The sequence below is a fragment of the Kitasatospora sp. NPDC054939 genome (genome assembly GCF_053610105.1).
Map to the genome: position 1 here is coordinate 1 of NZ_JBSGXP010000044.1, position 53,277 is coordinate 53,277.

Below are 53,277 nucleotides of genomic sequence, written 5' to 3' on the forward strand. Positions count from 1 at the left end.
CCGCGGAGGTGTCCGCGGGGGCCGGCGCCGTTCAGTCCTGCTTCTCCTAGAAGTCGTCGTCGAAGGCGACCGTGCCCTCGACTGCGACCTGGTACGCCGACACCCGGCGCTCGAAGAAGTTGGTCAGCTCCTGCACGTTCTGGAGCTCCATGAAGCCGAACGGGTTGGTGGACCCGTAGCGGATCGGCAGGCCCAGGCGGGCCAGGCGCTGGTCGGCGACCGCCTCCAGGTACTGGCGCATGGACTCGGTGTTCATGCCGGGCAGGCCTTCGCCGCAGAGGTCCTGGGCGAACTGGAGCTCGGCCTCGACGGCCTCCTCCAGCATCTCCGTGACCTGCTTGGCCATCTCGTCGTCGAAGAGGTCCGGCTCCTCCTCGCGGACGGTGTCCACGACGGAGAACGCGAAGTCCATGTGCATGGACTCGTCGCGGAACACCCAGTTGGTGCCCGTCGCGAGCCCGTGCAGCAGGCCGCGGCTGCGGAACCAGTAGACGTAGGCGAACGCCCCGTAGAAGAACAGGCCCTCCACGCACGCCGCGAAGCAGATCAGGTTGAGCAGGAACGCCCGCCTGTCCTCCTTCGTCTGCAGCGAGTCGATGTGGTCGACCGCGTTCATGTACTTGAAGCAGAACTGCGCCTTCTGGTGGATGGAGGGGATGTTCTCCACCGCCGCGAAGGCCGCCGCGCGGTCGTCCGGGTCGGGCAGGTAGGTGTCGAGCAGCGTCAGGTAGAACTGGACGTGCACGGCCTCCTCGAACAGCTGCCGCGACAGGTAGAGCCGCGCCTCCGGCGAGTTGATGTGCTTGTAGAGGCTCAGCACCACGTTGTTGGCGACGATCGAGTCACCGGTCGCGAAGAAGGCGACCAGCCGGCCGATCATGTGCCGCTCGCCCTCGCTCAGCTTGGCGAGGTCGGCGACGTCGGAGTGCAGGTCCACCTCCTCCACGGTCCAGGTGTTCTTGATCGCGTCGCGGTACCGGTCGTAGAACGACGGGTAGCGCATCGGACGCAGGGTCAGCTCGAACCCGGGGTCGAGCAGCATCTTGTCGCGGTCGGTGGTGCTCACTGGCAGGCCTCGCAGGACTCGGGGTTCTCCAGGGAGCAGGCCAGCGCGGCCTCCTCCTCCGGGGTGAGGGCCGGGGCGCCCACACCGATCGACTGGGCCGGCACCGGCGCCGCCGCGCGCGCCGCACCCGAGGCGGCCTGGGCGATCCGGGTGGCCGGGCGCGAACGCAGGTAGTAGGTGGTCTTCAGGCCGACCTTCCAGGCGTACGCGTACATCGAGCTGAGCTTGCCGATGGTCGGCGCCGCCATGAAGAGGTTCAGCGACTGGCTCTGGTCGATGTACGGCATGCGGGCCGCGGCCAGGTCGATCAGCGCGCGCTGCGGCAGCTCCCACGCGGTGCGGTACAGCGAGCGCACCTCGGCCGGCAGCCAGTTCAGCTCCTGCACCGAGCCGTTGGAGTCGCGCAGCGCGTCCCGTGTCTGCTGGTCCCAGACGCCGAGTTCCTTGAGCTCGCGCACCAGGTACGGGTTGACCTGGAGGAACTCGCCGGACAGGGTCTCGCGCTTGAACAGGTTGGAGACCTGCGGCTCGATGCACTCGTACACGCCGGCGATCGAGGCGATGGTCGCGGTCGGCGCGATCGCCAGCAGCAGCGAGTTGCGCAGACCGGTGACGGCGATCCGCTCGCGCAGCGCCGCCCACCGGTCGGCCCACTCGGGCGCGGCGGTCGGGAAGTGGTCGATGTGCAGCTCGCCGCGGGCGGCGCGGGTCTCCCCGTACGCCTCGTGGCGGCCCAGCTGCTCGGCCAGGTCGGCGGAGCGCTCGTACGCGGTGAGCATGATGCGCTCGGCGATCAGCGTGGAGAGCTGCTTGGCCTCGGCGGAGTCGAAGTCGATCCGCAGCTGGAAGAAGACGTCCTGCAGGCCCATCACGCCGAGGCCCACCGGGCGCCAGCGGTTGTTGGACGCACCGGCCTCGGGGGTCGGGTAGAAGTTGATGTCCACCACGCGGTCGAGGAAGGTGACGGCGGTGCGCACGGTGGCGTCCAGCCGCTCCCAGTCCATCGCGTTCAGCAGGTCGGCGGGGGTGGCGCCGGCGGCGACGTGGGCGCCGAGGTTGACCGAGCCGAGGTTGCAGACGGCCGTCTCGGAGTCGTCGGTGACCTCCAGGATCTCGGTGCACAGGTTCGAGGAGTGCACCGTGCGGCCCGGCAGGGCGGTCTGGTTGGCGGCGCGGTTGGAGGCGTCCTTGAAGGTCATCCAGCCGTTGCCGGTCTGCGCCAGGGTGCGCATCATCCGGGCGTAGAGGGTCTGCGCGGGGATGGTGCGGACGGCCTTGCCGGCCAGCTCGGCCTTGCGGTACGCCTCGTCGAAGTCGGCGCCCCACAGGTCGACCAGCTCGGGCACGTCGGCCGGGGAGAACAGCGACCAGTCCTCGTTGGCGTTGACCCGGCGCATGAACTCGTCCGGGATCCAGTGCGCCAGGTTGAGGTTGTGGGTGCGCCGCGCCTCCTCGCCGGTGTTGTCGCGCAGCTCCAGGAACTCCTCGATGTCCGCGTGCCAGGTCTCCAGGTAGACGCAGGCCGCGCCCTTGCGGCGGCCGCCCTGGTTGACCGCGGCGACCGAGGAGTCGAGGGTGCGCAGGAACGGCACGATGCCGTTCGACTTGCCGTTGGTGCCGCGGATCAGGCTGCCGCGCGAACGGATCCGCGAGTAGGACAGGCCGATGCCGCCGGCGTGCTTGGACAGGCGGGCGATCTGGGCGTAGCGCGAGTAGATCGAGTCCAGGTTGTCCAGCGGGGAGTCGAGCAGGTAGCAGCTCGACATCTGCGGGTGCTTGGTGCCGGAGTTGAAGAGCGTCGGCGAGGACGTCAGGTACTCCAGGCGGCTCATCAGCCGGTACAGCTCCGCGACCTCGGCCACCGACTGCTCGTTGTCGCCGACCGCCAGGCCACAGGCGACACGGAGCAGGAAGTGCTGGGGGGTCTCGACGACCTTGCGGGTGATCGGGTGGCGCAGCAGGTACCGGGACTGCACGGTGCGCAGGCCGAAGTACTCGAAGCGGTCGTCGCCCGCGGGGTCGATCAGCGCGTTCAGGGCGTCGGCGTGCTTGGCGACGAACGCGGCGGTGGAGTCGCCGATCAGGCCCTCGGCGTGGCCGACCTCGATCGAGGCGGCGAACGAGACCGCGCCCTGGCTGTTCGCCTCGTCCACGATCTCCAGCGCCAGCAGGCGGGACGCCAGCTTCGAGTACTGCGGGTCCTCGGCGATCATCGACGCGGCGGCGTCCACGGCCAGGCCGCGCAGCTCGGCGAAGTCCGAGCCGGCGTGCCGGCCGCGCAGGGCGGCGGCGGCGACGTGGCCGGGGTCCACCTGGGGGAGATCGGCGCTGCGGTCGGTCAGCAGCCGCAGGAGCGCGCCACCGGGGTCGGAGACCGTCGGGTCGGCGGGGGCGGAGCTGGAACCCTGGGCGGGCAGGGTGGCTGAGACGGCGGTGGTCAAGGCGCTCTCTCCTGGCGGCGATCGGCGGCGGTGGATCGGGTCGGCCGGGCCGTTCGGGGCAGGGGAGCGCGGCGCGAACGCGTGAGGCGTCGCGCGACGGTGTCCTCCCCGGCCCGCCCGCGAGGCCCGGACGTGTTGCCGTGCAGCAGGGCCTCTGCGGGGAGGCCGTGTGGCACGCCGTCGGCAGGTACTCGGACTCGCGGAGCCCGGTTTCCGGGGTCCGCACACCGCTGCGGGGCAGTCCCGGACTCGCACCGGGTTCCCCTGCTTCGACAGCAGGAGTGAGCATACATCTAGTGGTGTCCGCTCGATGCGGCACCACATGTAGTACGTCGTCCCGTGTCGGCCCGGTGACCGGGGGTACCGGGAAGGGCGCCTCGGAGGCCGTCCGGGAGGGGGCGGGGCGCGGGTGGGGGCGTCACCGGGGCGGGGGTCGGGCGGTCCGGCCACGTCCGGATTTGGGAACGGATTGGCCACCGGCCGGATCCCCCGTCAGGAGCATGCCCTACGATCTCGCCTCATGAGCGAGGGAACGGGCGTGCCGGCCGAGTGGACGCGTCAGCCCGCACAGCCGGGGCAGGGGCAGCAGGTGAACGGTCCGGACCAGGGGGCGCAGGGTCAGGCCACACCGGTGCCGCCCGCACCGGGCGGATTCGGTCCGCCGCCGACGCCGTACGCGCAGTCGGCGCCGGGTCCGGTGCCGGCGCAGCCGCAGCCTCCGCACGTGCCGAGCGTGCCGTCGGTGCCGCCGCCGATGGCCCAGCCGCCGACGGTGCCCCAGCCGCCCGTGCACCCTCAGACCTCTCCGACGGCACCCACGGTGCCGCAGCCGCCGGTCCATGCGCAGACCGCGCCGACCGTGCCGCAGCCCCCCGTGCACGGCCACACCTCGCCGACCGCCCCGACGGTGCCGCAGCCGCCGGTCCACGCGCAGACCGCGCCGACCGTGCCGCAGCCGCCGGTGCACGCGCAGCAGAACTTCCCGCCGCAGGCCGCCCAGACGCTGCCGCTGCGCCCGCAGCCGTCCGAGCCGGACTGGGCCGCCCTCGCGGACCGCAACGAGGCCGACCGCAAGCGCAAGGGCCGGATGCGGATCATCGGCGCGGTGGTCGGCGTGGCCGTGGTCGGCGCGCTGGTCGCGGGTGGGCTGGTGCTGCTGAACAACAACGGCTCCGACGAGGCCCCCAAGGCCGGTCCGACCGCCGCCGGTACGGCGAGCGGCACCGCGACCGGTTCGGCCGCCCCGAAGCCGGCCCCGACGCCCGAGGACCCGTCCAAGCCCCTCTGGGAGGCCGCCACCGACCCGGCCCGCCAGGACGCGGCGACCCTGTTCGCGTCCCCGACGGTGACGGTCGACGGCGCCACCTGGAACCGGACCGCGGTCAGCCTGGACGCGCCCTGCTGGGACGGCAACTCCACCGTCGGCGGCCTGGGCAAGGTCCTGGGCGACCAGGGCTGCCGCCAGGTGCTGCGGGCCACCTATGTCTCGGGCGGCAGCGCGGTGACGGTCGGCGTCGCGGTCTTCGACTCCAAGCAGCAGGCCGAGACGTCGATGAAGAGCCACGTCGGCCACCTCAAGGGCTTGGCGGCGCCGGGCTCCCCGGCGTACTGCGCGGCGCCCGGCTGCACCAACACCAAGGCCACGCTGGGCCGGTACGCGTACCTCACGGTCGAGGGCTCGGCCAAGGGTGGCAACGGGGCCGACCCGGTGGCCACCCAAGCGGCCGCGGGCTTCGCGGACTACGTGAAGGGCCGGCTGCTGGAGCGGGCCAAGGAGGCCGGCGGTGCCGCGGGCTCGTCGGCCGCGAGCCCCGCGGCGACCGCCGGGGCGACCCCGGCGGGCTGACCCGCCCGCGGTGTCCCCCGGGCCGGGCGGTCCGGGGCGTGTGGGAGGCTTTGCGCGAAATTCGCACGCGCGTCCGGGCGGCGGCCGGGTCGATGCCGCCGCCGGACGGAGCACGTCTCCGAGGAGAGTCCGTGGCCCTGCCCCGCCCGTTGCGCGGCAAACCCCTGGCGCTGGCCGCGGCGGCCGCGGTCCTGGCGGCGGCGGTCGTCGTCGTGGCCGAGACCAGTGGGCGGGCCGACGGCGAACGGCAGCCCGGGCGCACCGCCCTGGTGCTCGGCGGGGCCCGGCCGCAACTGCCGCCGGAGGTCGGCCGGGAGTTGCTGGCGCGCGATCCCGGGGCGACGCCCAACGCCAGGACGGTCCACCAGATGCTGGTCGACCTGGAGCAGGCGGCCCGGGCCGGGCGTACGGCGGGGACGCTGATCGGCCAGCACGTCGAGGTCCACAACGAGCTCTACAACCCCTGGTACGGCGACTACCGGGGGGCCAAGAGCGCGGGGTACTACTACAAGAAGGCCGCCGACATCACCGGCAAACTGCCGGGCTTCGTCGAGACGGACCTCGGCCCCGGGTACGGCCAGAGCGCCTGGGGGGTGGGCAACCCCCGCTCCTACTCGCAGGGCAAGTGGCCGGCCTGCCGCGACACCTGGCAGTACACCGACGACGCGGTCGACCTGCTGGCGGCGGTCTGGCTCGGCCACCCGCGCGCGGAGGACGGCAGCTACGGCGCCGCGGGCGCCCGGAAGAACTGCGACGGCACCACCACGGAGCTCCCCGACAACGGCGGCGCGCCGGCCGGACTGGTCGGCCTGTCCTTCCACCAGCCGTACCCGGGTTCGGACGTCAAGTCCTTCGACCGGGTGCTCTGCAGCCAGTCGCCCGCGGCCTCGGACCCCGGCTGGTTCGCCCGGGTCGTCGACAGCGAGGGGGCGACGCCCGAGTACCGCGCCCTGCTGCACGACCTGTCGTTCCTCGCCGACCACCTGGAGTACCTCGCGGCGCAGGGCGTCCCGGTCCTGCTGAGGCCGTACCACGAGATGAACGCGATGGGCTGCTCCGCCGGGTTCTGGTGGTCGGGGCAGAAGCCGGCCGACTACCAGAAGCTCTGGCAGATCACCTACCACTACCTGGTCCGGACCCGGGGGCTGCACAACCTGCTGTTCGCCTGGACGCCGGTCTCCTGGGACGGTGCGCCCGGGGCGGACCCGTGGGAGTACTACCCCGGCGGCCAGTACGTGGACGTGGTCGGCGTGGACGACTACAGCGGCAGCCCGAACCGGCCGGTCGGCAGTGACGAGGTGTGGACCAAGCGGTACTACGACGGCCTCGCCGACTACAACAAGCCGCGCATCCTGGCCGAGTCCTTCGCCGTTCCGGTCAACTCCCGGCAGCCGGACACCCTGCGGCGCACCCCGTGGACGATCTGGACGGTCTGGGGGCAGTCGCTGACGGAGCGGAACCTGACCGCCGAGCAGCCGGGCAACAGCGGAGCGGACGTCAAGGCCACCTACGGCAGCCCGCTGGCGCTCACCGGCGGCTCGGGGCGCTTCGGCCCGGCCGTCGACTGGCGCGGCCTCCACGTCGGCTGAGTGCGTCCGGTGGCCGTCCGGTGAGTTTCGTAACAACTGTGGAGCCGCCGCAGCCCCGGAATTCCGGGCCTGTGGGCCCGTGTGGCATCCTGTGGCGGAATCGGAGGCGGGACGGACGGGGCCCCGCCGGGCGGGGGTACGGGAGATGAGAGAGGCGCGCTCGATGCGCCTGGCCGGGGGTCTCGCCACCGGCTGGGGCGCGGTGATGCTCTGCTGGGCCGCGTACAACTGCTTCTGGCAGGCCGGCTTCGGCGTGTACGTCCGGGGAATCTTCTACTACGGCGGCTCCTCGATCGCGGCGGAGACCGGAAGCCTCAACTACGCCGTGCTGTACCTCGGTTCGGGAATCCTGCTGCTGCGCGGACGCTCCTGGGCGCGCGGTGTGGTCGCCGGGGTGGCCCTGGTCGAGGGCTACAACCGGGTGCGCAGCCTGACCGGGGCGCTGCTGGACGAGCCCCAGCGCCGCTGGTTCACCGGCACCACCGAGGGCTGGTTGAAGCTGGTCACCTTCGCGCTCGGCGTCGCCGTCACCGCGGCGCTGGTCGCCGTGGTGCTGCGCGCGCTGCAGTCCGAGGCGCGCCGCTCGCCCGAGCTCCCGCTGCCGCAGCCGCCCTACCCGGTGCCGTTCCAGCAGCCCGCCTGGCCGCCGCCGGCTCCGCAGCCGATGCTCGGCCCCCAGTCGCCCTGGCCCCAGCAGCCGCCCGCGGGGGCGGCCCCGCCGCAGCAGTGGCCCGCCCCGCCCGGGCCGCCGCTGCCCGGACACCCCCCGCAGCCCGGCACGGTACCGCCGGGGCACGGCTTCCCGCCGCCGCCCGCCGCCGGATAGCCGACCGGGCCTGCCCGAGCGCCGGGCCCGCCGGTCGACGCACGAAGACACAGACGAGGAACAACCGAAGCGATGACAGCAGCTGCACCCCCGCGGACGGTGATCACCACCTCCCGCGAGGCGGCCCGGCTCGCCGCCCGGCAGATGGCGTGGAAGCCCCGGGTGGCGCCGTTCTACCTGTCCTTCCTGATCATCTTCTGCTTCTCGATCTGGGCGTACGTCCCCAACCCCACCGCGCTGGGCTGGGTGATCACCGTCCTGTGGGGGATGCCGGTCTTCGGCGTGCTGATCGGCTTCCAGGGCGTGCTGATGGTCCGCCGCCGACTCCGCCAGGTCGAGCGGATGACCGCACCCGCACCGGTGGAGGACGACTACCTGATCGTGCTGGTGCCGACGATCGGCCGGCACGACACCTACCCCGCGCTGGAGCGGTCGGTGCTCTCGTACGTCGAGCACCTGCCGACCTACTTCCCGTGGATGCGGGTGGACATCCTCACCGAGGAGGGCTGCGCCGCCGGGGAGAAGATCGACGCACTGGCCGAGCGCAACCCGCTGATCCGGGTGGTGACCGTGCCGAAGGACTACCAGACGCCCAACGGCACCAAGTTCAAGGCGCGCGCCAACCACTACTCGCACGAGCTGCGGATCGAGGAGGGCGAGGCCGAGGACGACGTCTGGGTCCTGCACATGGACGACGACACCGGGGTGGGGCCGGACACGGCGGCCTCGGTCGCGCAGTTCATCAACCGCCAGCGCCGCGCCGGGGACGACGCCAAGCACATGGCGCAGGGCATCCTGACGTACCCGCGGGAGAACGCGGTCTCGACCTTCACCTGGCTCGCCGACGCGATCCGTCCGGCCGACGACATCGCGCGGTTCCGGGCGATGACCGGGACGGGCACCCCGATCGCGGGCGTGCACGGCGAACTGCTGCTGGTGCGCTCGTCGGTGGAGGCGACCATCGGCTGGGACTTCGGCCCGAAGACCATCGTCGAGGACGCCCAGATGGCGCTGAACTTCTGCGTCCGCTACCCGGGCCGCAGCGACTGGTTCAACGGCCGCTGCTACGGCGCCTCGCCGGCCGGCGTCAAGGACTTCCTCAAGCAGCGCGAGCGCTGGGCCTGGGGGCTGGTGGCGCTGTGCTTCAACAAGAGCATCCCGCTGCGGTACCGGCTGTTCATCGGCATGGGCATGGTGAGCTGGGTGCTGGGCCCGCTGCAGCACGTCGGCCTGATCCTGCTGATCGCGTGGTTCACCGGGACGATGAACACCTCGCCGGTGACCCAGTCGGTGGTGCTGATCTGGTCGATCAACTTCGCGTACGTGATCTGGACGTACTGGGAGGGCCTGCGCCTGAACGTGGTCGGGTCGGCCGACCACCGGCGCAAGTGGTGGGAGCCGATCGTCGTGGTCGCGGCCATCCCGCTGTTCTCCTTCCTGGAGGGCTGGGGCGGCCTGCGCGGGCTGATCAAGTTCCTCCGCCGCGAGGAGAACAAGTTCGTCGTCATCGCCAAGCCGGCCTGACCCCCGGATCGGATCATGAAACGTTTCGTCATCTTCGTCCTGCCGACCTTCGTCCTCGGGATCACCATCGGGGTGCCGATCGTCTGGGGCGACCACCCGATCAAGTTCGAGCACCGCAAGCCCACGGCCGTGCAGTGGAACGCCGAACCCGTCGGCCAGGGCCGGGTCTGGGGCTTCGGCGACGACGGCCCGAAGCTGCCCGCACCGGACACCGGGCCCAAGGTGACCCGGGCCTGGCAGCCGGGAACCCCCGAGTGGGGCGTGCAGGTCTACTGGCTGGACGACCCGGCCGACCCGGAGAGCTACGTCGCCGGCAAGGCGGACCGCATCGTCAAGTACGTGGTCGGCCTGAACGCCAACTCGCTGTCGGTGACCTTCCCCTTCTACACCGCCGGCCGCAAGGCGAGCGTGGTGGCGGCCCGTCCGACCACCCCGACCCCGGAGCGGCTCGCCATCCTGCTGGACACCGCCCACCGGGCCGGGCTGCGGACGGTCGTCCGCCCCCTGATGGACGAGAGCACCTTCGAGAAGGGCCCCAACGGCTGGCGCGGCAACATCGCCCCGGCCGACGAGGACAGCTGGTTCGCCAGCTACGAGAAGCTGCTGCAGCCGTACCTGAAGGTCGCGCAGGACCACAAGGCGGCGAGCTTCGTCATCGGCACCGAGTTCAACTCGATGGAGGGCAACCAGCGGTGGAGCGGCCTGGTCGAGCGGGCCGGGAAGACCTTCACGGGCGAGCTGGAGTACGACGCCAACTGGGACAACTGGCTGAAGGGCCCGATCAAGGTCCCGGTGGAGCACTTCGGCGTGGACGCGTACTTCCCGGCCAAGTCGGCCGCCGACGACGCCACCCAGGACGACCTGGTCGCCAGCTGGAACGGCTGGCTGAACCGGCGCGGCACCGGCCCGCAGCCGACCACCAAGCTGACCGAGGTCGGCATCCCGGCGCAGAAGGGCGCCTACAAGACGCCCGGTGACTTCTACACCAAGCGCACCGTCAACGAGGGCATCCAGGCCACCTGGTACGGCGCGGTCTGCCAGGTCGCCCGGGAACGGCAGGTCGCGGGCCTGTACTTCTGGGCGCTCCAGTTCGGCATCGACCCGAACCTGCCGGCCAACGCCGACACGCCCCGGATGGACTTCGCCGGCCGCCCGGCCTCGGAGGAGGCGATCCGCACCTGCTTCGCCCAGACCTACGAGGTCCCCGCGGCGCACTGAGCCGCCGAACCGCAACGGCCGGACCCCGTCCTGCGGGGTCCGGCCGTTGCGTGCTGTTCCTGCCGTCCTACCGGCCGGGCCCAGGGCCCGCCCGGCCCGGTCGGCCCTAGCCCGCGGCCGGCTGGCCGGTGGACGTGGGGCGCGCGGTCGAGGAGGCCCGCGGCGTGGCCGGCCGGGTGCTCGCCGAGGGCTGCCCACCGGGCTTGGCGCTCGTCGACGGCTTGGGGCTCGGCTGGCCGGACCCGGTGGGCGCGGGCGCTGCGGGCCGCTCGGTCGTCTCCGCGGTCGTCGGCTGGGGCTGCGGGGTGACCACCGGCGCGGGACGGGCGAGCACCTCGCCGATCCTGGACTCCAGCCACGGGGTCACCACCCGCATGCCGGCCGGGGTCAGGTGCACGCCGTCCCACGCCGGGGTGAGCAGGTGGCCCTCCTCGTCCTTCCAGCGGCACGAATCCTTCGGGCAGTAGAAGGAGTTGAGGTCTAGCAGCTCGACGGCGCCGCCGGCCGACTTCACGAAGTTGGCGATCTGCTTGTTGTAGCAGGTGCCCCAGGTGCGGTTGATCGCGCCGTTCTCCACCCGCTCGTTCATCAGCAGGATGCGGGCGCCGGGCGCGTGCCGCTGCACCAGTTCGACGGTCTCGCCGAGGCGGGTGGCGTACTGGGTGCGGTAGTCGTCGTTGCAGGCGTCGAGCCAGGTGCCGTCCAGGTGCTGTTCGGCGGCGTCCCAGCCGAGGTGCACCACGACGGCCTGGACCCCGTCGGTCTCCAGCTTCTGGCGCCAGAAGTCGACCCGGTCACGGCAGTCGGGGCTGGTCTCGAACTCGATCCGGGAGGTGCCGCGGACCAGGTCGGAGCCGAAGACGCCGCAGCCGCCGATGCCGGCGTCCACCACCCGGTAGCGGTCGCCGAACCGGTACAGCCCGGTGGCGAGGTCCCGGGAGAAGGAGTCGCCGAGGGCGACCACCAGCGGCTTCTGATCGGGGCCCGACCGCATGTCGCGGTCGATCCAGGAGGGCAGGAACCAGGCGCCTGCGGTGGCGGCCAGGGTGGCCGCCGCCAGCAGCGGGATGGTCGGCAGGGGCCGCCAGCGCAGCACCCGCACCCGTTCGGTGGCCAGGTGCAGCAGCCACGCCAGCACCCAGGAGACCGGGGCGCCGATCGCGAGCAGCAGCTCCGGCGAGACGTCGTCGACGAAGCGCTGGACCGTCCAGTACACCGGCAGGTGCAGCAGGTAGAGGCTGTAGGAGATGGCGCCGGTGAGGACGAACGGCTTGAACGAGAGCAGGCGCACCAGCAGGCCCCGCTCGTGGCAGAGCGAGGCGGTCAGCAGGGCGGCGAGCACCGCCACCGCGGCCAGTCCGCCCTGGTAGAGCAGCGGCTCGTGGTAGTCGTCGATGGCCACACTGGCGGCCACCAGGCCGGCCAGGGCGGCGGTGCCGAGCAGGGTGCGGCCGAGCGTCCCGCCCTTGCCGGCCGCGCGGGAGCGGCCCTCTCCGGCCGCCCGGCCGGCCGTCCCGGCCAGGTGCGTACGGCGCTGGCGCAGGTAGACGACGAACGCCGCGGTGGCCCCGGCCGCGAAGCCCACGGCGCGGGTCTCGGTGCCGAGGTAGAGGCGGTCGGTGTTCTCGCCGTTCCACAGCAGTGGGGCCACGGCGGCCGAGACCAGGAAGAGCCCGCCGGTGACCGCGCCGGCGGCGGTGAGCGAGCGGCGGCAGAGCCCGTACACGATGATCAGCAGGACCGGCCACACCAGGTAGAACTGCTCGGTGATGCTCAGTGACCACATCGCGGCGAACGGGTCGATGCCGGCGTAGTGCTCCCAGTAGGAGCCGCCCCGTCCGAGCTGGGCCCAGTTGGCGACCTGGGCGAGGGCGGCCAGGGCCTTGGGGCGGAGCCCCTCGGCGTCCTTGAGCGGACTGAACAGTGCGGACAGCCCGACGACCAGCAGCACGGTGGCGAGCAGGCCGGGCAGCAGCCGCTTGGCGCGGCGGCGGTAGAAGACGCCGAGTGCGATGCGGTCCCGGCGGTCGAGCTCGCGGATCAGGACCAGGGTGACCAGGAAGCCGGAGAGGACGAAGAAGGCGTCCACCCCGAACAGGCCGTTCCGGTAGATGTTGGAGTGATACAGCAGGACCGAGGCGATCGCGACACCGCGCAGGCCGTCCACGGCCTTGTAGTGGACCGACGGCGGAACGGCCCGCCGGGGCGCAGGCGATGGGGCGGGGACGGCGAAGCGGCTGCCCCGCGGGGCCGGTATGCCCCGGGCCGCCCGCATGTCCTGGAGGGTGGGTCCGGTTGGCGGTGAGGCCACGTCAGAGCTGGGCCCGTCGTACATCAGGTCGTTCTCCCCGTATCGATGGGCCGCCGGCCGCCCCTACGATCAGAGTTTTATATCAAAGGAGCGCTTCTGATCGTCGGTCGCCCTCGGTCGGAGGTACAGGTCCGGCCCGCTCGGGCGGGCGGATCAGAGGGCCAGTGTGTACACCATCAGGTCGATTCCCGGCAGCGGGGCCCAGTCGCGGTGGGGGGCGCGGCGGAAGCCGATGCGCTCGTAGAGGCGGTGCGCGGTGGTCATGTCGGGGCGGGTGGAGAAGGCCATGCCGGCCAGGCCGAGTTCGCGGGTGCGGGCGATGGCGGCGCGGACCAGGGCCTCGCCGACGCCCCGGCCGCGGGCGGCGGAGGAGGTGGCGAGCATCCGGATCTCGCCCTCCTGCGGGGTGGCGATGTCGGCCCACTCGGTGCCGCCCACGGCGAAGGTCACGCAGCCGAGCACCCGTCCTTCGGCCTGGTCGAGGGCGACGAGGAGTTCGGCCTCCCGGGCCCGGCGGGCGGTGTCGCGCAGGAGGTCGGCGTAGTTGCCCTCGGCCGCGGTGAAGCCGCCGTCGACGAAAGCCTCGACGGAGATGCGGCCGGCTGCTTCGAGGTCCTCTTCGTGCGCGCGGCGGATGACGATGTCCATGCGGCCAGTGTGCCGGAGGCGTCCGTCCGGCCCGCAGGGGAGGGGGCCGCGGTGGTGGCGGCGGAGGGGCGCAGGGAGGCGGCCGGCATGGTGCCGTACAGGCGGTCGGGGAGGGCGGGTTCGGCCGGGTAGCCGCCGGGGCGGTGCCAGTTGTCGCGGCCGGTGCGGTTGCGGTCCAGGTCGCGCCCGAGCAGCGCGCCGAGGAGGCCGAAACCGCCGACCGCACCGAGCAGGGCCAGGGCGCCCGTGAGCGTGTCGGAGTCCATGGCTCCACTCTCGCGGCGCGGCGGGGCGGCCACGAGTGGCAGGAATGCCCGATTGCATGGAAATCCTGCCAGCCCCATCGGGTGCCCCGCGCCGCCCGCTCCCGCCGCCCGCCCCTTCCGCCGCCCGCGCCGGCCCGGGCATCCTGGCGGGATGCTGAAGAACGTCGTCACGGTCGTGCTGGAGGAGATCCACCCCTTCGAACTCGGGGTGGCCTGCGAGGTGTTCGGCCTGGACCGCAGCGCGGACGGGCTGCCCGCGTACGAGTTCGCCCTCGCCGGGGCCCGGGCCGGCTCGCACCGGACGCACGCCGGGTTCTCCGTCGACGTGCCGTACGGCCCCGAGCGGCTGGCCGAGGCCGACCTGGTGATCGTCACGGCCACCGGGGTGCGCCCGGAGTACCCGGCGCCGCTGCTGGAGGCCGTCCGGTCGGCCGTGGACGGCGGCGCTCGGGTGCTCTCCATCTGCAGCGGCGCCTTCGTGCTGGGCGCCGCCGGGCTGCTCGACGGCCGCCGCTCCACCACGCACTGGCGGCACGCCGCCGAACTGGCCGACCGCTTCCCGCGGACCCGGGTGGAGCCGGACGTGCTGTACGTCGACGACGACCCGGTGATCACCTCGGCCGGCACCGCCGCCGGCATCGACGCCTGCCTGCACCTGGTGCGCAAGCTGCAGGGCGCCGAGGTGGCGCGCGGCATCGCCCGGCGGATGGTGGTGGCGCCGCACCGGGAGGGCGGCCAGGCGCAGTTCGTCGCCCGACCGCTGCCGGACTGCGACGACGAGTCGCTGGCGCCGCTGCTGGACTGGCTCCGCCACCACCTGCACGAGGAGTCCACGGTCGAGCAGTTGGCCGCCCGGGCGCACATGTCGCCGCGCACGTTCGCCCGCCGGTTCCAGCAGGAGACCGGCACCACCCCGCACCGCTGGATCGTCGGCCAGCGGCTGCTGCTGGCCCAGCGGATGCTGGAGAGCACCAGCGAGCCGGTGGACGCGATCGCGGCCCGCTGCGGGTTCGGGAACGCGGCGACGCTGCGCCACCACTTCGGGCGGCGGCTGGGGACCACCCCGCTGGCGTACCGGCGCTGCTTCTCCGACGGGGACGTGGCGACCCCGGTCGAGCGGATCTGACCCACGCGGTACGCGAAGCCCCGCAGCACGCGAACCCCTACGGCACGCGAACCCCCGCAGCACGCGACGCGCCGCGGCCGGCCGAAACCCCGCGCCACGCGACGCCCCTAAGCCAGGCCGGCGCGCCCCCGCGGTCAGTCCCCGACGGCCAGGTGCGCGGTGTCGTTCCACTGCTCGGCGCGCAGCCGCCCGCCGTCGGCCCGCCAGAGGCTCGCGGAGCAGTTGCGGACCTGCTCCAGCGCGAGCAGCTGCCCCTCGGTGAGCCGCTCCAGCGCGTAGCGGAGCATGAGGACGGTGCAGTCGTGCGCCACCAGCAGGACCGGCCGCCCGGCCTCCTCCTCGCAGACGTCGCGCAGCAGGCTGCGCATCCGCAGGGCGACGTCGGCCCAGGACTCGCCGCCGGGCGGGCGGTAGTACAGCTCGCCCATCTTGCGCCGTCTGGCGGCCTCCTCGGGGTGCTTGGCCTCGATGGCGGCCTTGGGCAGCATCTCCAGGATGCCGAGTTCGCGGTCGCGCAGCCGTTCGTCGTAGCGGACGGCCAGCGAGATGGGGACCGCGCCGAGGCCGGCGGCCTGGGCGAGGGCGATCCGGGCGGTCTCGGCGGTGCGGACGTACGGCGAGCACCAGACGCTGCGGGGGCGGTCGGCGCTGGGCAGTCCGGCCCACCAGCGGCCGAGGGCCTGGGCCTGCTGCTGGCCGTGCAGGGAGAGCGGGATGTCCGCGTCCCGGCAGCTGATCGGCACGCTGAGCGCCCCGGCGGCCTCGGCGAGCTGGAACTCGACGTTGGCGGTGGACTCGCCGTGCCGGGTGGCGATCAGGACGGACGGCAGCCGTCCGGCCGTGCGGTGCCGTCCGTTGACCGCGCCGCCGGCGGTGGCCGGGTTGCCGGTGTTGATCGTTGTGCTGTCTGCCATGGCCGCGTCTCCCCGTTGTCGTGGGCCGGTGGTACTCCCTGAACGGCGGCTCCTCGTTCATACATATGATCGCGCCGCCTCCTCCAGTGTTCACGGAGGAGACGGCGCGGTCACAGGGCGCGCGCGGGGCGTATCAGGGGGCGTATCAGTGCGCTGGCACGGGCTCCGGCGCGTTCTTCAGCTCCTCGTCACCGGTTTCGGCGGTGTAGTCGGAGGGCTTGGTCTCGTCCGGGCCCTCCGGCGCCTTCACGGCCCGCAGCACCAGGGTGAGCACCACGGCGACCACCAGGTTGAGCACGAAGGCGGTCAGGCCGATGTAGCCGATCTCGCCGATGCCGGGGATCTCGGCCGAGGAGCCGCCGAAGTGCTTGGTGGCGGGGCTGGAGATGCCGTACGCCTTCCAGGTGCCGTAGACCATGCCGACCGCCCAGCCGGCGAACAGCGCCCAGTGGTGGAACCAGCGGGTGAACAGGCCGCCCACGATGGAGAGGAAGGTCTGCAGGATCCAGATGCCGCCGAGCAGCTGGAGGTTGATCGCGGCCTGCTTGTCCATGGTGAGGACGAAGGCCAGGGCGCCGACCTTCACCAGCAGCGAGGCGATCTTGGCGACCCGGGTCTCGTCGGCGGGGGTGGCGTCCGGCCGCAGGTACTCCTTGTAGACGTTGCGGGTGAAGAGGTTGGCCGCGGCGATGGACATGATGGCGGCCGGCACCAGGGCGCCGATGCCGATCGCGGCGAAGGCCACCCCGGTGAACCAGTCCGGGAACATGTTCTCGAACAGCTGCGGCACCGACAGCTGGGCGTTGAAGCCCGGAACGCCCTTGCCGACGCCCGCCGCGACCGCCATGAAGCCGAGCAGCGCCAGCAGGCCCAGCATCAGCGAGTACGCCGGCATGATCGCCATGTTGCGGCGGACCGTGTTGCGGGACTTGGACGCCAGCACACCGGTCACCGAGTGCGGGTACATGAACAGCGCCATCGCCGAGCCGAGCGCCAGGGTGGCGTACGTCCACTGCTTGTTGTCCGCCACCGTCAGCGAGCCGGCCGACTTGGGCGCGCTGAACTTCTCGGCGACCGCGTCGAAGATGCTGCCGTACCCGCCGAGCCGCAGCGGGATGTAGATCACCGCGACGATGATCACGATGTAGATCAGGGTGTCCTTGACGAAGGCGATCAGGGCCGGCGCCCGCAGCCCGGAGGAGTAGGTGTAGGCCGCCAGCACGCCGAAGGCCAGGAACAGCGGCAGGTCCTTCACGAACCAGTGGGTGCTCTCCCCGCCGCCGACGCCCAGCACGTCCAGCACCGCCTGGATGCCGACCAGCTGCAGCGCGATGTACGGCATCGTGGCGAGGATGCCGGTCAGCGCCACCACCAGGGACAGCGGGCGGGAGCCGTACCGGCCGCGCACGAAGTCGGCGGGGGTGACGTACCCGTGCACCCGGGAGACCGACCAGAGCCGGGCCAGGAAGAGGAAGACCAGCGGGTAGGCGATGATCGTGTACGGCACCGCGAAGAAGCCGGCTGCACCGGTGGCGTACACCGCGGCGGGCACGGCCACGAAGGTGTACGCGGTGTAGAGGTCGCCGCCGAGCAGGAACCAGGTCACCCAGGTGCCGAAGCTGCGTCCGCCGAGGCCCCATTCGTCGAGGTGGAGGGCGTTGTCGGCCTTGCGCCAGCGCGAGGCGAGGAAGCCCATCACGCTGACGAGCGCGAAGAACAGCACGAAGACCGTCAGCGCGGGAACGTTAACCCCGTTCATCGGGCACCCCCGGCCTTCGCCGCGCGGCGGTTGCGCTCGTCGCGGTTGATCAGCAGGTACGCGGCGACCGTGAAGCCGGCCGACACCGGCACCCAGAGCAGCTGGTACCAGTAGAAGAAGGGCACGCCGCCCAGCTCGGGCTCGGTCTTGTTGTACGAGCCCACCCAGAGCACGGCGACGATCGGGACGAGCAGGGCGAGTGCGGCCAGCACCCGCTCCGGCGTCACGGCGGGCACCGGGCCGGATGGCTCGGGCATGACAGGTTGGGGCCCGTCCGGGACCTGGACTTCTGACGACATGTTCGGCTCCGCTCGGAGGGGGCTCACCTCGTCGGCGCCGCAGCCCGGGGGCCGCACGCTCCCCCGGACCCGCCGAGCAGCACCACTGGTGATCGGCAGTCAGTACGGCTGCGAAATGTAGAGCATGACGTGACCCATGTCACCGGAATTGGCAGGATTTCCCGGATGCCGGACAGCGGCACCCGCGCGGGCGCGCCCGCGTGTACGCCGGAGCGCTGCACCGGGGCTGCACGCCGGAGTGCGCTGCTCTGCAGGCGAAGGGCAGCCGGGGTGCAGCGGGCGGCGGCAGGATCGCAGTCACTGGTCCAGACCACTGGGCCGGGCCGCCGGGCCGGATCGCCGGTCCCGCACCCGAGGAGGATCCATGAACCGCATCGCCGCCAAGCTCACCGCGCTGCTGGTGCCGAGCACCGAGGCCGCCGCCGGCTGCTCCTACCAGGAGTACTGGAACACCGGTGACTGCTACTGCGACAACATGTTCCGCAAGTACTGCAAGCGGATGTACGTCGCGGGCAACTGCACCGCCCACTCGCTCGGCTACAAGTTCTACGGCGCCTGCTCCTGACCCCTGCACGACCACCGGCCCGCACACCCCGCCGGCGGCAGCACCCGATCCGCGGCCGCCGCACCAGTACCCGAGGAACCACCGTGAACCGCATCGCCGCCAAGCTCACCGAACTGCTCGTCCCCGGCACCGAGGCCGCCGCCGGCTGCACCCCGCGCAGCTACTGGGCGACCAACGACTGCTACTGCGACAGCGTCGGCCGCAAGTTCTGCCGCTGGTGGGTCATCAGCCCCACCTGCGCCGGCACCAGCTACTACAAGTACTACGGCGTCTGCGCCTGATCCGACCGGTGCGCCCCCGGCCCGCGGCTCGGGCCGGGGGCGCGCCCCGGCGGGGGAGAGGTCCTCGCATGATCCGCCAGCTCGTCCTCCTGATCTGCTCGTTCACCGTCGCCGGGGTGCTCGCCGGCTCCGCGCTCGGCAAGCTGCGGGCCCGGGCGCAGGCCCGGGACGCCGTCCGCGCCCTCACGGGGCTGACCGGCCGCCGGGCCGCGGGCACCGCCACCGCCCTGGTCACGGCCGAGGCCGCACTCGCGGTGGCGCTGCTCGTCCCGGTGCTGCGGTCCGCCGCCGCGGTCGGCGCGGTGCTGCTGTTCGCCGCCTTCACCGCCGCCCTGGTCCGGGTGCTGCGGGCCGGAACCCGGGTCGCCTGCGCCTGCTTCGGGCGCGCCGCCGCCCCGATCGCCCCGCGCCACGTGGTGCGCAACCTGCTCCTGCTGGCCGCCTCGCTGGCCGTCCCGCTGCTCGGGCCGCCGGCCGGGGCCGGGTCCGGGTCCGGGGAGGCGCCGGGGCCGGCCGTGGTGCTGCTCGCCGCCGGGGCCGCCGCGCTGCCCGTCCTCCTCGTGGTCTTCCTGGACGAGGCCGTCGACCTGCTCCGGCCGCCCCGGCCGGTCCGGTAGCCCCTCCGGTCCGCCGGCCCCGTCCCGCTCGCCCGCTTCCGGCCCTCGTGCCGTCCGCCCGTACCCGTATCCGTACCTGGTTCCGGCCCCCGCGCCGCTCCCCGCCACCACCCCGGCCGGACGCCGCTCCGCCCGGACGCACAACCCTGGAGCTCCCATGCCCGTTCTGGTCGCCGCCCTGGTCCTGGTCGGCCTGCTCGCCGTCGCCAGCATGCTCTGCACCCTGCTGCTGGTGCGCCGGATGCGGCAGTTCGAGACCGACCTCTCCCGCGCGCTCAACCGCAACAGCGCCGCGCCCACCCCGATCCGTCCCGGCACCGCGCTGCCCGCCTTCACCGCCGTCACGGTCGACGGCGACCCGGTGGCCGACTCCGACTTCCGCGGCGGCCCGGCCCTGCTCGGCTACTTCTCCACCACCTGCCCGAGCTGCGAGGAGGCGCTTCCGTCGTTCCTGGAGGCCGCCGCGCAGTTCCCCGGCGGCCGCGCCCGGGTGCTGGCCGTGGTGGCCGGCGAACCGGGGGCCGCCGCCGCGCTGGCCGCCCCGCTCGCCGCCGTCGCCCGGACCGTGACCGAGCCGGTCACCGGCGGGATCGGCCGCGGTCTGGCCGTCGACCTGCTGCCCGGCTTCGCCCTGCTGGACGAGCACGGCCACGTCACCCACTCCGCGGTCACCCTCGCCGACCTCCCGGCGCTCACCGCCGCATGACCGCCGACCCCCGCCACCCCGGTGCCGCCGCAGGTCCCGCCCCCGGCCCCGGCACCGCCGCCGGTCCCGCCCCTTCCGCCACCCCCGGCCCGGCCGCCGACCCCGCGGCCGCGCCGGGCCGGGTGCGCTCGCTCGGCCGGATCCTCCTGCTGCTGCGCCGCGCAGCCCCCGGGGCGAGCGGCCTCACCCTCGCCCTGGCGGTGCTGGCCGGCCTGCTGCCCACCGCCCTGGCCTGGCAGCTGAAACTGCTGATGGACGGGCTGGCCGCCGGCCGGGGGACGGCGGAGCTCGCCCCGGTGCTCGGCGCGCTCGCCGCCGCCGGGGTGCTGCAGGCGGTGCTGCCGCACGTCCAGGCGTACCTGGAGGACCAGATCACCCGGGCGGTGTCGGCCCACGTCCAGGACGAGCTGTTCGGCGCGGTCAACCGGATCCCGGGCCTCGGCCCGTTTGAGGACCCGGTCTTCCTGGACCGGCTGCGGCTCGCCGAGCAGGCCGGCGCCACCGTGCCCGGCCAGGTGCTCGGCGCGCTGTTCGGCGCCGCCCGGACGGTCGTGACGGTGGCCGGGCTGCTCGGCGTGCTGCTGGCGATCGGCCCGCTGCTGGCCCTCGCGGCGGCGCTGGCCGCCGTCCCCGGGGTGGTCGGCCGGATTCGCAACGCCACCCGGCTGGTGCGGATGATGTCGGCCACCGGCAACGCCGTCCGGCGGCAGATCTTCTACCAGGAGCTGCTCACCGACCTCCAGGCGCTCAAGGAGGTCCGGCTGTTCGGCCTCGGCGACTTCCTGCGCACCCGGATGCGCACCGAGCAACTGGCCGTCCACCGGCAGGAGCGGGAGCTGGCCCGCCGGGTGCTCGGCCAGCAGGCGCCGCTCGCCCTCGGCACCGCGCTGCTCTCCGCGCTCGGCCTGCTCTGGGCCGTCGGACGGGTCGCCGACGGCGCCCTCACCCTGGGCGGCCTGACCGCCTTCACCGCCGCCCTGGCGGGCCTGCAGACCGGCCTGGCCCAGCTGGCCGTCGACGGCGCCGCCGTCCACCAGGGCATCCTGCTGCACCGCCACTACGACGCCGTCGTCACCGTGCGGCCCGAGCCACCCGTCCAGCCCGCACCGACCGCACCACCCGCACGGCCCGCCGCCGAGCCACCCGCCCGGCTGCCCGCGCTGCGCACCGGCCTCGACCTGCGCGACGTCTGGTTCCGCTACACCGAGGACGGCCCCTGGGTGCTGCGCGGCGTCGACCTCACGATCCCGTACGGCAGCTCGCTCGCCCTGGTCGGGCTCAACGGCGCCGGCAAGTCCACCCTGGTCAAGCTGCTCTGCCGGTTCTACGAGCCGACCCGCGGCAGCATCCGCTGGGACGGCACCGACCTGCGGAACGTCCCGCACCAGGAGCTGCGCCGCCGGCTCGGCGCGGTCTTCCAGGACTACATGAGCTACGACCTGACCGCCGCCGAGAACATCGCCCTCGGCGACCTCGACCGGGCCGGTGACCGGGCCGCCGTGGAACTCGCCGCCCGCCGGGCCGGGCTGCACGACCGGCTGGCCGCCCTGCCGAAGGGCTACGACACCCTGCTCAGCCGGATCTTCTTCGCCGACTCCCCGGCCGAGGAGCAGGCCGCGTCCGGTGCCCTGCTGTCCGGCGGCCAGTGGCAGCGCCTCGCGCTGGCCCGCGCCTACTTCCGGGAGGGCCGCGACCTGCTGATCCTCGACGAGCCCAGCGCCAACGTGGACGCCGAGGCCGAGCACGAGATCCACGAGCAGCTGCGCCGGCACCGGACGGGTGCCACCAGCCTGCTGATCTCGCACCGGCTGGGCGCGGTGCGCGGCGCCGACCGGATCGTGGTGCTGGCCGACGGCCGGATCACCGAGCAGGGCGACCACGCCGAGCTGCTCGCGGCCGGCGGCGAGTACGCGCGGCTGTTCCGGCTGCAGGCGGCCGGCTACGCGGCGGCGGTGTGAGGTGGCGGCCGTCCTGATCGCCCTCCCGCTGCTGCTGCTCGCCGCCGCCGTGGCGCTGCTGCGGCGCACCTTCGTGCTGGTCACCGTGCGCGGCCTGAGCATGAGCCCGGTGCTGCTGCCCGGCGACCGCCTGCTGGTCAGCCGACGGCGCCGGCGCCCGGCCGCGGGGGAGCAGCTGGTGCTGCAGCGCCCCGAGCCGGGCGCGGGCTGGACCGGGCCGGTGCCCCGCGGGCCCGGCGACGCCCGCTGGTACGTGAAGCGGGTGCTGGCCGCGCCGGGCGACCCGGTGCCGGCGGAGCTGCTCGCGGTCACCGGGGCCGCCCCGGGGGCGGTGGTGCCCCCCGGGCGGGTGCTGGTGGTCGGCGAGCACGAGCACAGCGAGGACTCCCGGCAGTGGGGCTACTTCCCGGCCGACCGGATCCTCGGCACGGTGGTGCGCAGGCTCGGCTCCGGTCCGGCGGTGAGCACCCTCAGCAGCCCGGCCGGCCGGTAGCGGCCGGGCGCGGGGGACTCCAGGAGCCGGGCGTCCACCAGCAGCTCCAGCACCGTCTCGGTGTACCCGGGGGAGAGGCCGAGCGCGTGGGCGGTCGCCGCGGGCTCCCACTCCTCCGGGCCGAGCCGTCGCAGCCGGCGCAGCAGCCACTCGGGCCGGTCGACCAGCGGGTGCAGCGCGTCCGCCAGGTGCCGGTACACCTCCGGGTCGTCCAGGCCCAGCCGCTCGGGCCGGCGCTCGGCGTCGGTCAGCAGGTCGGCGAAGGTGCGGATCGGCCAGTCGGGCCGGGCGCCGAGCCGGGCGGCGGCGCTGCGCACGGCCAGCGGGTGCCCGGCGCAGTGCGCGAGGACGGCCCGGACGGCGGCCGGTTCGGCGGCGGCCCGGCGGTGCCCGATGGCCCGGGCGAACAGCTCGTGGCAGTCGTCGGGGCCGAGCGGGCCGAGGTCCAGCAGGTGGCCGGGGTCGGTGGCGAGGCGGCGGCTGCGCCCGGTCACCAGGAGGCGGCCCGGTCCGCCGGCCGGCAGCAGCGGGAGGATCTGGCCCGCCGAGGCCGCGTCGTCCAGCACCATCAGGACGGCCCGGTCGGCGGTCAGCTCGCGCAGCCGGACGGCGAGGTCCCCGGGGTCGGCGGGCAGGTCGAGGGCGCCGAGGTCGGTCAGCACCCGCCGCAGCAGGGAGCGGGCCGGGCGCGGGGTGCGGGTGCCGCCGAGCTCCAGGTAGAGCACGCCGTCGGGGAAGCGGTCGGCGAGGTCGTGCGCGGCGCGGACGGCCAGGGCGCTCTTGCCGATCCCGGGCGGGCCGGCGATCACCACCGGGCAGCCGGCGGGGGCGTCGAGCAGGGCGGCGATCCGGTCGAGTTCGGCCGGGCGGCCGACGAAGTGCGGCGGGCTGCCGGGGAGCTGGCGCGGTGGTGCGGCGGGCCGCGGGGTGCCGCAGTCCTTCGCCGGGACGGCGCGCGGCCCGGCCGGTGGCGCGGGCTGCGGGCCCGCCGCGGCGGGAGCCGCCGGGGTGGCCGGTGCGGCGGCGGCGGGGCCGGCCGGGTCGGTCGGCACCCCCGTCGCGGGGGCGCGCAGCGGCGGTACGGGCGGCTCCGGCGGCCGGGGCGGGTCGAGCAGCGGGTCGCGCTCCAGGATGCGGGTGTGCAGCCCGGCCAGTTCGGCGCCGGGCTCGATGCCGAGCTCGTCCACCAGCAGCCGCCGGCAGCTCTGGTACGCGGCAAGGGCGTCGGCCTGCCGGCCGCAGCGGTAGAGGGCGAGCATCAGCTGGCCCCAGAGCCGTTCCCGCAGCGGGTGCTCGGTGACCAGCCCGGCGAGTTCGGCGGCGAGGGCGTGATGGTGGCCGAGCCGCAGTCCGGCGTCGGCGCGGCACTCCAGCGCGTTGACCCGGGTCTCCAGCATCCGGCCCGCGGCCTCCTGGCGGAGCCGGTCGTGGTCGATGTCGGCCAGCGGCTCGCCGCGCCACAGGGCGAGGGCGGAGTCGAAGTGGCGGTGGGCGCGGGCCCAGTCGCCGGCCACGTAGGCGCTGTGGCCGAGCGCCGCCCGGCTGCGGAAGACGGCCATGTCGAACTCGCCGTCCAGCACGGTGAGCCGGTAGCCGTCCCGGTCGGTGGCCAGTCGGCGGCCGGCCTCCGGGCCGAGGGCCCGCCGCAGCCTGGTGACGTGGCTGTGCAGGGTGGCGCGGGCGCCCTGGGTGGGCCGGCCGTCCCAGATCAGCTCGATGAGCTCGGTGCTGCCGACGCTGCGGCCGGCCCGCAGCAGCAGGGCCGCGAGCAGCACCCGGCGGCGGCCGGACGGGACGGTGAGGACGCCGGAGGCGTCCTGGACGATGGTGGGGCCGAGAAGTCCGAACTGCAACAGATCCCCCTACTGTGCTGCCCCGCGGGGCATGGCTCGGTAGGGGCGGGGCGGCGCGCGCCCCGCCCCCGTCGGAGAGTCGGGGCACGCCGAGGAGCCGCCGGGGCGCCCTGGTCCGGCAGGCGTGCCCGCGGGCCGTCCGGGGACGGCCGACCGCTGGTCGGTGCAGGGGAGGTTCCGACCCGGGTCCGTCCGGCGGACGCTGCGGCGCCGGGGCGCCGGTCCGCCGGGCGGTCCCTACTCCGGGCGCTGGAGTCGGGTGATGAACTTGTAGCGGTCGCCGCGGTAGATGGAGCGGACCCACTCGACGGGGTCGCCGTCGGCGTCGAAGGAGTGCCGGGAGAGCTGGAGCATCGGCAGTCCGAGGTCGGAGCCGAGCAGACCGGCCTCGCGCGGGTTGGCGAGGGTGGTCTCGATGGTCTCCTCGGCCTCGGCGACCGTCACCCCGTAGACCTCGCGCAGCGCGGTGTACAGGGAGTTGTGCTTGGCGAGGTTGCGGCGCAGGGCCGGGAACCGCTTGGCGGAGAGGTGGGCGACCTCGATGGCCATCGGGTCGCCGTTGGCCAGGCGCAGGCGCTCGATCCGCAGCACCCGGCCGCCGGCCTTGATGTCCAGCAGCGGAGCCAGGTGGTCGTCGGCGGTGATGTAGCCGATCTCGATCAGCCGGGAGGTGGGCTCCAGGCCCTGGGCGCGCATGTCCTCGGTGTAGGAGGTCAGCTGGAGGGCCTGGGCGACCTTGGGCTTGGCGACGAAGGTGCCCTTGCCCTGGATGCGCTCCAGCCGGCCCTCGACCACCAGCTCCTGGAGGGCCTGGCGGACGGTGGTGCGGGAGGTGTCGAACTGGGCGGCCAGGGCCCGCTCGGGCGGGACGGGGGTGCCGGCCGGCTGGGTCTCGGTGAGCTGCAGCAGGTGGCGCTTGAGCCCGTAGTACTTGGGCACGCGGGCGGTGGCGTCCGCACCGGCCTGGTTCGGGAGGTTCTTCACCTGGGGGTCGTGGACCTGGGCCGTGGTGCCCCCGTCGCTGCTCATCGGACCTGTCTCCCGCTTCTCACGGGGCCGTTGCGGGCCCCGCCACTTTGTTAACACCTCACATCGTTGCATGTATGGCTACGGAACGAATACCTCATCACGCGATGAACGATGTGCGGTGTCGGCTTGATAACGGGTCCCCGGGATTGCCCGAACAGCCGTTGACAGGCCCATTGGTCTAGGCCAAGCTCCAGGCATCTGGTCTACACCACTAGGCCGGTAACGATGAATCCCCCCACCCGTTCGCTGGAGTCCGCGGCACCTTTCCCCCCGCTTTGTGCGGGTCTGCCGCAGCCACCCGACGGGGGTAACCCAGGCATCCCTCAGGAGGATGGCGTGAAGCGTCAGCTCATTGCGGCGGTCGGCGTCGCGGCTATGGTCGTCGGTCTGGCCGCGTGTGGTTCGGACGGCGACAAGAAGTCCTCGGACGGCTCGTCCGCCGCCGCCAAGAACTACAACGGCAAGACCCTGACGGTCTGGCTGATGGACGGCACCGCCCCGAAGGGCTGGACGGACTCCGTCAAGGCCGACTTCGAGGCCGCCTACCCGGGTGCCAAGGTCAACTTCCAGACCCAGCAGTGGGACGGCATCGGTGCCAAGGTCACCACCGCGCTCTCCGAGGGCTCGGTCGACATCCTGGAGATCGGCAACACCCAGACCGCGGGCTACGCGGCCTCCGGCGGCCTCGCCGACCTCACCAAGGACAAGGCCGACCTGGGTGGCAACGACTGGGCCGCCAACCTGAACGAGTCCGCGGTCCAGGACGGCAAGCAGTACGCCGCCCCGTGGCTGTTCACCAACCGCGTGGTCGCCTACAACAAGGACCTGTGGACCAAGGCCGGCATCGCCGCCGCCCCGAAGACCCTGGACGAGTTCTACGCCGCCCTGGAGAAGCTGAAGTCCTCCGGCGCCACCAACGAGCCGCTCTACCTGCCCGGCCAGTCGTGGTACGCCTACTTCGGCCTGCTGACCACCGAGGGCGGCAAGCTGGCGAAGAAGGAGGGCGACAAGTGGGTCGGCGGCCTGTCGACCCCCGAGGCCCAGCGCGCCCTGGAGACCTACAAGAAGCTGCAGAGCTACTCGACCGCCCCGAAGAACACGGACGAGGCCAAGCCGCAGCAGAGCGAGCTCTTCGCCAAGGGTGACGTCGGCTCCATCATCAGCCTCCCGTGGGAGGTCGCCCCGGCGGTGAAGGCCCTGGGCGCCGACAAGATCGGCTACTTCCCGCTCCCGGGCAAGACCGCGGACAAGGCCTCCTCGGTCTTCCTCGGCGGCTCGAACCTCGCGGTCTCCGAGCTGAGCAAGAACAAGGACCTCGCCAAGGGCCTCCTGAAGATCGCCCTGAACGACAAGCACGAGACCCTGGTCGCCCAGGCCGGCAACGTGCCGAACAAGGTCGCCCTGAACAGCCAGGTCTCCGGCGACTTCGCCAAGGCGGCCCTGCCGGCCTCCACCAACGGTGCGATCACGCCGAACGTCCCGACCTGGGCGAACGTCGAGAACAACCCGAACCCCATCAAGGACTTCCTGACCGGCGCGCTGACGGGTGACTTCGCCGCCGCCGCCAAGAAGGCCGACGACGAGATCGCGAAGCGTCTCAACCAGAAGCAGTAGCAGGTCGAGCGGCGTCGCTCACCGGCTCCCGGCGGGGAGCCGGTGGGCGACGCCTACCCGTCGTTGGTCAGGTTGGTTAGGAAGAGAGAACGATGGCTGTGCATTCGGAGCGGGTGCAGACACAGTCCCCGGAGTCGGGGGAGGCTGCTGTGGCCACCAGGGAATCGGGCGCCGGCCGCGGCGCCGACGTCACTGCGGGGAAGAGCGGCAGACCGCCGCGCCGCGGGAGCGGTCGCGCCGGGATCGCGCCGTACCTGCTCCTGCTGCCGGCCGTCCTTGCGACCGTCCTACTGCTGGGCTGGCCGCTGCTCAAGATCATTCTGCTGTCGTTCCAGAACCTCAACAGGCGCCAGTTCATCCTGCACCTGACCGAGTGGAACGGTTTCGACAACTACACCGATCAGCTGAAGGACCCGGAGTTCTGGGACGTCACCGTCCGCACGCTCGCCTTCACCGCCGCCAACGTCGTCCTGATCATGGTCGGCGGCACCCTGGTCGGCCTGCTGCTCAACCGCCTCGGCAAGAAGATGCGCCTGGTCCTGTCGATGGCGCTGGTGCTCGCCTGGGCGATGCCCATCGTGGCCGCCACCACCGTCTTCACCTGGCTCTTCGACCAGCGCTACGGCGTGGTCAACTGGTTCCTGGACCGGCTCGGCTGGCACTCGATGGCCGAGTACAACTGGACCGGCGACCAGCTCTCGACCTTCTTCGTGATCGTCCTGCTGATCGTCTGGGGCTCCATCCCCTTCGTCGCGTTCAACATGTACGCCGGTCTCACCACCATCCCCAAGGAGCTGTACGAGGCCGCCCGGATGGACGGCGCCGGCTCCTTCAAGATCTTCGGCTCGGTGATCTTCCCCAGCCTGAAGCCCTTCTTCCTCGCCACGACCTTCCTTGAGGTCATCTGGGTCTTCAAGGCCTTCACCCAGGTCTACGCCATCAACGCGGGCGGCCCCGACCGCCTCACCCGGACCCTGCCGATCCACGCCTTCCTGGAGGGCACCGGCTCCCAGCGCTACGGCGTCGGCGCCGCGATCTCGGTGCTCACCATCCTGATGCTGGGCGTGCTGATGGCGTACTACATCCGGATCATTCTGAAGCAGGAGGACGAGCTGTGAGGCGCTCGCTCATCGGACGCTCCTGGCCGAACGCGATCGCGCTCGTCCTCGCCGTCTTCTTCATCTTCCCCGTCTACTGGATGGTGTCCACCTCCTTCAAGGAGAACGGGGACATCATCACCAAGGAGCCGGTCTTCCTCCCGCTGGACGGGACGTTCGACCACTTCTCGCGGGCGATCAGCGCCGAGAACTTCTGGACCTTCGTCACCAACAGCCTGATCGTCACGGTCGGCGCGGTGCTCATCTCGCTGGTCATCGCCACCCTGGCCGCCTTCGCCATCGCCCGGATGAGGTTCCGCGGACGCAAGTCCTTCATCCTCGTGGTGATGGCCGCGCAGATGGCCCCCTGGGAGGTCATGACGATCGCGGTCTACATGATCGCCCGCGACAACGACCTGCTGAACAGCCTGCTCCCGCTGACCATCTTCTACATGATGATGGTGCTGCCCTTCACCATCTGGACGCTGCGCGGCTTCATCGCCGCGGTGCCGAAGGAGTTGGAGGAGTCGGCGATGGTGGACGGCTGCACCCGCTCGCAGGCCTTCGTGAAGGTGATCTTCCCGCTGCTGGCCCCGGGCCTGATGTCCACCTCGCTGTTCGGCTTCATCACCGCCTGGAACGAGTTCCCGCTCGTCCTGATCATGAACAAGGAGCAGGCGACCCAGACCCTCCCGCTCTGGCTGACCACCTTCCAGAGCGTCTTCGGCAACGACTGGGGCGCCACCATGGCCGCCTCCACCCTGTTCGCCGTTCCGGTGCTGATCCTGTTCATCTTCCTGCAGCGCAGGGCCGTCAGTGGTCTCACCGACGGCGCCGTGAAGGGCTGATCCGACGTGAGCATCCTCATCCCCACCGCACCCGCCAGCGACCAGCTGCACCGCGACGCCCTGACCGTCCTGCAGCCGGGCTTCGTGGGCACCACCGAGGTGCCCGAGTGGCTGCGCCGCCACCTGGCGGCCGGCCTCGGCTCGGTCGCGCTGTTCGGCCGCAACGTCACCGACCACGCGCAGCTCGCCGCGCTCACCCGCAAGCTGCGCGACGAGAACCCCGACCTGCTGATCGCCATCGACGAGGAGGGCGGCGACGTCACCCGCCTCGATGTCGGCGCCGGCTCCTCCTGGCCCGGCAACCTGGCCCTCGGCGCGATCGACGACCCGGCGCTGACCCGGGACGTCGCCCGCGAGCTGGGCCGGGCGCTGGCCGCCTGCGGCATCAACTACAACTGGGCGCCGACCGCCGACGTCAACTCCAACCCGCAGAACCCGGTCATCGGCGTGCGCTCATTCGGCGCCGACCCGGAGCTGTGTGCGCGGCACACCGCCGCCTGGGTGGAGGGCCTGCAGTCGGCCGGCGTCGCGGCCTGCGCCAAGCACTTCCCCGGCCACGGTGACACCAACGTGGACTCGCACCACGGCCTGCCGCTGATCGACGTGGACGTGGAGACCCTGCGCGCCCGCGACCTCGTCCCGTTCCAGGCCGCGATCGCGGCCGGCACCAAGGCCGTCATGACGGCCCACATCATGGTCCCGGCGCTCGACCCGAACCGCCCGGCCACGCTCAGCCCCTCGGTGCTCACCGACCTGCTGCGCGCCGCCCCGGCGGCCGGCGGCCTCGGCTACCAGGGCCTGATCGTCACCGACGCGATCGAGATGGGCGCCATCGCCGACACCGTCGGCATGGGCGAGGGCACCGCGCAGGCCCTGGCGGCCGGCGCGGACGCGATCTGCGTGGGCGGCGGCCTGTGCGACGAGGAGACCGTGCTGCTGCTGCGCGACGCCATCGTGGCGGCAGTGCGGGCCGGCGGCCTCTCCGAGGAGCGGCTCGCCGACGCCGCCGAGCGGGTGCGCTCGCTCGGCAGCTGGGGCCGGATCGCCGCCCAGGGCGAGCAGCGGCCCGCGGACCTCGCGGTCGGCCTGCGGGCCGCCCGCCGGGCGCTGCGGATCGTCCGCGCGCCGGGCCGCGAGGTGGCGCCGGTCACCGAGCGGCCGTACGTGGTGTCCTTCTCGGCCGAGCCCAATATCGCGGTCGGCGACGAGACGCCGTGGGGCGTGGCCGAGCTGCTCGCCGACCGCTTCCCCGGCACGCTGGCCCGGACGGTCGGCCCGGAGCACGCCGGCCCCGAACAGCTGGACGCCCTGGTCGCCGGGCTGGTGGCCGAGTCGGAGGGCCGCCGCACCGTCCTGGTGGTGCGCGACGTGCACCGGCACGCCTGGATGTCCGCGGCGCTCACCCGCCTCGTGGCGGCCCGTCCGGACGCCGCCGTGGTCGAGATGGGCATCCCGCAGTCCGGTCCGGTCGGCGCCCTGCACATCGCCACCCACGGCGCCGCCCGGGTCTGCGGACTCGCGGCCGTCGAGGTGCTCACCGGACAGTCGGGAGCGATCGGCTGAACCTTCGTCGGGCCACCGCCGCGAGCGGTGACCCGGGGTGCCCGAGAGGCATCCGCAGCCGGGCCCGCCATGCGCATGTCGCATGGCGGGCCCGCGGTGTTTCCGGCCCGGCTGACCTGCGGAAACGACCCCTGACGGTGTTCCCTCAAGTGGGCCTTAAGGCAGCCTTAAGTTCTACTTAGGGTGACGGCCCGGCGACTGATCGCCACGCGGTACAACAGGTCTGCAACGGCCTTTGCCCCAGGGCCATTTGGCGTTGACACCGGCAGTGGTCTAGGCCAGAGTCCAACCCATCCGGTTCGAACTCAAACCTCACCGGATGTGGTATCGGCCCTTCCCGAAGCTCTTCGTCGCGCCGCCCGGCCACCGCCGCCGGCGCCATCACGCTCCCGGCGGGCACAAGCTCCCAACACCCCTTCGGAGGACGGCGTGAAGACGCGTCAGCTCATGGCGACAATCGCGATCGCGGCCCTGGCCGCCGGGTTGACGGGCTGCAACTCCGGCGGGTCGTCCGCGCAGGGCGCCAAGGGTGCCGGCGGTGTCGACCCCAAGTCGGTCGGCGGCACGGTCACCGTCTGGCTCATGGAGGACGCCCAGCGGAACTGGCCCGACCTCGTCCAGCGGGTCAACGACGACTTCGCCGCCAAGTACCCGAACGTCACCCTGAGGCTCGCCTACCAGGGCTGGGCGGACAAGCTCGCCAAGCTGGACGCGGCGATCGCGGCCGGCGCCGCCCCGGACGTCGTGGAGCTCGGCAACACCGAGACCATGAAGTACGTCCTGTCCGGCGCACTCGCCCCGGTCGAGCGGAGCACCTTCGAGAACTCCGACGCCTGGATCCCCGGCCTGGTGAACACCTGCACCTACCAGGACAAGGTCTGGTGCGTGCCGTACTACTCCGGCGCCCGGGTCGCGATCTACGACTCGGCGGCCTTCCAGTCGGCCACCGGCAGCGCCGAGTTCCCGAAGACCGAGGACGAGCTCAAGGCGGCGCTGGACAGGATCGACCGGTCCAAGGGCGACAAGACCTACTCCGCGCTCTACCTGCCCGGCCCGTACTGGTACGCCGCGATGAGCTACGTGCACGCCTACGGCGGAGCCATCGCCCGCTTCGACAGCGCCGGGATCTGGCACGGCACCCTGAGCGACCCCAAGTCCAAGCAGGGCATCAGCCACTTCATCGAGCTGGTGCGCAAGTACAACAAGGGCGACCTCTCGGTCAACGAGCTCAACCAGTACGAGGCGATGGCGCGCGGCCGGGCCGCGGCCTTCTACGGCAACGGCTACGAGGTCGCCAGCGTGACCGCCCCGGTCACCGGCAACCCGAACCTCAAGAACTCGGTCAAGGTCGCCACCATGCCCGGCCCGGACGGCAAGCCGCTGCCGACCTTCATCGGCGGCTCCGACCTCGCCGTCACCGCCAAGTCGGCCTCGCTGGAGGCGGCCACCGACTGGGTGCGGATGTTCACCAGCGGCAAGTCCCAGCAGGTGCTGGCGGACAAGGACATCCTGCCGAACAACCTCAACCAGCTGGCCCCGCTGCGCTCCAAGCCGGCCACCGCCGCCGCGGCCAACACGGTGGCGAACTCCTGGTTCACCCCGCTGGCGCCCGGCTGGGGCGCGATCGAGAAGAAGAAGGTCCTCGCGGACATGCTCACCTCGATCCTGCGCGGCAAGTCGGTCGACCAGGCCACCAAGGACGCCGACGCCCAGATCGACCAGCTGATCAACAACCCGTCCTGACCCGGTCCGGACGCCCCTGCCGCAGGTGGGGAGCCCCGGCCCGGGCAGGGCGGGGGCTCCCTCGGATGTGCTCCACCCCGGAGCCCCCCGTAGGATTGCCGCAGGAATCACCGCAGCGAGTGTGCGGACTCGCCGCCGTAGAGGTCCCCGCCGGGCACGTCCGCCCGGGTGGGGTCGAACCATCTCATCGGAGGCACATCCAGATGTCCGACACGCAGACTGTTTCCGTCCCCGGCCGGATCATGGCGGCGGAGATGGCCGAGCAGCCGGCCGTCCTCCAGCGCATCCTCGACGAGGGCGCTCCGAAGATCCGCGAGATCGCCGCCCAGATCGCCGCCCGGAACCCGCGCTTCGTCCTGCTCACCGCGCGCGGTACGTCCGACAACGCGGCGCTGTACGCCAAGTACCTGATCGAGATCCTGCTCGGCAAGCCGGCCGGCCTGACCTCGATGTCCACCACCACGGCCTACGGCGCCAAGCCCGACCTCACCGACGTGCTGGTCGTCACCGTCAGCCAGTCGGGCGGTTCGCCGGACCTCGTGGCGTCCACCAAGGCGGCCCGCGAGGCCGGTGCGATCACGCTCGCGGTCACCAACAACGCCGCCTCGCCGCTGGCCGAGGTGTCCGAGTTCCACATCGACGTGCTGGCGGGCCCGGAGAAGGCGCTGCCGGCCACCAAGACCTACACCGCCGAGCTGCTGGCGCTCTACCTGCTGGTCGAGGGCCTGCGGGGCGGCGACGGCTCGGCCGCCAAGGAGCTGCCGGCCCTGGCCGCCGGCGTCCTGGCCCGCCAGGGCGAGGTGAAGGCCCTGGCCGAGCGGTACCGCTTCGCCCAGCGCCTGGTCATCACCTCGCGCGGCTACGGCTACCCGACCGCCCGCGAGGCGGCGCTGAAGCTGATGGAGACCACCTACATCCCGGCCTCCCCGTTCTCCGGCGCCGACCTGCTGCACGGCCCGCTGGCCATGGTGGACAACGTCTCCCCGGTCATCGCGATCGTGCCGGACGGCAAGGGCGGCGAGGCCCTGCAGCCCGTCCTGGACCGCCTGCGCGGCCGCGGCGCGGACCTCGTGGTGGTCGGCCAGCAGGCGCAGGTGGAGAGCGCCTCCGCGGGCTTCGCGCTGCCGGCCGGGGTGCCGGAGGAGGTCCAGCCGATCCTGGAGATCCTGCCGCTGCAGCTGCTGGCCTACGAGGTCACCATCGCCCGCGGCCAGGACCCGGACGCCCCCCGCGCGCTGGCGAAGGTCACCGAGACCCACTGACGCGCTCCCGTACGGAACGCCGAACCCCCGTCCACAGCCTGTGGACGGGGGTTCGGCGTCTGCCGCGCCCTGAGCGCGCGACGGGTCGGCGGGCACCGGAAGGCGCCGTTGCGAGGCGGCGCCCGGAACGCACTACGGGCCACGGCGCCGACACGGGACCCTCAACCCATGCGGCACCGCAGCCCGGAGCTGTCGTCGGGCGCCGGTGACGATCGAGGACTGTGCGGGGTCCTCGTTCGGCGGCGACCGACCGAGGAGCGGCCTCGCGCGGTCAGGGCAGTTGCGCGGTGGGCCTCTCCTTGGTGCCCTTTCATTGTGGACTAGACCAATCTGGGTTGTCCAGGGCTCGCCCAAAATTGGTCTGGACAACTCGGCGGGCCGCCCCGGAGAGGGTCCCGGGCGCAGGCCCGGGCCGCTGGGGCTACGCTCGCCATGTGCCCTCGCTGAACGAACTCGTCCGCCGCCACACCACCCTGACCGGTGCCGATGTGGAGTGGCTCCACATGCTGGTCTCGGAGTGGCAGCTCCTCTCCGACCTCTCCTTCGCCGACCTGGTGCTGTGGATCCCGACCTGGGACGGCATCCGCTACGTCTCGGTGGCCCAGATGCGACCCAACACCGGGCCCACCTCGTACCAGGACGACATGGTCGGCCACCTCGTCCCGCGCGGGCGCCGGCCGCTGCTGGACGCCGCGTTCGACGAGGGCCGGATCGTGCGGGAGGGCGACCCCGAGTGGCGCGAGGAGGTGCCCGTCCGGGTGGAGTCGATCCCGGTCCGGCGCGAGGGCAAGGTGCTGGGCGTCATCGCCCGCAACACCAATCTGCTGACCGTCCGCACCCCCAGCCGGCTCGAACTCACCTACCTGCAGAGCGCCTCCGACCTGGCCCAGATGATCGCGGCGGGCGCCTTCCCGTACCCCGGCGTCGAGCAGGCCGACATGGACGCCGCCCCGCGGGTCGGCGACGGCCTGATCCGGTTGGACGCCGACGGGGTGGTCACCTACGCCAGCCCCAACGCGCTCTCCGCGTACCACCGGCTGGGCCTCACCACCGACCTGGTCGGCAGCCACCTGGGCCGCACCACCGCGGACCTCGCCCCGCCCTCCCGCGCGGCGGTGCACGAGGCGCTGGTGAAGATCGCCAGCGGTTGGGCCCCGCGGCAGACCGAGGTGGAGGCGCAGGGCGGGGTGGTGACCCTGCGGGCGATCCCGCTGAAGCCCAAGGGCACGCTGACCGGTTCGCTGGTGCTCTGCCGGGACGTCACCGAGCTGCGCCGGCGCGATCGGGAGCTGATGACCAAGGACGCCACCATCCGGGAGATCCACCACCGGGTGAAGAACAACCTGCAGACGGTGGCCGCGCTGCTGCGGCTGCAGTCGCGCCGGATGGAGTCCGAGTCCGGCCGGGCCGCGCTGGACGAGGCGGTGCGCCGGGTCGGCTCGATCGCCATCGTGCACGAGACGCTCTCGCAGGCCCTGGACGAGCAGGTCACCTTCGACGAGATCGCCGACCGGGTGCTCGCCATGGTGATGGAGCTCTCCCAGGACGGCCGGGTGGCCACCCGCCGCAGCGGCAGCTTCGGCATCCTCTCCGCCGAGGTGGCCACGCCGCTGGCGATGGTGCTGACCGAGCTGCTGCAGAACGCGCTGGAGCACGCCTTCGGCCCGACGGCCTCGGGCAACCTGGAGGTCAGCGCGCTGCGCGGCCGGGCGCCGGCCACCGGCATCGGCTGGTCGGAGAGTTGGAACGGTGGCGCCAAGCCGGAGGAGTACCTGCTGATCACGGTGCAGGACGACGGCCGGGGCATGCCGGAGGGCTTCGACCCGCAGCAGGCGGGCAACCTCGGTCTGCAGATCGTCCGGACGCTGGCGACCGGGGAGCTGGGCGGCACCTTCGACATGGTGGCCGGGCCGGAGGGCGGGACCAAGGTGGTCCTGGAGATCCCGGTGCGCTGAGAGGCGCAGTTGTGAAGGAGTGCGGGAGGGGCGTGCCCCGGGCCGATGCGCCGGGGGCGTGCTCCTGCACAATCGGGGGCGCGGGGGCGCCGTGGCCGGTGCGGGGTGTCGGGACACAGAAACGAGGCCCTGTCGACCGGGGGGGGGTGGGTCGACAGGGCCTCTCAACCCGTTCCGGCCGTCGGGGGGAGTCGGCCGGAACGGGGGCTCTGGGTAGTGCGACACCTCACCGATGCGTTGCACACGGTGAGCGCCACAGCTCCACAATATTGCTCTAAGTGAACAGTATCAAGTGGCTGGGCGGCCCGGTGTCGCAGAACTGTGCCGAGCACGGTCCTTCGTGCGGAAGGCTTCACCAGGAGGTGCAGGGAAGCCTGTGATCATGGGCTGATCGGATGGTGCGGTTACTGCCGGTAATACCGTGAGTGATCAGGCGGTGCGGGCGCGGTTGCGGGCGGCGCGGCGCTTCATCGCACGACGCTCGTCCTCGCTCATGCCGCCCCAGACGCCGGCGTCCTGGCCGGTTTCGAGCGCCCACTGCAGGCACTGCTCCATGACCGGACAGCGGCGGCACACGGCCTTGGCTTCCTCGATCTGCAGCAGAGCAGGACCGGTGTTCCCGATCGGGAAGAAAAGCTCCGGGTCCTCTTCGCGGCAGACAGCGCGGTGGCGCCAGTCCATGGTCGTCCAACTCCTCCTGCCGGCGGGGGTGGCCCGGTCGGCATAATCGATGGCTTGTGAATGTGAACGCTTTCACGAATCCCGCAACAGCAAAAGAGACCAAAGGCCCGCCGGGCCCGGGTGGTCTGTGCTGGGGAGGGATTCGGTGATCAGAGGAGCTTCGCTGCCGGCACTCGCCATGGTCTGGTGTTGCCGCGGCTGCGATGCGTCCCGATCGCCATGTAGAGGTTCGCAAACCTCGGGCCCGGATACAACCCCCTTCGGCGAGGAATTTTTGATTCTTCGGTGTCGCCTAGCTCACAGCCCGTACTTCTATGGGGTGAAGGGGGCTTGTGCGTTCGAGAAGAAGGGGGAACCCCCCTTCTAGTCACACAATCACACGCAGTGCACGTCGAACGCCTGTGAAACTGACGCGACTCCTGTCTCCAAGGTGGTCCCCATCGACCTGGAAGGGGACCGGTTCCTCTGAAACCAAGGTGAAGTGTCTGACGTCGTGATAGGAGACGAGGTGCTTGCCGGACGGGCCGGCGGGCACCGCACCGTCCCCCGAAGGCGCGTGCGACCGCAGGATCTGACGGACCGTTCGAGCGGTGCCGAACGCGGTCATCCGGGTGATGCCGAAGACGTCGAGGTCCGTGTCGAAGGAGGCGAGCGGCGAGGGATAGACCGGGCGGTTGCCCAGGAACGTCCAGGGCGAGGTGTTGCTGACTATCGCCAGCACCAGCCCCGGCACCGGCTCGTGGCCCGTGAGCTGCAGCGTCACCGGGCCGGCCTTGCGCTGCTCACGCTGGGTGACATAGTGCCGGAGCGCCTGCCCGACGTAGAGCGCGTGGGTGGACTTGCGCCCCGCGCGGCGCTGCTCCTCCACCCGGCCGACCACGCCGGCGTCGAAGCCCAGGCCGGCGGTGAAGGTGAACCAGCGGTCCGGCAGTCCGTCGGTCAGCGCCTTGCCCAGGCCGATCGGCCGCTCGCGGCGCTGCTCCAGGGCGTTCAGCAGGACGCCGGTGGCCTCGACCGGGTCGTTCGGCAGGCCCAGAGCGCGGGCGAAGACGTTGGTGGAACCGCCGGGGACCACGGCCAGCCGCGGTACCCGCTCACCGGGGCCGTGCGCCAGCAGCCCGTTCACCGCCTCGTTGACCGTGCCGTCGCCCCCCAGGGCCACCACCAGGTCGACCGTGCCGTCCTCGACGGCCTCGCGCGCCAGGTCGCGGGCGTGCCCCCGGTACTCCGTATGGGCGACCTCCAGCTTGAGGTCACTGCGCAGGGCGTGGATGAGAACGTCCCGGGTGCGGCCACTGGTGGTGGTCGCCTTCGGATTCACGACCAGGAGAGCGCGCATGTGCTCAGCCTACGGGTCGGCGCGCCGTGCCCGGCGGCTACCCTGCTGGAGTGACCGCGAAATCCTCCGCCCCCGCCCCCGCGCCCGCCACCGGGGCCCCCGCCGACCGCCCCGCCGCGCTGGTCGCCGGTGCCGCCATCACCGCGCTGGAGGGCGCCGTCCTGGCCGTCGTCGGCGTCTGGGACATGATCTCGGCGCTCTCCGGGGACGCCAAGCAGCTCGGCCTGCAGGAGTTCGGCGGGGCGCTCATCGTGCTGCTCGGCGTGCTGCCGCTGCTCGCCGCCCGCGCCCTGCTCAAGGGGCAGCGCTGGGGCCGCAGTCCGGCCGTCCTCACCAACTCGATCTGCCTGCCGGTCGCCTACTACATGTGGCAGAACGGCGGCCTCACCGCGGTGATCGGCACCGCCGTCGGCCTGGTCGGCCTGGTCGGCATCGGCGCGCTGCTGAGCCCGAAGGCGACCGCGGCCCTCTACGCCCCGCACGACGGCGAGGCGTAGAGGGCCGGGACGGCCGGGAGCGGCTCCTACTCCTCCACCAGGAGCTTCTCCCGCAGCTGGGCCAGCGTCCGGGCCAGCAGTCGCGACACGTGCATCTGGGAGATCCCCACCTCGGCGGCGATCTGCGACTGGGTCATGTTGCGGAAGAACCGCAGCACCAGGATCTTCTGCTCCCGGGGCGGCAGTTGGGCGAGCAGCGGCTTCAGCGACTCGCGGTACTCGACGCCCTCCAGCGCCTCGTCGGTGGCGCCGAGGGTGTCCGCGACGGCCGGCGACTCGTCGTCGCTGTCCGGGACGTCCAGCGACAGCGTGGAGTACGCGTTGGCGGACTCCAGGCCCTCCAGGACGTCCTCCTCGGAGATCCCCAGGTGCTCGGCCAGCTCGTGCACCGTGGGGGAGCGGCCGTGCCGCTGGGAGAGCTCGCTGGTCGCCGTGGTCAGCGACAGCCGCAGCTCCTGGAGCCGGCGCGGCACCCGGACCGCCCAGCCCTTGTCGCGGAAGTGCCGCTTGATCTCGCCGACGATGGTCGGCGTCGCGTACGTGGAGAACTCCACGCCGCGCTCGTGGTCGAAGCGGTCCACCGACTTGATCAGGCCGATGGTGGCGACCTGCGTCAGGTCGTCCAGCGGCTCGCCGCGGTTGCGGAAGCGCCGGGCCAGGTGCTCGACCAGCGGGATGTGCATCCGCACCAGCTGGTTGCGCAGCTCGACCCGCTCCGGCGAGCCCTCCGGCAGCGCGGCCAGCCGGACGAACAGGGCCCGGGCCGCCTCGCGGTCCGGTGCGGAGCTGCGCTGGGCGCTCTGCGCCGGCACGGAGCTCCGCAGCACCTCGGCCGCCTCGTTCTCGGCCGCCGGGCGCTCGGTGCGCTCGGCGGACGGGGGCGCGTGCGGGGGCGACTGCCCGGACGTCGGGTCGGACGTCGGCTCGGTCGGCTGGCTCATCCGGTGGGCGTCCTTCGGGTGCGCTTCGTCGTGGGCGGCGAGGCCGGGCACACTCGCCTGGGTCGGTACGGCAGGGCCCGCCGTCGCGAGGCCGGTACGGTCCAGATCACTCACGGCCATTCCCCCGTTCCGTTCCGGGAGCACCGGGCCGCGGGATGCGGACCCGGAGTCGTCTCGTTGGTCGTACCGCGTGGTGTGCGGTACCGGGAGCCGTACGCCCGGCCCGGTGGGGGTGCCGGGCGGACGGCCCTTGTTCGGCGCTGCATCGAGGACGGCCTAGTGGGCCGACGGCCCGCCGCGCTTCTTGTGCAGGCTGATCGACACGGTCCGGTCCTCGCCGACCGAGGAGTCCACCTCGCCGGCCAGCGCGGAGAGCACCGTCCAGGCGAAGGTGTCCCGTTCGGGGGCCCGGCCGTCGGTGGTCGGCGCCGAGACCGTGACCTTCAGCGAGTCCCCGACCAGCCGGAACTCGCAGGAGAGGATCGAGCCGGGCACCGCCTGCTGGAGCAGGATGGCGCAGGCCTCGTCCACCGCGATCCGCAGGTCCTCGATCTCGTCCAGTGTGAAGTCCAACCGGGCCGCCAGGCCCGCCGTCGCCGTGCGCAGGACCGAGAGGTAGGCCCCCGCCGCGGGCAGCCGGACCTCCACGAAGTCCTGCACTCCGGGCTCGCCGTCGATCTGGGACACCCTCACCTCCTGGGTGACGCGCTGTGCTTCCGGGCCCGTGGCCGCGGCACTGTCTGTTGCTTGGCTCAACTGCTTCGCCCCAACTGTCCAGAGGGGTGGTGCGGTACGTACCGGTCATACCCAGCCAAGGGTGGCCGGACGCCGCGCATCCGCCCGAGACGTTACCGCGATCGGCGGGCGGATGTCGCTGATCTCCGTCCGCCGTCACGGGAACGAGCGAACCCGTTGCGGGGGTCACTCATGGTAGGTCCGGGTGCCGCGGCATGGGCAGTGGTCGGACGCGTTCCGCTTGCGCGGTTCCGGTCCGGCCCCGGGTCGGTGCCGCCGGGCGGCGGATCAGCCGCGGCCGGCCGCGGCGAGGGCGTCCCCGGTGAGCCGGTAGACCGTCCACTCGTCCATCGGGACGGCGCCCAGCGACTTGTAGAAGTCGATCGAGGGCTGGTTCCAGTCGAGCACCGACCACTCCACCCGGGAGTAGCCGCGCTCCACGGCGATCCGCGCCAGCTCCAGCAGCAGCGCCTTGCCGTGCCCGCCGCCGCGCGCCTCCGGGCGGACGTAGAGGTCCTCCAGGTAGATCCCGTGGGTGCCGCGCCAGGTCGAGAAGTTGCGGAACCAGACCGCGAAGCCGACCGGCTCGCCGGTCGCGTCGTCCTCGGCGATCAGGCCGAACACCGCCGGGGAGTCGCCGAACAGCGCCTCGCGTAGCTGCTCCTCGGTGGCCACCGCCTCGTGCGGGGCCTTCTCGTACTCCGCGAGCTCGCGGATCATGGCGTGGACGACCGGGACGTCGGTGACTGCTGCGGTGCGGATCATGCCGTCGAGCCTACTGGGCCGGTCACGGCTCGTCCCAGGCCTGGACGGAGGTCTGTTCGACGATCCGGCCGCCGCGCAGCCCGGCGACCGAGCTGACCAGGACCCGCACCCCGTCGGGATAGCGGCAGGACTCCAGGAAGGCCACGTGGTCGCCCTGCAGCACCACCTGCTCCAGGGTGTGGGTGGTCTCCCGGCCGTAGAGGTCGTCCAGCATCGCGCCGATCCCCTCCCGGCCGCGCACCACCAGCGGGTGGCTCGGCTGGGTCGCCCGGTCGACGACGCGCAGTTCCGCGTCGTCCGCGTACAGCGCGAGCAGGAGGTCCGGGTCGCCGCGCTCGATCCCCTCGCGCAGCGCCCGGACGTCGAAGGCGGACGGGGCCGCGGTGGTCGTCATGGTCTCGCTCCTCCGGTCGCTTCCGCGGGCTCGTACTCCGAGCGTACGTCCGCGGGACCGGCGGGCGAGCGGGTGCGCCGGGCGCGTGCTCAGCCGGCGGCCACGCCCCGCAGGAAGCCGGCCAGCGCGGTGATCGCGGCGGGGTTGCGGGGGCTCTCGACCAGGGACGCGTAGTCCAGGACGAAGATCCGGTCGTTGCGCACGGCCGAGACGTTCGCCAGCGGCGGGAAGCTCTTCAGGAACGCCCGCTTGGCCTCGGCGTCGGGGGTGCCGTAGTCGTTGATCACGATCACCTCGGGATCGCGCTGCACCACGCTCTCCCACCCCACGGTGGTCCAGGAGTCGGCGAGGTCGCCCATGACGTTGGTGCCGCCGGCCCGGGCGATGATCTCCTCGGGCGCCCCGAACCGCCCCGAGGTGAACGGCTTGTCCTCGCCGCTGTCGTACAGGAAGACCCGCGGGCGCCGCTCCGGCTGCGGGACGGCGGCGACCTGCGCCTTGAGGTCGGCGATCAGCCGGTCGGCGCGGTCCCGGACGTCGAAGACCTCGCCCAGGTTGGCCAGGTCGGTCCAGAGCGCCTCCAGCGGGGACATCACCCCGCGTGCCTCGCCCCTGCCGCTGCGGCAGGACTCGGTGAGCACGTACGAGGCGATGCCGAGCTTGGCCAGGCTCTCCGGCGTGAGCCCGTCCGCCTCGCCGAAGCCGTAGTGCCAGCCGGCGAAGACCAGGTCGGCGCGGGCCTGCAGGACGATCTCCTTGGTGATCTGGTCCTTGGAGAGCCAGGCGGCCTGCCGGTACCCGTCCTTCCAGGGCAGCGCCGAGATGTCGCCGCGGTCGTCGGGCATCACGTAGCCGGCCATCCGGTCGGCCAGGCCGAGGGCGAACATCAGCTCGGTGATGCCGACGTCGTTGGTCACCACCCGGGCGGGCTTCTCCTTGAAGTTCAGCCGGGCACCGCAGTTGTCGACGGTGACGGGGTAGTGGCCGGTGGCGGTGCCGGCGCCCTGCGGGGGCGCTATCTCGGCGCCGCAGGCGCTCAGGGCGAGGGTCAGCAGGACGGCGGTGGCGGTGGCCTTGGTGCGCACGGGGGTTCCTCGGCGGTCGGGGGACGGCGGTGTCGGGGACGGCGGGGTCGGACGGGACGGGTACGGCGGGGTTCGGGGAGCGCGGTCGGACGGGCGGTCAGGAGCCGCTTGCGAGCCGGTCGAAGAGCAGCTGGACGGCGCCGGTCACCGGATGCGCGACCGGGTGCGCGCGCACCCCGAACACCTCGGCCAGCAGCGCGGGCCGCAGCACCTCGGCGGGCGGTCCGGAGGCGACGATCCGGCCGGCCTCGATCACGTACAGCAGATCGCAGTGCCCGGCCGCCAGGTTGAGGTCGTGCAGGGCCGTCAGCACGGTCGGCCCGGCCGCCCGGACCAGCGCCAGCACCTCCAACTGGTGCGCGATGTCCAGGTGGTTGGTGGGCTCGTCGAGCACCAGCACGCGCGGCTCCTGGACCAGCGCCCGGGCGATCAGCACCCGCTGCTTCTCGCCGCCCGAGAGGCTGAGGAAGCCGCGGCCGGCCAGGTGGGCCGCGCCGACCCGGGCCAGTGCCCCGGAGCAGGCGTCGCGGTCCGCGGCGCTCGGCCCGGCGATGCCGCCCCGGTGCGGCAGCCGGCCCATCCCGACCACCTCGGCCACCGTGAAGTCGAACTCCGCCGAGTGCTCCTGCGGGAGGGCGGCGACCCGGCGGGCGGCCTCGCGCGGCGCCAGCGCGTGCAGGTCGGCGCCGTCCAGCCGGACGGCCCCCGCGCTCGGCCGCAGCGCCCGGTACACGCAGCGCAGCAGCGTCGACTTGCCGCTGCCGTTGGGCCCGACCAGGCCGACCACCCGGCCGGCCGGCGCCTTCAGGGTCAGGTCGTGGACCAGGGTCGTCCCGGCGACGCCGACCGACAGGCCCTCGATGTCGACGTCCATCAGCGCCCTCCGAAGCTGTAGCCGCGCCGGCGCATCAGCAGCAGGAAGCACGGCACGCCGAGCACCGCGGTCACCACGCCGACCGGGAGTTCGGCGGGCGCCAGCACCACCCGCGCCACGATGTCCACCCAGACCAGCAGCAGCGCCCCGGCGAGCGGGGCGACCAGCAGCACCCGGCGGTGCCCGGCGCCGACCAGCATCCGGACCGCGTGCGGCACCATCAGCCCGACGAAGCCGATCGCCCCGCTCACCGCGACCACCGTGCCGGTCACCGCGGCCGTCACCAGGAAGAGTTCGCGCCGCAGCCGGTCGGGGTCCACGCCCAGCGAGGCGGCCGTCTCGTCGCCCATGGCCAGCGCGTCCAGCCGGCCGGCCGCGCAGGCCAGGTGGACCAGGCCCGCGGCCACCGTGGCGGCGGCGATCGGCACCGACCCCCAGGTCGCCCCGCCCAGGCTGCCGAGCAGCCACATCATCGCGCTGCGGGCCGCCTCCCCGCGCGCCGCGGCGAACACCATCAGCGCCGTCACCGCCGAGAAGCCGTACGACAGCGCGGTGCCGGTCAGCACCAGCCGCAGCGGCGTCAGCCCGTACGCGGTGCGGGCGACCGCGTACACCAGGGCCATCGCCAGCAGGGCCGAGCCGAACGCGGAGGCCGACAGCGCCCAGACGCCGAGCGAGGCGAAGGCGCCGAGCAGCAGGACGGCATTGGCGCCGACCGCCGCGCCCGAGGAGATGCCCAGCACGAAGGGGTCGGCCAGGGCGTTGCGCACCAGCGCCTGCACCGCCACCCCGGTGGCCGCGAGGCCGGCGCCGACCACGGCGGCCAGCACCGTGCGCGGCAGCCGGATCTCCCAGACGATCGCGTAGGCGGCGGCCTCCTCGGCCTCCAGCCGGCCGCCCGTCAGTCCGGCGCCCAGCAGCCGCAGCACGTGCGACCAGCCGAGTCCGGTGGAGCCCAGGGCGACCCCGCAGACCAGGGAGAGCAGCAGGGCGGCGGCGAGGGCCGCGGCCAGCGGGCCGGCGGGTGTGCGGCGGGCGTCCGGCGGGCCGGCCGCGGCGGTGCGCGCGGGGCGGCTCAGGGTGGTGCTCACGGGGCTGCGCCTTCGCCTCGGGCCGCGGGCAGGCCGGGGCGGCGCACGGGGCCTGACGGGTGCCCGGGCGCCATCCCCTCGCAGTCCACGGCGAGTTGTCGGGAGGTCGGCACCCGGGGGTGGTCGGGCTCGCGCGCCCCGGGGCGCGCTCACCGTTGCGGGTCAGCGCCGGATTCGCACCGGCTTCCCCCTCGGACGCCCTGGCAGCATAACAAGTGCACGGCCCGATGACCCCTTACTGCGGGGCCGCCCGCAGCCGCGACCGCCCCGCCTGCCCGCAGCCGCGACCGCCCCGCAGACGCGACCGCCCCGCCACCGGCGGACCGGGGGCGGGGCGGGAGCGGTGCGACCGGCGGGGATCAGCCCTGCTTGGTCTCCCAGAAGATCCGCTCGACCTCGGCGATCAGGTCGAGCAGGGCCTGGCCGGTGGCCGGGTCCGTGGACGCCTTGGCGGCCGAGGCGGCCTTCAGGGTGTCGTTCACCAGCTGGTGCAGCTGCGGGTACTTCTCGAAGTGCGGGGCCTTGAAGTAGTCGCTCCACAGCACCGAGATGTGGTGCTTGACCGCCTCGGCGCGCTGCTCCTTGATGATGACCGCGCGGGCCCGGAAGTGCGGGTCCTCGTTGGCCTGGTACTTCTCCTGAGTGGCCTTCACGGACTCGGCCTCGATCCGGGCCTGGGCCGGGTCGTACACGCCGCAGGGCAGGTCGCAGTGGGCGTGCGCGGTGGCGCGCGGTGCGAACAGACGAGAGAACATAGGGGGTTCCTTCCTGGATCGTCTTCCCGCGCCAGAGGTTACCGCTCGGGCGGCGGGGTTTCTCGATCCGTCCGCGGACGCGGGGCAAACGGCGGAGCGGCTGCGGTGCCGGCGCCCGTGCGGTGCCCGGGCTGCGGCGGGTGGCGGCCCGTGCGGCAGACTGGGCCGCGGCGGGGGCGGCAGAGCGGAGGAGGCGGGCGTGACGCGACTGGCCGAGCCGGAGGGCGGCGGCCACGGCGGCGGCGTGCTGCCGTTCGGGCTGGTCGACGTGGCCGGCGACTCCATGGTGCCGACCCTGCGCGACGGCGACCGGCTGCTGGTCCGCTACGGCGCACCGGTGCGGCCCGGCGCGGTGGCGGTCTTCCGGCACCCGCTGCGGCAGGACCTGCTGGTGGTGAAGCGGGTAGCCGGCCGCCGGCCGACGGGCTGGTGGATGCTCTCGGACAACCGCCCGATCGACAGCGACAGCCGGCAGTACGGGGCCGTTCCGGACGAGCTGGTGGTCGGCCGGGCGCTGCTGCGGCTCGCCCCGCGCCCGGTCTGGCTGGCCCCCGGCCGCCGGCTGGAGCGGCTGCTGCTCGCTGGCCGGCCGGTCCGGGTGCCGGGGCTGGCCCGGCGGCTCGGCGTCTGGGCGGACCCGGACCGGCTCTGACCGGCTCTGACCGGATCCGACCGGGCGCTCCGGCCGGGGCGGGCCCGGGTGCGGGGGTCAGCCCTGGGCGGGTGCGGAGGCGGCCTGTGCCTCCTGGCGCTTGCGGGCCCGGTAGGCGGCGACGTTGGCGCGGGTGGCGCAGCGGTCGGAGCAGTAGCGCCGGGAGCGGTTGGTGGAGGTGTCGAGGTAGGCGTTGCGGCAGGGGGCGGCCTGGCAGATGCCGAGCCGGTCGGCGCCGAGCTCGGTGAGGTGGACGGCCAGGCCCATGCAGGCCACCGCGGAGAAGTGCGCGGTGGCGGTGGGCGAGTTGTCGGCGAGGTGCAGGTGCCAGCGGGGCCGGCCTGCCGCGTCGAGGTACTCGTGGCCGGAGACCTGCGGGCTGACCGGGAACTCGATCAGCAGGCTGTTCAGCAGGTCGACGGCGCGTACCTCGTCGCTCTCGGCGGCGGCCTCGAAGACGCCGCGCAGCCGGGTGCGGACGGCCCGCAGCCTGGGCAGGTCCGACTCGTCGGCGAGCCCGGCGGCGCGCGAGGAGTCGGAGAACAGGCTGCGGAGTACCTCCACCGAGGTCAGCGAGTCGGTGCCGCGCTCGGGCTCCTCGGTGTTCACCAGCCGGACGGCGAGGTCGGCGTACGAGGCGAGCTCCACGGTGGTCCTTCCAGATGTCGGTAACGGGCTGTCTGCCTCCAGCCTATTACCCGTGCGGGGGATGCGTCGGGGGGAACGCGGCAGGGACGCAACGGTGCGCGTGCGGGCGCGTGCGCGGGGGCGCGCATGGTGTCCGGGCGCGTACGGGTGGCCGCGGACGGAACGGGTGCGGACGGCCGGCCCGGTGCGGGGCGGGCCCGTGCGGGCGGGCGCGTCCGGGGGCGGCGCGCGCGTGGGGCGCGGCGGGGAACGCGTCGGCGCCCGGCAGGACGGGGCCTGCCGGGCGCCGGGGGCAGCCGGTGGTCAGAGCACCTTGGACAGGAACGACCGGGTGCGCTCGTGCTGCGGGTCCGTGAGGACCTCGCGGGGGTTGCCGGCCTCGACGACGACACCGCCGTCCATGAAGACCAGCGCGTCGCCGACCTCGCGGGCGAAGCCCATCTCGTGGGTCACCACGACCATGGTCATGCCCTCCTCGGCGAGGCCGCGCATGACGTCGAGGACGTCGCCGACCAGCTCCGGGTCGAGCGCCGAGGTGGGCTCGTCGAAGAGCATCAGCTTGGGCTTCATGGCCAGCGCGCGGGCGATCGCCACGCGCTGCTGCTGGCCGCCGGAGAGCTGCGAGGGGAAGTTCTTGGCCTTGTCGGCCAGCCCGACCCGCTCCAGCAGGGCCATCCCGCGCTCGCGGGCGTCGCTGCGGCTCTCGCCCTTGACCTGGACCGGGGCCTCGATGACGTTCTCTATCGCCGTCATGTGGGGGAACAGGTTGAAGCGCTGGAACACCATGCCGATGTCACGGCGCTTGAGGGCGACCTCCTTGTCCTTCAGCTCGTAGAGCCGGTCGCCCTTCTGCCGGTAGCCGACCAGCTCGCCGTCCACCCAGAGGCGGCCGCCGTTGATCTTCTCCAGGTGGTTGATGCACCGCAGGAAGGTGGACTTGCCGGAGCCGGACGGGCCGATCAGGCAGAACACCTCGCCCTGCTTGACCTCCAGGTCGATGCCCTTGAGCACGTGCACGGCCCCGTAGGACTTCTGCACGCCCTCGGCCTTGACCATGGGCTCGACCGCTGCGTCCTTGGTCAGCTCGGTCATACGTGACCACCTCCCTCAAGGCCCGGAACGACGTCCGCCTGCTTGCTCGGCTTCGCCGGCTTGCCGCCGAAGAGGCTGCGGATCCGCTGGATCGGCGTGGGCGGGAGCGTACGGTTCGCACCACGAGCGTAGTGCCGCTCGATGTAGTACTGCACGACGGTGAGCAGCGAGGTGAGCGCCAGGTACCAGATGCTGATGACGATCAGCAGCGGGATGTTCTGGAAGGTGCGGGAGTAGATGTTCTGGCCCGCGCGGAAGAGCTCCTCGACCGCGATGACGCTGACCAGCGAGGTGGTCTTCAGCATCGAGATGGTCTCGTTGCCGGTCGGCGGGATGATCACCCGCATCGCCTGCGGCAGGATGATCCGCCGCATGGTGTCGAACCGGCTCATGCCCAGGGCGTGCGCGGCCTCCTGCTGGCCCTCGTCCACCGACTGGATGCCGCCGCGGACGATCTCCGCCATGTACGCGGCCTCGTTCAGGCCCAGGCCCAGCAGGGCGGCCACGAAGGTCGGGATCAGGACGTTGGTCTGCTCGGACCAGAACTCCGGGCCGAACGGGATGCCGATCGAGAGCTTGGCCCAGAGCAGGCCGAGGAAGTTCCAGAACACCAGCTGCACGAGCACCGGGGTGCCGCGGAAGACCCAGATGTAGACCCAGGCGGTGCCGGAGAGCAGCGGGTTCGGCGACAGCCGCATCACCGCGAGGACGACGCCGCCGACCAGGCCCATGACCATGGCCAGCGCGGTCAGTTCCAGGGTGACCAGCAGGCCCTGGAGGATGCGGTCGTCGAAGAGGTAGTTCCCGACGATGTCCCACTTGAAGGCGGGGTTGTAGATGAGGGCGTTGAGCAGCATCGCCGCGAGGACGAGGATGACGGCTGCTCCGGCCCAGCGTCCGGGGTGGCGGACCGGGACGGCCTTGAAGTCTTCAGGTCGTCCCGGGCCGGCTGTCCCCTTGTGGGGAGTGTTCACTGTGAGGCCTCAGAAGGGGGTCGCGTTGGTACGAGAAGCGGCGGGGGTTCAGCTGGTCGCGCCGTTGACCTGCGCCTTGTCGATGGCGCCGGCCTCCACGCCCCACTTCTGGAGGATCTGCTTGTAGGTGCCGTCGTCGATGAGCGACTGGACGGCGCCCTGGACGGCCGGGGTGAGCGGGGTGTTCTTCGCCAGGGCGATGCCGTACGGGGCGGCGCCGTAGGTCGCGCCGACCTTCTCCAGCTGGCCGCCGGACTGCTTGATGGCGTAGTCGACGACCGGCGAGTCGGCCAGCATCACCTGGTCGCGCCCGGCGACCACGGCGTTGGTGACGTCGGTCTGCAGGTCGAACTTGTCGCCGTCGTTCGGGATGGCCGGCTTGCCGGCCGCGGTGCAGTCGGTGTTGCGCTTCGGGATGTCCTCGGTGGCCTGCGTGGTACCGGTCTGGACGGCGACCTTCTTGCCGCACAGGTCGTCGGCGTTGATCTTGTCCGGGTTGCCCTTCTTCACGGCGGCGGCGGTGCCGGCGGTGAAGTAGGTGACCATGTCGACGGTCTCCTCGCGCTCCTTCGTGTCGGTGAAGGAGCTCATCCCGAGCTGGTACTTGTTGGCGCCGATGCCGGGGATGATCGCGGTGAACGCGGCGTTCTGGACCTCGGCCTTGAGGCCGAGCTTGGCGGCGATGGCGTTGGCCAGGTCGACGTCCATGCCGACGATGTTGCCCTTGTCGTCGGTGAACTCGTTGGGGGCGTACGAGGCGTCCGAGCCGACCACCAGCTTGCCGGAGGACTTGAGGTCGGCGGGCACCAGGGCAACGAGCTTGTCGTCCGCCTTGACCTCGTTGATCGTCGCGCTCGCGTTGGGTGCGCCGCTGCTGTCGTCGTTGTTGTCGCCGCAGGCGGTGAGTCCGAGCGAGAGGGAGGCGACTACCGCGACGGCCGCGAAGAGCCGGGAGCGCTGGGTACGGGCGGTCATGAGGGGGATCTCCTCCTGATGGAGAGGTCGGGCGGAGCGCGCCGCGGGGGAGCGGCACACCGGGGCAGCCTGGCCGTACGACGCTGTACGGGGTCGGTCGGTGCCGGGTGTACGTCGTCGTACGGGAAGAGCCGGTCGTGCATCGGCCTGCGCTGGGATCGCACAGGGTCGTGCGGGGGTACAGCTGGTCCTGCTACCGCCACCCTCCGCCGAGGTGGACGTTGACCGAACCGCCTCGACCAGTGGTCGGCTCGATCCGAGATGGGGGGAATCCTGCCATCTGATGACGGTCAGGTGGCCCTCATTCAGATCAAAATCGGATAACGAGGGGGCAGACCGTCCGCTATTCGGACGAATGCGGAGGCCCTGTCACCCTGCGTATAAGTATGCAGATCCAGCGTCGCCGCGCCCGGAGGCCCGCCCGGACGAGTCCGCATGCCCGCCGGACGGGTGGGCCCCCCTCGTGCGGACGGCCCGGGCGTCCCCCCCAGGGCACCCGGGCTCCGCGTCACCGGCCGCCGCGCGCCGCGTCAGATCCCGCCGTTGACCACTGCGTTCTGGGCCGCGCCGGCGCTGACGTTCCACTTGGCGAGGATCTTGTCGTACTCGCCGCTGCGGATCAGCTGGTCCACCGCCTTGGCGATGGCGTCGCGCAGCTCGCCGTCCTCCTTGCGCACCGCGATGCCGTACGGGATCGAGGTGGACTGCAGGCCGGTGACCTCGAAGCGGTTGCCGTTCTCGATGGTCTTCGCCGCGTGCGCGGCGACCGGGTAGTCGTTGAAGCCGGCCACCGCAGCGCCGGAGGCCACCTCGGCGAGCGCCTTGGAGTCGCTGTCGAACTTCTTGACCTTGATCGGCTTGTTCACCCGGTTGCAGGCCGTCACCTGCCGCCCGATGATCTCGTCCTGCGTGGTGCCCTGCTGGAGCGCCACGGTCATGCCGCAGAGGTCGTCCAGCCGCTTGATGCCCTTCGGGTTGCCCTTCTGCACGATGATCGAGGTGCCGGCGATGAAGTAGTCCACGAAGTCGACACCCGGGGTGACCTTCGCACCGCTGTCGTCGATGCCCTCGCGGCGCTGGCGGGTGTCGCTGAGCGCGGACATCGCCACGTCGAACTGCTTGCCGTGCAGGTTCGGTATGACCTTCTCGAAGGGCGTGTCGGTGATCTCGACCTTCAGGCCGAGGATCTTGCCGAGCGCGTTGGCGATGTCCGGGTCCAGGCCCTCGGGCTGGCCGTCGGCGCCGCGGAACTCCACCGGCGGGTAGTTGAGGTCCGAACCGATCTTCAGGACACCGGCGGCCCGCTGAGCCTTCGGGACCTTGGCCCGGATCTCCTCGACCGGGTCCTTCGGGGCCTGCGGACCGGAGCTGCACGAGGTCAGCAGGAGGGTCCCGGCGGCGGCCAGGGCGGTGCCGAGCGCGGCCGGACGTCGGGCGTGGGGAGGGTGGTGCACGGTGCTGCTCCTGTGGGAGGGAGGGTGGTGATGCCAGAGCGGCGCGGGGGTGTACGCGCGGTGGCGGAATCGGATCCTCCCATCCCGCCCTGAAGGGCCGGGCGGCGGGTGTGTCAGAATCTGGTATCGGGTGACCCCCGACGCTCGAACCCAGACCGCCGAGTCGCGACAGGCTCGGGGTGCCCAGGGCCGGAAGTCGCAGACGACGACTCCGTACCCGGGGTGCCGGCTCCCCTCCGTGTCCGGGTTCACTCCTGCGGGTGCGGGCGCTCATTCGCCATTGCCGCCGCGGTGCCCGTACTTCCGACGACGGGCGCCGGTCAAGTGGCTGCGGGGCGGATGAAGAGCACGTGACGAGGACGAAAAGGCATAGGTGCGATGCCGTCGTCCGACCTAGGCTCGGCCGGAGCACGCGCAGACAAAAGACTCAAAACCCTCACCCGAGGGCGCCGCCCGACGGCAGCGCCCCGACCCCGCCGGCCGGGTCCGCTTCGGCGCACCCGGTCCCGTGCACCGGTTCTGTCGTACCCGGTGCCCCGGTGGGGCCGTCCGCCCGTCGGTTGCGTCCTCGCTGACTATGACGAAGAGGTCATCGTGGCAGCGGAGATCATCCACAGCACTACCCAGGACACCGACGATCCGGTCGACGCCGTGTTCGCACTGCACCGCGGCGGCAAGATGGAGGTCCGGGCGACCGTCCCGGTGCGCGACGCGGACGACCTGTCCCTCGCCTACACCCCCGGTGTCGCCCGCGTCTGCACGGCCATCGCCGAGCAGCCCGAGCTGGTGAACGACTACACCTGGAAGTCCAACACCGTGGCCGTCGTCACCGACGGCACCGCCGTGCTGGGCCTGGGCGACATCGGCCCGGAGGCCTCGCTGCCCGTCATGGAGGGCAAGGCCATCCTGTTCAAGCAGTTCGGCGGCGTGGACGCGGTGCCGATCGCGCTGGCCTGCACCGGGGTCGACGAGATCGTCGAGACGGTCGTGCGGCTGGCGCCCTCCTTCGGCGGCGTCAACCTGGAGGACATCTCCGCCCCCCGCTGCTTCGAGATCGAGCGCCGGCTCCAGGACGCCCTGGACATCCCGATCTTCCACGACGACCAGCACGGCACCGCGATCGTCACCACCGCCGCGCTCTGGAACGCCGCCAAGGTGACCGGCCGTGAGATCGGCTCGCTGCGGGCCGTCATCTCCGGTGCCGGCGCGGCCGGCATCGCCATCGCCAAGATGCTGGTCGCGGCCGGCGTCGGCGACGTGGCCGTCTGCGACCGCCGCGGCGTGGTGTACGAGGGCCGTGGCGACCTCACCGACGTCAAGGCCGAGATCGCCGCGCAGACCAACCGGGCCGGCATCAAGGGCAGCCTGGCCGAGGCGCTGGCCGGCGCCGACGTCTTCATCGGCGTCTCCGGCGGCACCGTGCCGGAGGAGGCCGTCGCCACCATGGCCGAGGGCGCGTTCATCTTCGCGATGGCCAACCCCAACCCGGAGATCCACCCCGAGGTCGCGCACAAGTACGCGGCCGTCGTGGCCACCGGCCGCAGCGACTTCCCGAACCAGATCAACAACGTGCTGGCCTTCCCCGGCATCTTCGCCGGCGCCCTCCAGGTGCGGGCCACCCGGATCACTGAGGGCATGAAGCTGGCCGCCGCCAAGGCCCTGGCCGGCGTCGTCGCCGACGAGCTGACCCCGCAGAAGGTCATCCCCTCGCCGTTCGACGAGCGGGTCGCCCCCGCGGTCACCAAGGCCGTGGCCGAGGCCGCCCGGGCCGAGGGCGTGGCTCGCCGCTGACCTCCGGTCAACGCCGGTACCGGGCCCGGAACACGCGGTGAGCGTCACACCTGCGCGTGGTTCCGGGCCCAGGCCGTCGGGGCTATCGTCCGGACCATGTTTGCTGCCTACGCCGCACGAATCGACGCCGCCGACCCGCTGAGCGGGCTGGAACTGGGCGAACTGCCGGATCCCGTAGCCCGCCCCGGCTGGAGCGTCGTCACGGTCAGGGCGGCCAGCCTCAACCACCACGACCTGTGGTCGCTGCGCGGGGTCGGCCTGCCCGCCGAGCGGCTGCCGATGATCCTCGGCTGCGACGCCGCCGGCATCGACGAGCACGGCAACGAGGTCGTCCTGCACTCCGTCGTCGGCCAGAGCGGGCACGGGGTCGGCCCGGACGAGCCGCGCTCCATCCTGACCGAGCGCTACCAGGGCACCTTCGCGCAGAAGGTGGCCGTCCCCACCTGGAACCTCCTGCCCAAGCCGGCCGCGCTGAGCTTCGAGGAGGCCGCCTGCCTGCCCACCGCCTGGCTGACGGCGTACCGGATGCTGTTCACCAACGCCGGGGTCCGGCCCGGTGACACGGTGCTGGTGCAGGGCGCCGGCGGCGGCGTCTCCACCGCCCTGATCGTCCTCGGCAAGGCGGCCGGCCTGCGGGTCTGGGTCACCGGCCGGGACGAGGCCAAGCGCGCCCGGGCCCTCGAACTGGGGGCCGACGCCGTCTTCGAGAGCGGCGCCCGGCTGCCCGAGCGGGTCGACGCGGTCATGGAGACGGTCGGCGCCGCGACCTGGTCGCACTCGGTCAAGTCGCTGCGGCCCGGCGGCACCGTGGTCATCTCCGGTGCCACCTCGGGGCCCAACCCGATCGCCACCGAGCTGAACCGGATCTTCTTCCTGGAGCTCAAGGTGGTCGGCTCGACCATGGGCACCAAGGAGGAGCTGGCCGGACTCCTCTCGCTCTGCGCCACCACCGGGGTCCGCCCGGTGATCGACTCGGTGCTGCCGCTGGACCGGGCGCCGGAGGCCCTCGCCCGGCTGGCCGGCGGGGACGTCTTCGGCAAGCTGGTCCTGACGCCGTGACGTCGTGACGGCCTGATGCGGGAACGGCCGAGGGGCCCGGGGCAGCGACGGTCGGAAC

Annotated in this window: 47 protein-coding genes and 2 riboswitches; of the genes, 23 read left to right on the forward strand and 24 right to left on the reverse strand. The window is 72.7% G+C overall.

Going from position 1 to position 53,277, the window contains the following annotated elements; genetic code table 11:
• Positions 1–46 precede the first annotated feature (46 nt).
• Both ACWGB8_RS15125 and ACWGB8_RS15130 read right to left on the reverse strand, forming a co-directional pair.
• Positions 47–1,042: a ribonucleotide-diphosphate reductase subunit beta gene (locus ACWGB8_RS15125; RefSeq protein ID WP_452213845.1), complete on the reverse strand. Its 996-nt coding sequence runs from the start codon at positions 1,040–1,042 to the stop codon at positions 47–49.
• A gap of 20 nt (positions 1,043–1,062) precedes the next feature.
• The gene (locus tag ACWGB8_RS15130; protein ID WP_452213847.1) at positions 1,063–3,483 is read right to left on the reverse strand and encodes a ribonucleoside-diphosphate reductase subunit alpha; all 2,421 of its coding nucleotides are present in this window, start codon (positions 3,481–3,483) and stop codon (positions 1,063–1,065) included.
• Between the two features lie 189 nt (positions 3,484–3,672).
• Positions 3,673–3,800, reverse strand: a riboswitch (cobalamin riboswitch).
• Between the two features lie 566 nt (positions 3,801–4,366).
• On the opposite strand from ACWGB8_RS15130, the gene ACWGB8_RS15135 reads away from it, so the two are divergent.
• From ACWGB8_RS15135 to ACWGB8_RS15155, 5 genes are all read left to right on the forward strand, one after another.
• Entirely contained in the window at positions 4,367–5,353 is a 987-nt protein-coding gene (locus tag ACWGB8_RS15135) for a hypothetical protein (RefSeq protein WP_452213775.1), read from the forward strand.
• 131 nt (positions 5,354–5,484) lie between these two features.
• Positions 5,485–6,942: a glycoside hydrolase family 26 protein gene (locus ACWGB8_RS15140; protein WP_452213776.1), complete on the forward strand. Its 1,458-nt coding sequence runs from the start codon at positions 5,485–5,487 to the stop codon at positions 6,940–6,942.
• Positions 6,943–7,087: 145 nt separating this feature from the next.
• Complete coding sequence (locus ACWGB8_RS15145; RefSeq protein ID WP_452213777.1) at positions 7,088–7,768, forward strand: hypothetical protein; 681 nt, start codon at positions 7,088–7,090, stop codon at positions 7,766–7,768.
• 72 nt (positions 7,769–7,840) lie between these two features.
• Positions 7,841–9,292 (forward strand): glycosyltransferase family 2 protein, encoded by a 1,452-nt coding sequence (locus ACWGB8_RS15150; RefSeq protein WP_452213779.1) that lies wholly within the window; start codon positions 7,841–7,843, stop codon positions 9,290–9,292.
• 15 nt (positions 9,293–9,307) lie between these two features.
• The gene (locus tag ACWGB8_RS15155) at positions 9,308–10,510 is read left to right on the forward strand and encodes a glycoside hydrolase family 113 (RefSeq protein WP_452213781.1); all 1,203 of its coding nucleotides are present in this window, start codon (positions 9,308–9,310) and stop codon (positions 10,508–10,510) included.
• 106 nt (positions 10,511–10,616) lie between these two features.
• On the opposite strand, the gene ACWGB8_RS15160 is transcribed toward ACWGB8_RS15155, so the two are convergent.
• Both ACWGB8_RS15160 and ACWGB8_RS15165 read right to left on the reverse strand, forming a co-directional pair.
• A complete protein-coding gene (locus ACWGB8_RS15160; RefSeq protein WP_452213783.1) occupies positions 10,617–12,677 on the reverse strand; it encodes an acyltransferase family protein in 2,061 nt (686 codons plus the stop codon).
• 297 nt (positions 12,678–12,974) lie between these two features.
• On the reverse strand, positions 12,975–13,469 hold the full coding sequence (locus ACWGB8_RS15165) for a GNAT family N-acetyltransferase (RefSeq protein ID WP_452213784.1): 495 nt from the start codon (positions 13,467–13,469) through the stop codon (positions 12,975–12,977).
• Between the two features lie 417 nt (positions 13,470–13,886).
• Between ACWGB8_RS15165 and ACWGB8_RS15170 the strand changes: the two genes are divergently transcribed.
• Positions 13,887–14,861: a helix-turn-helix domain-containing protein gene (locus ACWGB8_RS15170; protein ID WP_452213786.1), complete on the forward strand. Its 975-nt coding sequence runs from the start codon at positions 13,887–13,889 to the stop codon at positions 14,859–14,861.
• A 134-nt stretch (positions 14,862–14,995) separates the two neighbouring features.
• On the opposite strand, the gene ACWGB8_RS15175 is transcribed toward ACWGB8_RS15170, so the two are convergent.
• From ACWGB8_RS15175 to ACWGB8_RS15185, 3 genes are all read right to left on the reverse strand, one after another.
• Entirely contained in the window at positions 14,996–15,775 is a 780-nt protein-coding gene (locus ACWGB8_RS15175; protein WP_452213788.1) for a histidine phosphatase family protein, read from the reverse strand.
• A 145-nt stretch (positions 15,776–15,920) separates the two neighbouring features.
• On the reverse strand, positions 15,921–17,534 hold the full coding sequence (mctP, locus tag ACWGB8_RS15180; RefSeq protein WP_452213789.1) for a monocarboxylate uptake permease MctP: 1,614 nt from the start codon (positions 17,532–17,534) through the stop codon (positions 15,921–15,923).
• Positions 17,531–17,791 (reverse strand): DUF3311 domain-containing protein, encoded by a 261-nt coding sequence (locus tag ACWGB8_RS15185; RefSeq protein ID WP_452213791.1) that lies wholly within the window; start codon positions 17,789–17,791, stop codon positions 17,531–17,533. The genes mctP and ACWGB8_RS15185 overlap by 4 nt, the downstream gene beginning before the upstream one ends.
• Positions 17,792–18,197: 406 nt before the next feature.
• Here ACWGB8_RS15185 and ACWGB8_RS15190 point away from each other — a divergent pair, with 406 nt between their 5' ends.
• The 6 genes from ACWGB8_RS15190 to ACWGB8_RS15215 all read left to right on the forward strand — a co-directional run bounded on the left by ACWGB8_RS15190 (position 18,198) and on the right by ACWGB8_RS15215 (position 22,453).
• Positions 18,198–18,398: a hypothetical protein gene (locus ACWGB8_RS15190; RefSeq protein WP_452213793.1), complete on the forward strand. Its 201-nt coding sequence runs from the start codon at positions 18,198–18,200 to the stop codon at positions 18,396–18,398.
• Positions 18,399–18,481: 83 nt separating this feature from the next.
• Positions 18,482–18,679 carry a hypothetical protein gene (locus ACWGB8_RS15195; protein ID WP_452213795.1) on the forward strand — a complete coding sequence of 66 codons (198 nt, stop codon included), beginning with the start codon at positions 18,482–18,484 and terminating at the stop codon, positions 18,677–18,679.
• Between the two features lie 68 nt (positions 18,680–18,747).
• The gene (locus tag ACWGB8_RS15200) at positions 18,748–19,296 is read left to right on the forward strand and encodes a MauE/DoxX family redox-associated membrane protein (RefSeq protein ID WP_452213797.1); all 549 of its coding nucleotides are present in this window, start codon (positions 18,748–18,750) and stop codon (positions 19,294–19,296) included.
• 157 nt (positions 19,297–19,453) lie between these two features.
• Positions 19,454–20,002: a TlpA family protein disulfide reductase gene (locus ACWGB8_RS15205; RefSeq protein ID WP_452213798.1), complete on the forward strand. Its 549-nt coding sequence runs from the start codon at positions 19,454–19,456 to the stop codon at positions 20,000–20,002.
• Positions 19,999–21,960, forward strand: coding sequence for an ABC transporter ATP-binding protein (locus tag ACWGB8_RS15210; protein WP_452213800.1), 1,962 nt, complete (start codon positions 19,999–20,001; stop codon positions 21,958–21,960). The genes ACWGB8_RS15205 and ACWGB8_RS15210 overlap by 4 nt, the downstream gene beginning before the upstream one ends.
• Position 21,961: 1 nt before the next feature.
• Positions 21,962–22,453, forward strand: a complete 492-nt coding sequence (locus tag ACWGB8_RS15215; protein ID WP_452213802.1) for a S26 family signal peptidase — start codon at positions 21,962–21,964, stop codon at positions 22,451–22,453.
• Here ACWGB8_RS15215 and ACWGB8_RS15220 read toward each other — a convergent pair.
• Positions 22,360–24,306: a BTAD domain-containing putative transcriptional regulator gene (locus ACWGB8_RS15220; protein ID WP_452213804.1), complete on the reverse strand. Its 1,947-nt coding sequence runs from the start codon at positions 24,304–24,306 to the stop codon at positions 22,360–22,362. The two genes, ACWGB8_RS15215 and ACWGB8_RS15220, sit on opposite strands and share 94 nt — an antisense overlap.
• Positions 24,307–24,543: 237 nt before the next feature.
• Positions 24,544–25,335: a GntR family transcriptional regulator gene (locus ACWGB8_RS15225; RefSeq protein WP_452213806.1), complete on the reverse strand. Its 792-nt coding sequence runs from the start codon at positions 25,333–25,335 to the stop codon at positions 24,544–24,546.
• A 336-nt stretch (positions 25,336–25,671) separates the two neighbouring features.
• On the opposite strand from ACWGB8_RS15225, the gene ACWGB8_RS15230 reads away from it, so the two are divergent.
• The 7 genes from ACWGB8_RS15230 (at position 25,672) to ACWGB8_RS15260 (ending at position 35,417) form a co-directional block, all read left to right on the forward strand.
• Positions 25,672–26,949 carry an extracellular solute-binding protein gene (locus ACWGB8_RS15230; protein ID WP_452213808.1) on the forward strand — a complete coding sequence of 426 codons (1,278 nt, stop codon included), beginning with the start codon at positions 25,672–25,674 and terminating at the stop codon, positions 26,947–26,949.
• Between the two features lie 92 nt (positions 26,950–27,041).
• Positions 27,042–28,067 carry a carbohydrate ABC transporter permease gene (locus tag ACWGB8_RS15235; protein WP_452213809.1) on the forward strand — a complete coding sequence of 342 codons (1,026 nt, stop codon included), beginning with the start codon at positions 27,042–27,044 and terminating at the stop codon, positions 28,065–28,067.
• Positions 28,064–28,894: a carbohydrate ABC transporter permease gene (locus ACWGB8_RS15240; RefSeq protein WP_452213811.1), complete on the forward strand. Its 831-nt coding sequence runs from the start codon at positions 28,064–28,066 to the stop codon at positions 28,892–28,894. Before ACWGB8_RS15235 ends, ACWGB8_RS15240 begins: the two co-directional genes overlap by 4 nt.
• A 6-nt stretch (positions 28,895–28,900) precedes the next feature.
• The gene (locus tag ACWGB8_RS15245) at positions 28,901–30,457 is read left to right on the forward strand and encodes a glycoside hydrolase family 3 protein (RefSeq protein ID WP_452213813.1); all 1,557 of its coding nucleotides are present in this window, start codon (positions 28,901–28,903) and stop codon (positions 30,455–30,457) included.
• 447 nt (positions 30,458–30,904) lie between these two features.
• Entirely contained in the window at positions 30,905–32,200 is a 1,296-nt protein-coding gene (locus tag ACWGB8_RS15250; RefSeq protein WP_452213849.1) for an extracellular solute-binding protein, read from the forward strand.
• 203 nt (positions 32,201–32,403) lie between these two features.
• Positions 32,404–33,462 (forward strand): SIS domain-containing protein, encoded by a 1,059-nt coding sequence (locus ACWGB8_RS15255; protein ID WP_452213815.1) that lies wholly within the window; start codon positions 32,404–32,406, stop codon positions 33,460–33,462.
• Between the two features lie 434 nt (positions 33,463–33,896).
• Positions 33,897–35,417 carry a sensor histidine kinase gene (locus ACWGB8_RS15260; RefSeq protein WP_452213817.1) on the forward strand — a complete coding sequence of 507 codons (1,521 nt, stop codon included), beginning with the start codon at positions 33,897–33,899 and terminating at the stop codon, positions 35,415–35,417.
• 429 nt (positions 35,418–35,846) lie between these two features.
• On the opposite strand, the gene ACWGB8_RS15265 is transcribed toward ACWGB8_RS15260, so the two are convergent.
• Both ACWGB8_RS15265 and ACWGB8_RS15270 read right to left on the reverse strand, forming a co-directional pair.
• A complete protein-coding gene (locus ACWGB8_RS15265; protein ID WP_014138019.1) occupies positions 35,847–36,098 on the reverse strand; it encodes a WhiB family transcriptional regulator in 252 nt (83 codons plus the stop codon).
• Positions 36,099–36,465: 367 nt separating this feature from the next.
• Positions 36,466–37,437, reverse strand: coding sequence for a diacylglycerol/lipid kinase family protein (locus ACWGB8_RS15270; RefSeq protein ID WP_452213819.1), 972 nt, complete (start codon positions 37,435–37,437; stop codon positions 36,466–36,468).
• A gap of 50 nt (positions 37,438–37,487) precedes the next feature.
• Here ACWGB8_RS15270 and ACWGB8_RS15275 point away from each other — a divergent pair, with 50 nt between their 5' ends.
• Positions 37,488–37,934 carry a hypothetical protein gene (locus ACWGB8_RS15275; protein ID WP_452213821.1) on the forward strand — a complete coding sequence of 149 codons (447 nt, stop codon included), beginning with the start codon at positions 37,488–37,490 and terminating at the stop codon, positions 37,932–37,934.
• A 26-nt stretch (positions 37,935–37,960) separates the two neighbouring features.
• Here the strand turns inward: ACWGB8_RS15275 and ACWGB8_RS15280 are convergent, their stop codons facing one another.
• The 8 genes from ACWGB8_RS15280 to sodN form a co-directional block, all read right to left on the reverse strand.
• Positions 37,961–38,995: a SigB/SigF/SigG family RNA polymerase sigma factor gene (locus ACWGB8_RS15280; protein ID WP_452213823.1), complete on the reverse strand. Its 1,035-nt coding sequence runs from the start codon at positions 38,993–38,995 to the stop codon at positions 37,961–37,963.
• 156 nt (positions 38,996–39,151) lie between these two features.
• Positions 39,152–39,562, reverse strand: a complete 411-nt coding sequence (locus ACWGB8_RS15285; protein WP_452213825.1) for an anti-sigma regulatory factor — start codon at positions 39,560–39,562, stop codon at positions 39,152–39,154.
• 336 nt (positions 39,563–39,898) lie between these two features.
• Positions 39,899–40,375 carry an N-acetyltransferase family protein gene (locus ACWGB8_RS15290; protein ID WP_452213827.1) on the reverse strand — a complete coding sequence of 159 codons (477 nt, stop codon included), beginning with the start codon at positions 40,373–40,375 and terminating at the stop codon, positions 39,899–39,901.
• Positions 40,376–40,397: 22 nt separating this feature from the next.
• The gene (locus ACWGB8_RS15295; RefSeq protein WP_452213829.1) at positions 40,398–40,769 is read right to left on the reverse strand and encodes a nuclear transport factor 2 family protein; all 372 of its coding nucleotides are present in this window, start codon (positions 40,767–40,769) and stop codon (positions 40,398–40,400) included.
• Between the two features lie 89 nt (positions 40,770–40,858).
• Positions 40,859–41,854 carry an ABC transporter substrate-binding protein gene (locus tag ACWGB8_RS15300; protein ID WP_452213830.1) on the reverse strand — a complete coding sequence of 332 codons (996 nt, stop codon included), beginning with the start codon at positions 41,852–41,854 and terminating at the stop codon, positions 40,859–40,861.
• Between the two features lie 97 nt (positions 41,855–41,951).
• Entirely contained in the window at positions 41,952–42,728 is a 777-nt protein-coding gene (locus ACWGB8_RS15305) for an ABC transporter ATP-binding protein (protein ID WP_452213832.1), read from the reverse strand.
• A complete protein-coding gene (locus ACWGB8_RS15310; protein WP_452213850.1) occupies positions 42,728–43,807 on the reverse strand; it encodes a FecCD family ABC transporter permease in 1,080 nt (359 codons plus the stop codon). Before ACWGB8_RS15310 ends, ACWGB8_RS15305 begins: the two co-directional genes overlap by 1 nt.
• 109 nt (positions 43,808–43,916) lie before the next feature.
• A riboswitch (cobalamin riboswitch) is annotated at positions 43,917–44,051 on the reverse strand.
• Positions 44,052–44,178: 127 nt separating this feature from the next.
• Positions 44,179–44,574 (reverse strand): superoxide dismutase, Ni, encoded by a 396-nt coding sequence (gene sodN / locus ACWGB8_RS15315; protein ID WP_452213834.1) that lies wholly within the window; start codon positions 44,572–44,574, stop codon positions 44,179–44,181.
• Between the two features lie 283 nt (positions 44,575–44,857).
• On the opposite strand from sodN, the gene sodX reads away from it, so the two are divergent.
• The gene (gene sodX / locus ACWGB8_RS15320) at positions 44,858–45,226 is read left to right on the forward strand and encodes a nickel-type superoxide dismutase maturation protease (RefSeq protein WP_452213852.1); all 369 of its coding nucleotides are present in this window, start codon (positions 44,858–44,860) and stop codon (positions 45,224–45,226) included.
• 57 nt (positions 45,227–45,283) lie between these two features.
• Here sodX and ACWGB8_RS15325 read toward each other — a convergent pair whose 3' ends face one another.
• The 5 genes from ACWGB8_RS15325 to ACWGB8_RS15345 form a co-directional block, all read right to left on the reverse strand.
• Positions 45,284–45,874: a CGNR zinc finger domain-containing protein gene (locus ACWGB8_RS15325; protein ID WP_452213836.1), complete on the reverse strand. Its 591-nt coding sequence runs from the start codon at positions 45,872–45,874 to the stop codon at positions 45,284–45,286.
• A 303-nt stretch (positions 45,875–46,177) separates the two neighbouring features.
• Positions 46,178–46,966, reverse strand: coding sequence for an amino acid ABC transporter ATP-binding protein (locus ACWGB8_RS15330; RefSeq protein WP_452213837.1), 789 nt, complete (start codon positions 46,964–46,966; stop codon positions 46,178–46,180).
• Positions 46,963–47,940 (reverse strand): amino acid ABC transporter permease, encoded by a 978-nt coding sequence (locus ACWGB8_RS15335; protein ID WP_452213838.1) that lies wholly within the window; start codon positions 47,938–47,940, stop codon positions 46,963–46,965. Before ACWGB8_RS15335 ends, ACWGB8_RS15330 begins: the two co-directional genes overlap by 4 nt.
• A gap of 48 nt (positions 47,941–47,988) precedes the next feature.
• Complete coding sequence (locus ACWGB8_RS15340; protein ID WP_452213840.1) at positions 47,989–48,915, reverse strand: ABC transporter substrate-binding protein; 927 nt, start codon at positions 48,913–48,915, stop codon at positions 47,989–47,991.
• A gap of 530 nt (positions 48,916–49,445) precedes the next feature.
• Positions 49,446–50,369 carry an ABC transporter substrate-binding protein gene (locus ACWGB8_RS15345; protein WP_452213841.1) on the reverse strand — a complete coding sequence of 308 codons (924 nt, stop codon included), beginning with the start codon at positions 50,367–50,369 and terminating at the stop codon, positions 49,446–49,448.
• 594 nt (positions 50,370–50,963) lie between these two features.
• Here ACWGB8_RS15345 and ACWGB8_RS15350 point away from each other — a divergent pair.
• Both ACWGB8_RS15350 and ACWGB8_RS15355 read left to right on the forward strand, forming a co-directional pair.
• The gene (locus ACWGB8_RS15350) at positions 50,964–52,160 is read left to right on the forward strand and encodes an NAD(P)-dependent malic enzyme (protein ID WP_452213842.1); all 1,197 of its coding nucleotides are present in this window, start codon (positions 50,964–50,966) and stop codon (positions 52,158–52,160) included.
• Positions 52,161–52,256: 96 nt separating this feature from the next.
• Positions 52,257–53,219, forward strand: a complete 963-nt coding sequence (locus ACWGB8_RS15355; protein WP_452213844.1) for a zinc-binding dehydrogenase — start codon at positions 52,257–52,259, stop codon at positions 53,217–53,219.
• Positions 53,220–53,277 lie beyond the last annotated feature (58 nt).

Excerpts from the sequence above, each read along its gene's own strand:
- ACWGB8_RS15295 (WP_452213829.1), bottom strand. The coding sequence starts at position 40,769 with ATGACGACCACCGCGGCCCCGTCCGCCTTCGACGTCCGGGCGCTGCGC.
- ACWGB8_RS15340 (WP_452213840.1), bottom strand. The coding sequence starts at position 48,915 with ATGACCGCCCGTACCCAGCGCTCCCGGCTCTTCGCGGCCGTCGCGGTA.
- ACWGB8_RS15190 (WP_452213793.1), top strand. The coding sequence starts at position 18,198 with ATGAACCGCATCGCCGCCAAGCTCACCGCGCTGCTGGTGCCGAGCACC.
- ACWGB8_RS15280 (WP_452213823.1), bottom strand. The coding sequence starts at position 38,995 with ATGGCCGTGAGTGATCTGGACCGTACCGGCCTCGCGACGGCGGGCCCT.
- ACWGB8_RS15155 (WP_452213781.1), top strand. The coding sequence starts at position 9,308 with ATGAAACGTTTCGTCATCTTCGTCCTGCCGACCTTCGTCCTCGGGATC.
- ACWGB8_RS15255 (WP_452213815.1), top strand. The coding sequence starts at position 32,404 with ATGTCCGACACGCAGACTGTTTCCGTCCCCGGCCGGATCATGGCGGCG.
- ACWGB8_RS15175 (WP_452213788.1), bottom strand. The coding sequence starts at position 15,775 with ATGGCAGACAGCACAACGATCAACACCGGCAACCCGGCCACCGCCGGC.
- sodN (WP_452213834.1), bottom strand. The coding sequence starts at position 44,574 with ATGTTCTCTCGTCTGTTCGCACCGCGCGCCACCGCGCACGCCCACTGC.
- ACWGB8_RS15185 (WP_452213791.1), bottom strand. The coding sequence starts at position 17,791 with ATGCCCGAGCCATCCGGCCCGGTGCCCGCCGTGACGCCGGAGCGGGTG.
- ACWGB8_RS15125 (WP_452213845.1), bottom strand. The coding sequence starts at position 1,042 with ATGCTGCTCGACCCCGGGTTCGAGCTGACCCTGCGTCCGATGCGCTAC.
- mctP (WP_452213789.1), bottom strand. The coding sequence starts at position 17,534 with ATGAACGGGGTTAACGTTCCCGCGCTGACGGTCTTCGTGCTGTTCTTC.
- sodX (WP_452213852.1), top strand. The coding sequence starts at position 44,858 with ATGGTGCCGACCCTGCGCGACGGCGACCGGCTGCTGGTCCGCTACGGC.
- ACWGB8_RS15355 (WP_452213844.1), top strand. The coding sequence starts at position 52,257 with ATGTTTGCTGCCTACGCCGCACGAATCGACGCCGCCGACCCGCTGAGC.
- ACWGB8_RS15305 (WP_452213832.1), bottom strand. The coding sequence starts at position 42,728 with ATGGACGTCGACATCGAGGGCCTGTCGGTCGGCGTCGCCGGGACGACC.
- ACWGB8_RS15170 (WP_452213786.1), top strand. The coding sequence starts at position 13,887 with ATGCTGAAGAACGTCGTCACGGTCGTGCTGGAGGAGATCCACCCCTTC.
- ACWGB8_RS15150 (WP_452213779.1), top strand. The coding sequence starts at position 7,841 with ATGACAGCAGCTGCACCCCCGCGGACGGTGATCACCACCTCCCGCGAG.
- ACWGB8_RS15290 (WP_452213827.1), bottom strand. The coding sequence starts at position 40,375 with ATGATCCGCACCGCAGCAGTCACCGACGTCCCGGTCGTCCACGCCATG.
- ACWGB8_RS15270 (WP_452213819.1), bottom strand. The coding sequence starts at position 37,437 with ATGCGCGCTCTCCTGGTCGTGAATCCGAAGGCGACCACCACCAGTGGC.
- ACWGB8_RS15210 (WP_452213800.1), top strand. The coding sequence starts at position 19,999 with ATGACCGCCGACCCCCGCCACCCCGGTGCCGCCGCAGGTCCCGCCCCC.
- ACWGB8_RS15165 (WP_452213784.1), bottom strand. The coding sequence starts at position 13,469 with ATGGACATCGTCATCCGCCGCGCGCACGAAGAGGACCTCGAAGCAGCC.
- ACWGB8_RS15225 (WP_452213806.1), bottom strand. The coding sequence starts at position 25,335 with ATGAGCAGCGACGGGGGCACCACGGCCCAGGTCCACGACCCCCAGGTG.
- ACWGB8_RS15200 (WP_452213797.1), top strand. The coding sequence starts at position 18,748 with ATGATCCGCCAGCTCGTCCTCCTGATCTGCTCGTTCACCGTCGCCGGG.
- ACWGB8_RS15145 (WP_452213777.1), top strand. The coding sequence starts at position 7,088 with ATGAGAGAGGCGCGCTCGATGCGCCTGGCCGGGGGTCTCGCCACCGGC.
- ACWGB8_RS15250 (WP_452213849.1), top strand. The coding sequence starts at position 30,905 with ATGGCGACAATCGCGATCGCGGCCCTGGCCGCCGGGTTGACGGGCTGC.
- ACWGB8_RS15205 (WP_452213798.1), top strand. The coding sequence starts at position 19,454 with ATGCCCGTTCTGGTCGCCGCCCTGGTCCTGGTCGGCCTGCTCGCCGTC.
- ACWGB8_RS15235 (WP_452213809.1), top strand. The coding sequence starts at position 27,042 with ATGGCTGTGCATTCGGAGCGGGTGCAGACACAGTCCCCGGAGTCGGGG.
- ACWGB8_RS15265 (WP_014138019.1), bottom strand. The coding sequence starts at position 36,098 with ATGGACTGGCGCCACCGCGCTGTCTGCCGCGAAGAGGACCCGGAGCTT.
- ACWGB8_RS15330 (WP_452213837.1), bottom strand. The coding sequence starts at position 46,966 with ATGACCGAGCTGACCAAGGACGCAGCGGTCGAGCCCATGGTCAAGGCC.